Annotated in this window: 48 protein-coding genes (2 of these 48 cut by a window edge); 30 read left to right on the top strand and 18 right to left on the bottom strand. The window is 65.1% G+C overall.

Annotation, left to right across the window (positions count from 1 at the left end; genetic code table 11):
• A protein-coding gene (xthA, locus tag MJ643_RS02670) for an exodeoxyribonuclease III (RefSeq protein ID WP_013972920.1) crosses the window boundary here: on the top strand, positions 1 to 757 show its 3' portion. 56 nt of this gene lie to the left of the window's left edge; only the last 757 of its 813 coding nucleotides appear in the window; the start codon falls outside the window, past its left edge; it ends in the stop codon at positions 755 to 757.
• 99 nt (positions 758 to 856) lie between these two features.
• Here the strand turns inward: xthA and MJ643_RS02665 are convergent, their stop codons facing one another.
• Complete coding sequence (locus MJ643_RS02665; protein WP_015270640.1) at positions 857 to 1,540, bottom strand: TetR/AcrR family transcriptional regulator; 684 nt, start codon at positions 1,538 to 1,540, stop codon at positions 857 to 859.
• Between the two features lie 370 nt (positions 1,541 to 1,910).
• Here MJ643_RS02665 and MJ643_RS02660 point away from each other — a divergent pair, with 370 nt between their 5' ends.
• The 4 genes from MJ643_RS02660 (at position 1,911) to MJ643_RS02645 (ending at position 6,002) form a co-directional block, all read left to right on the top strand.
• Positions 1,911 to 2,891 (top strand): aliphatic sulfonate ABC transporter substrate-binding protein, encoded by a 981-nt coding sequence (locus MJ643_RS02660; protein WP_024087251.1) that lies wholly within the window; start codon positions 1,911 to 1,913, stop codon positions 2,889 to 2,891.
• Positions 2,892 to 2,907: 16 nt separating this feature from the next.
• Positions 2,908 to 4,299 carry an LLM class flavin-dependent oxidoreductase gene (locus MJ643_RS02655; protein ID WP_038409743.1) on the top strand — a complete coding sequence of 464 codons (1,392 nt, stop codon included), beginning with the start codon at positions 2,908 to 2,910 and terminating at the stop codon, positions 4,297 to 4,299.
• Between the two features lie 106 nt (positions 4,300 to 4,405).
• Positions 4,406 to 5,242, top strand: a complete 837-nt coding sequence (locus MJ643_RS02650; RefSeq protein ID WP_013972924.1) for a bifunctional allantoicase/(S)-ureidoglycine aminohydrolase — start codon at positions 4,406 to 4,408, stop codon at positions 5,240 to 5,242.
• A gap of 160 nt (positions 5,243 to 5,402) precedes the next feature.
• Positions 5,403 to 6,002 carry an START domain-containing protein gene (locus MJ643_RS02645; RefSeq protein ID WP_208209129.1) on the top strand — a complete coding sequence of 200 codons (600 nt, stop codon included), beginning with the start codon at positions 5,403 to 5,405 and terminating at the stop codon, positions 6,000 to 6,002.
• A 34-nt stretch (positions 6,003 to 6,036) separates the two neighbouring features.
• Here MJ643_RS02645 and MJ643_RS02640 read toward each other — a convergent pair whose 3' ends face one another.
• Both MJ643_RS02640 and ggt read right to left on the bottom strand, forming a co-directional pair.
• On the bottom strand, positions 6,037 to 6,918 hold the full coding sequence (locus MJ643_RS02640; protein WP_015270644.1) for a LysR substrate-binding domain-containing protein: 882 nt from the start codon (positions 6,916 to 6,918) through the stop codon (positions 6,037 to 6,039).
• A gap of 70 nt (positions 6,919 to 6,988) precedes the next feature.
• Positions 6,989 to 8,779, bottom strand: coding sequence for a gamma-glutamyltransferase (ggt, locus tag MJ643_RS02635; RefSeq protein ID WP_208209128.1), 1,791 nt, complete (start codon positions 8,777 to 8,779; stop codon positions 6,989 to 6,991).
• A gap of 118 nt (positions 8,780 to 8,897) precedes the next feature.
• Here ggt and MJ643_RS02630 point away from each other — a divergent pair, with 118 nt between their 5' ends.
• A complete protein-coding gene (locus tag MJ643_RS02630; protein WP_031324524.1) occupies positions 8,898 to 9,548 on the top strand; it encodes an ankyrin repeat domain-containing protein in 651 nt (216 codons plus the stop codon).
• A gap of 217 nt (positions 9,549 to 9,765) precedes the next feature.
• On the opposite strand, the gene pobA is transcribed toward MJ643_RS02630, so the two are convergent.
• Positions 9,766 to 10,953 carry a 4-hydroxybenzoate 3-monooxygenase gene (gene pobA, locus MJ643_RS02625; RefSeq protein WP_208209127.1) on the bottom strand — a complete coding sequence of 396 codons (1,188 nt, stop codon included), beginning with the start codon at positions 10,951 to 10,953 and terminating at the stop codon, positions 9,766 to 9,768.
• 172 nt (positions 10,954 to 11,125) lie between these two features.
• Here pobA and MJ643_RS02620 point away from each other — a divergent pair, with 172 nt between their 5' ends.
• The 3 genes from MJ643_RS02620 to MJ643_RS02610 all read left to right on the top strand — a co-directional run bounded on the left by MJ643_RS02620 (position 11,126) and on the right by MJ643_RS02610 (position 13,521).
• Complete coding sequence (locus MJ643_RS02620) at positions 11,126 to 12,004, top strand: helix-turn-helix domain-containing protein (protein ID WP_015270648.1); 879 nt, start codon at positions 11,126 to 11,128, stop codon at positions 12,002 to 12,004.
• 199 nt (positions 12,005 to 12,203) lie between these two features.
• Positions 12,204 to 12,602 carry a MerR family DNA-binding transcriptional regulator gene (locus MJ643_RS02615; RefSeq protein ID WP_013972930.1) on the top strand — a complete coding sequence of 133 codons (399 nt, stop codon included), beginning with the start codon at positions 12,204 to 12,206 and terminating at the stop codon, positions 12,600 to 12,602.
• Positions 12,603 to 12,621: 19 nt separating this feature from the next.
• The gene (locus MJ643_RS02610) at positions 12,622 to 13,521 is read left to right on the top strand and encodes a hydroxymethylglutaryl-CoA lyase (RefSeq protein WP_015270649.1); all 900 of its coding nucleotides are present in this window, start codon (positions 12,622 to 12,624) and stop codon (positions 13,519 to 13,521) included.
• A 531-nt stretch (positions 13,522 to 14,052) separates the two neighbouring features.
• Here MJ643_RS02610 and MJ643_RS02605 read toward each other — a convergent pair.
• Positions 14,053 to 14,571 (bottom strand): MgtC/SapB family protein, encoded by a 519-nt coding sequence (locus MJ643_RS02605; protein WP_013972932.1) that lies wholly within the window; start codon positions 14,569 to 14,571, stop codon positions 14,053 to 14,055.
• A gap of 250 nt (positions 14,572 to 14,821) precedes the next feature.
• Here MJ643_RS02605 and MJ643_RS02600 point away from each other — a divergent pair, with 250 nt between their 5' ends.
• The 5 genes from MJ643_RS02600 to MJ643_RS02580 all read left to right on the top strand — a co-directional run bounded on the left by MJ643_RS02600 (position 14,822) and on the right by MJ643_RS02580 (position 21,517).
• On the top strand, positions 14,822 to 15,061 hold the full coding sequence (locus MJ643_RS02600; RefSeq protein ID WP_196184752.1) for a DUF3203 family protein: 240 nt from the start codon (positions 14,822 to 14,824) through the stop codon (positions 15,059 to 15,061).
• Between the two features lie 121 nt (positions 15,062 to 15,182).
• Positions 15,183 to 16,586, top strand: coding sequence for a cytochrome c oxidase accessory protein CcoG (ccoG, locus tag MJ643_RS02595; RefSeq protein WP_208209126.1), 1,404 nt, complete (start codon positions 15,183 to 15,185; stop codon positions 16,584 to 16,586).
• 50 nt (positions 16,587 to 16,636) lie between these two features.
• A complete protein-coding gene (gene mapR, locus MJ643_RS02590; protein WP_013972935.1) occupies positions 16,637 to 18,046 on the top strand; it encodes a GntR family transcriptional regulator MpaR in 1,410 nt (469 codons plus the stop codon).
• A 57-nt stretch (positions 18,047 to 18,103) separates the two neighbouring features.
• Positions 18,104 to 19,759, top strand: a complete 1,656-nt coding sequence (locus tag MJ643_RS02585) for a PAS domain-containing sensor histidine kinase (RefSeq protein ID WP_196184750.1) — start codon at positions 18,104 to 18,106, stop codon at positions 19,757 to 19,759.
• Between the two features lie 63 nt (positions 19,760 to 19,822).
• The gene (locus tag MJ643_RS02580; protein WP_013972937.1) at positions 19,823 to 21,517 is read left to right on the top strand and encodes a response regulator; all 1,695 of its coding nucleotides are present in this window, start codon (positions 19,823 to 19,825) and stop codon (positions 21,515 to 21,517) included.
• Positions 21,518 to 21,526: 9 nt separating this feature from the next.
• On the opposite strand, the gene MJ643_RS02575 is transcribed toward MJ643_RS02580, so the two are convergent.
• Positions 21,527 to 22,273, bottom strand: a complete 747-nt coding sequence (locus MJ643_RS02575; protein ID WP_013972938.1) for an SDR family oxidoreductase — start codon at positions 22,271 to 22,273, stop codon at positions 21,527 to 21,529.
• A 76-nt stretch (positions 22,274 to 22,349) separates the two neighbouring features.
• Positions 22,350 to 23,366 (bottom strand): FAD:protein FMN transferase, encoded by a 1,017-nt coding sequence (locus tag MJ643_RS02570; RefSeq protein WP_013972939.1) that lies wholly within the window; start codon positions 23,364 to 23,366, stop codon positions 22,350 to 22,352.
• Positions 23,367 to 23,616: 250 nt separating this feature from the next.
• Between MJ643_RS02570 and rsxC the strand changes: the two genes are divergently transcribed.
• Positions 23,617 to 25,017 (top strand): electron transport complex subunit RsxC, encoded by a 1,401-nt coding sequence (gene rsxC, locus MJ643_RS02565; RefSeq protein ID WP_023663086.1) that lies wholly within the window; start codon positions 23,617 to 23,619, stop codon positions 25,015 to 25,017.
• A complete protein-coding gene (locus tag MJ643_RS02560; protein WP_196184748.1) occupies positions 25,014 to 25,964 on the top strand; it encodes an RnfABCDGE type electron transport complex subunit D in 951 nt (316 codons plus the stop codon). Before rsxC ends, MJ643_RS02560 begins: the two co-directional genes overlap by 4 nt.
• Before the next feature lie 42 nt (positions 25,965 to 26,006).
• On the opposite strand, the gene MJ643_RS02555 is transcribed toward MJ643_RS02560, so the two are convergent.
• The 5 genes from MJ643_RS02555 to MJ643_RS02535 all read right to left on the bottom strand — a co-directional run bounded on the left by MJ643_RS02555 (position 26,007) and on the right by MJ643_RS02535 (position 31,587).
• Positions 26,007 to 27,542: a DHA2 family efflux MFS transporter permease subunit gene (locus MJ643_RS02555; protein ID WP_196184747.1), complete on the bottom strand. Its 1,536-nt coding sequence runs from the start codon at positions 27,540 to 27,542 to the stop codon at positions 26,007 to 26,009.
• Positions 27,539 to 28,732, bottom strand: a complete 1,194-nt coding sequence (locus MJ643_RS02550; protein WP_024087263.1) for an HlyD family efflux transporter periplasmic adaptor subunit — start codon at positions 28,730 to 28,732, stop codon at positions 27,539 to 27,541. Before MJ643_RS02550 ends, MJ643_RS02555 begins: the two co-directional genes overlap by 4 nt.
• Positions 28,733 to 28,762: 30 nt before the next feature.
• Positions 28,763 to 29,236, bottom strand: a complete 474-nt coding sequence (locus MJ643_RS02545) for a MarR family transcriptional regulator (protein WP_208209125.1) — start codon at positions 29,234 to 29,236, stop codon at positions 28,763 to 28,765.
• 299 nt (positions 29,237 to 29,535) lie between these two features.
• On the bottom strand, positions 29,536 to 30,174 hold the full coding sequence (locus tag MJ643_RS02540) for a response regulator (protein WP_013972945.1): 639 nt from the start codon (positions 30,172 to 30,174) through the stop codon (positions 29,536 to 29,538).
• Positions 30,175 to 30,180: 6 nt separating this feature from the next.
• Positions 30,181 to 31,587 carry an ATP-binding protein gene (locus tag MJ643_RS02535; protein ID WP_013972946.1) on the bottom strand — a complete coding sequence of 469 codons (1,407 nt, stop codon included), beginning with the start codon at positions 31,585 to 31,587 and terminating at the stop codon, positions 30,181 to 30,183.
• A 194-nt stretch (positions 31,588 to 31,781) separates the two neighbouring features.
• Between MJ643_RS02535 and MJ643_RS02530 the strand changes: the two genes are divergently transcribed.
• The 3 genes from MJ643_RS02530 (at position 31,782) to MJ643_RS02520 (ending at position 36,606) form a co-directional block, all read left to right on the top strand.
• Positions 31,782 to 33,404 carry an acyl-CoA synthetase gene (locus MJ643_RS02530; protein WP_013972947.1) on the top strand — a complete coding sequence of 541 codons (1,623 nt, stop codon included), beginning with the start codon at positions 31,782 to 31,784 and terminating at the stop codon, positions 33,402 to 33,404.
• 135 nt (positions 33,405 to 33,539) lie between these two features.
• A complete protein-coding gene (locus MJ643_RS02525) occupies positions 33,540 to 35,309 on the top strand; it encodes an acyl-CoA dehydrogenase C-terminal domain-containing protein (protein WP_196184746.1) in 1,770 nt (589 codons plus the stop codon).
• A gap of 289 nt (positions 35,310 to 35,598) precedes the next feature.
• Positions 35,599 to 36,606, top strand: a complete 1,008-nt coding sequence (locus MJ643_RS02520; protein ID WP_013972949.1) for a FecR family protein — start codon at positions 35,599 to 35,601, stop codon at positions 36,604 to 36,606.
• Between the two features lie 13 nt (positions 36,607 to 36,619).
• Here the strand turns inward: MJ643_RS02520 and MJ643_RS02515 are convergent, their stop codons facing one another.
• Complete coding sequence (locus MJ643_RS02515; RefSeq protein ID WP_013972950.1) at positions 36,620 to 37,939, bottom strand: Na+/H+ antiporter family protein; 1,320 nt, start codon at positions 37,937 to 37,939, stop codon at positions 36,620 to 36,622.
• Between the two features lie 196 nt (positions 37,940 to 38,135).
• Between MJ643_RS02515 and MJ643_RS02510 the strand changes: the two genes are divergently transcribed.
• The 7 genes from MJ643_RS02510 to MJ643_RS02480 all read left to right on the top strand — a co-directional run bounded on the left by MJ643_RS02510 (position 38,136) and on the right by MJ643_RS02480 (position 46,093).
• Positions 38,136 to 40,280, top strand: coding sequence for a methyl-accepting chemotaxis protein (locus MJ643_RS02510; protein ID WP_013972951.1), 2,145 nt, complete (start codon positions 38,136 to 38,138; stop codon positions 40,278 to 40,280).
• Between the two features lie 105 nt (positions 40,281 to 40,385).
• On the top strand, positions 40,386 to 41,402 hold the full coding sequence (locus tag MJ643_RS02505) for an ABC transporter substrate-binding protein (RefSeq protein ID WP_196184745.1): 1,017 nt from the start codon (positions 40,386 to 40,388) through the stop codon (positions 41,400 to 41,402).
• Complete coding sequence (locus MJ643_RS02500; RefSeq protein ID WP_013972953.1) at positions 41,399 to 42,247, top strand: ABC transporter permease subunit; 849 nt, start codon at positions 41,399 to 41,401, stop codon at positions 42,245 to 42,247. Before MJ643_RS02505 ends, MJ643_RS02500 begins: the two co-directional genes overlap by 4 nt.
• 108 nt (positions 42,248 to 42,355) lie before the next feature.
• Positions 42,356 to 43,219: a LysR family transcriptional regulator gene (locus MJ643_RS02495; protein ID WP_038409756.1), complete on the top strand. Its 864-nt coding sequence runs from the start codon at positions 42,356 to 42,358 to the stop codon at positions 43,217 to 43,219.
• A gap of 236 nt (positions 43,220 to 43,455) precedes the next feature.
• Entirely contained in the window at positions 43,456 to 44,373 is a 918-nt protein-coding gene (locus MJ643_RS02490; RefSeq protein WP_041505888.1) for an AEC family transporter, read from the top strand.
• A 35-nt stretch (positions 44,374 to 44,408) separates the two neighbouring features.
• On the top strand, positions 44,409 to 45,020 hold the full coding sequence (locus MJ643_RS02485; protein ID WP_208209124.1) for a cell wall hydrolase: 612 nt from the start codon (positions 44,409 to 44,411) through the stop codon (positions 45,018 to 45,020).
• Between the two features lie 221 nt (positions 45,021 to 45,241).
• The gene (locus MJ643_RS02480) at positions 45,242 to 46,093 is read left to right on the top strand and encodes a CAP domain-containing protein (RefSeq protein WP_024087273.1); all 852 of its coding nucleotides are present in this window, start codon (positions 45,242 to 45,244) and stop codon (positions 46,091 to 46,093) included.
• 146 nt (positions 46,094 to 46,239) lie between these two features.
• Here MJ643_RS02480 and MJ643_RS02475 read toward each other — a convergent pair whose 3' ends face one another.
• A complete protein-coding gene (locus tag MJ643_RS02475; RefSeq protein WP_196184744.1) occupies positions 46,240 to 47,211 on the bottom strand; it encodes a helix-turn-helix domain-containing protein in 972 nt (323 codons plus the stop codon).
• A gap of 106 nt (positions 47,212 to 47,317) precedes the next feature.
• On the opposite strand from MJ643_RS02475, the gene MJ643_RS02470 reads away from it, so the two are divergent.
• A complete protein-coding gene (locus tag MJ643_RS02470) occupies positions 47,318 to 47,929 on the top strand; it encodes a LysE family transporter (RefSeq protein WP_004376275.1) in 612 nt (203 codons plus the stop codon).
• A 162-nt stretch (positions 47,930 to 48,091) separates the two neighbouring features.
• On the opposite strand, the gene MJ643_RS02465 is transcribed toward MJ643_RS02470, so the two are convergent.
• Positions 48,092 to 49,291: an MFS transporter gene (locus MJ643_RS02465; RefSeq protein ID WP_013972960.1), complete on the bottom strand. Its 1,200-nt coding sequence runs from the start codon at positions 49,289 to 49,291 to the stop codon at positions 48,092 to 48,094.
• 105 nt (positions 49,292 to 49,396) lie between these two features.
• Positions 49,397 to 50,302, bottom strand: coding sequence for a LysR family transcriptional regulator (locus MJ643_RS02460; protein WP_013972961.1), 906 nt, complete (start codon positions 50,300 to 50,302; stop codon positions 49,397 to 49,399).
• A 117-nt stretch (positions 50,303 to 50,419) separates the two neighbouring features.
• On the opposite strand from MJ643_RS02460, the gene MJ643_RS02455 reads away from it, so the two are divergent.
• From MJ643_RS02455 to MJ643_RS02445, 3 genes are all read left to right on the top strand, one after another.
• Positions 50,420 to 50,770, top strand: coding sequence for a cupin (locus MJ643_RS02455; protein WP_013972962.1), 351 nt, complete (start codon positions 50,420 to 50,422; stop codon positions 50,768 to 50,770).
• 206 nt (positions 50,771 to 50,976) lie between these two features.
• Positions 50,977 to 53,394, top strand: a complete 2,418-nt coding sequence (locus MJ643_RS02450; protein ID WP_196185091.1) for a glucose/quinate/shikimate family membrane-bound PQQ-dependent dehydrogenase — start codon at positions 50,977 to 50,979, stop codon at positions 53,392 to 53,394.
• A gap of 128 nt (positions 53,395 to 53,522) precedes the next feature.
• Complete coding sequence (locus tag MJ643_RS02445) at positions 53,523 to 54,791, top strand: carbohydrate porin (RefSeq protein WP_013972964.1); 1,269 nt, start codon at positions 53,523 to 53,525, stop codon at positions 54,789 to 54,791.
• A gap of 123 nt (positions 54,792 to 54,914) precedes the next feature.
• On the opposite strand, the gene argE is transcribed toward MJ643_RS02445, so the two are convergent.
• Positions 54,915 to 56,075 carry an acetylornithine deacetylase gene (gene argE, locus MJ643_RS02440; RefSeq protein WP_013972965.1) on the bottom strand — a complete coding sequence of 387 codons (1,161 nt, stop codon included), beginning with the start codon at positions 56,073 to 56,075 and terminating at the stop codon, positions 54,915 to 54,917.
• Positions 56,068 to 56,342: the final stretch of a DUF1028 domain-containing protein gene (locus MJ643_RS02435; RefSeq protein ID WP_013972966.1), read on the bottom strand. The gene runs 403 nt beyond the window's last position; 275 of the gene's 678 nt are visible here — the last part of the coding sequence; its start codon lies off the right edge, out of view — the gene reads right to left on this strand; it ends in the stop codon at positions 56,068 to 56,070. Before MJ643_RS02435 ends, argE begins: the two co-directional genes overlap by 8 nt.

Genomic DNA, 56,342 nt, shown 5'->3' with positions numbered 1-56,342 from the left:
GGCGCTGATCGAAAAGCACCAGCCGGACGTGATCGGCCTGCAGGAAACCAAGGTCAGCGACGATCAGTTCCCGCTGGCCGACGTGCAGGCGCTGGGCTACCACGTACATTACCACGGCCAGAAAGGCCACTATGGCGTGGCCCTGCTGTCCCGCCAGGCACCGCTGAGCCTGCACAAGGGTTTTGCCAGCGATGAGGAAGACGCTCAGCGCCGCTTCATCTGGGGCACCTTCGCCGATGCCGATGGCAACCCGATCACCATCATGAACGGCTATTTCCCTCAGGGTGAAAGCCGCGACCACCCCACCAAGTTCCCGGCCAAGCAGCGCTTCTACAGCGACCTGCAGGCGCTGCTGGAGGGCCAGTTCCGCAACGACCAGCCACTGCTGGTGATGGGCGACATGAATATCTCGCCGCAGGACTGCGACATCGGCATCGGCCCGGACAATGCCAAGCGCTGGCTCAAGACTGGCAAGTGCAGTTTCCTGCCGGAAGAGCGCGAGTGGATGGAACGCTTGAAGGGCTGGGGCCTGGTGGACAGTTTCCGCCACCTTTACCCGGAAGTGGCCGACCGCTTCAGCTGGTTCGACTACCGCAGCCGCGGTTTCGAGGACGAGCCCAAGCGCGGCCTGCGCATCGACCTGATCATGGCCTCCCAGCACCTGGTGCCGCGGATCAAGGATGCAGGTGTGGACTACGAACTGCGCGGGATGGAAAAGCCGTCGGACCATGCGCCGATCTGGCTGGAATTGAGCTGATCGCCGGGGGCTGCTACGCGGCCCATCGCCGGCAAGCCAGTTCTTGCACCCGTGGGCTGGCTTGCCGGCAAAGGAGCCGGCCCAGCCACTGGAGAATTTTCAGGGGCGGTGCTCGGTCTGGATATACCGCAACACAGCATCACAGATCATGGCCTTGTGACGCAGCTTGACCTGCTCATCGGACAGGTCGATCTGGAAGATCTCGCCAAAGGTGTGGCGGTTCGAAACCCGGTAGAAGCAGAACGAGCTCATCAGCATGTGCAGGTCGATGACCTCGATGCCGGTGCGGAACACACCTTCCTGCACCCCACGGCGCAAGGTATTGCCCAGAGCCTCGAGCACCAGGCTGCTCATTTCGCGAATCGCCGGCGACTGCTTGACGTACTCGCCATAGTGGATGTTTTCGGTGCAGATGATCCGCACGAAATCGACGTTGCGGTCGTGGTGATCGAAGGTGAACTCCACCAGCCGGCGGATCGCCTGCTCGGCCGGCAGCGACTCAAGGTCCAGGCTTTGTTCGGTCTTGCGGATGTCGCCGTACAGCTTGATCAGGCACTCGCAGTACAGCTGCTCCTTGCTGCCGAAGTAGTAGTAGATCATGCGCTTGGAGGTGGCGGTGCGCTCGGCGATGGCGTCGACGCGGGCACCAGCCAGCCCTTGCTGGACAAACTCGTTGATTGCGGCCTGAAGGATGTCCTCGCGGGTTTTCTCGGGGTTGTTCTTGCGCGTCTTGCGCCCCCCTTCGGTTTCAGGCTGGCCGAGGCTGACTACGGAATCACTCATACCCACTCACAGGCTGTTTATTGGAATGAGGGGGATTATCCGCGAGCGCGGCCATGCAGGGAAGCGCGCTGTTGGTCGGGTAGCCACCACCCCACGGCTGCTGCCTACCCGCAAACGCTGCCTGCCCTGGCCAAGGGCCACGCTGGTCGCAGAACAGGCACCTCGGAGTGCGAAGGCCCTGCACGCTCTCGTCATCGAATGGCCTGCCGGGAGCCTGGCAAGTGAATGTGAAATTGACCAGACGTAACAAAACAAAAGGATATAAAAATAACAAAACAATCTAACAAAAAGAGATATAAAAATTGAATGCCAAACGCCACCTCCCTAGTCTGGGCGCATCGCTTCCCTCCCCGTTCAAGGAGCAATGCCCATGCCCGCCCGTGCTTTTTCCCCCCTGCGCCGCCTGTTGATCGGCGGCTTGCTGGCCAGTGTCGCCAGTACCCTGTTGCCCTGGTCCCAAGCCCTTGCCGACGAGGCCAGGACCCTGCGCATCGGTTACCAGAAGTTCAACAGCATCAACATCCTCAAGGGCAGCGGTGCCCTGGAGAAGGCCCTGGCGCCGCAAGGCGTGAAAGTCAGCTGGCACGAGTTCGCCGCCGGCCCGCAGTTGCTCGAAGCCTTGAGCACCGGCGCCATCGACCTCGGCCATGCCGCCGACGCACCCTCGGTGTTCGCCCAGGCCGCAGGCAAGCCGGTGGTGTACCTGGCCGCCGAGCAGCCCTACCCACGTGGCATCGGCCTGGTGGTACGTGAGCAGGACCACCTGGCCAGCGTGCAAGACCTCAAGGGCAAGCGCGTGGCCACCGGCCGCGGCTGGAACGCCCAGTACCTGCTGGCCGTTGCCCTGGAACAGGCCGGCCTCAGTTACCAGGACATCACCCCGGCCTACGTCAACAACGCCGCCGATGCCGTGGCTGCCCTGCAATCGGGCAGCGTACAGGCCGTGACCCTGTGGGACCCGTTCCTCGCCGCGGCAGAAAGCCAGCCGGGCCTGAAGAACCTGCGCGACGGCAGCGGCCTGTCCAACAACCGCACCTTCTACCTGTCCACCGCCAGCTTCGCCGACAAGCATCGCGCCTTGCTGAAGACCTTTTTCGCCGAGCTGGGCAAGGTCAGCCAATGGGCCAACGCCAAGCCTGAGGAAGTCGCCGCACTGCTGGCCCCGCAACTCGGGATCAACGCCAACGTGCTGCAAGCGGCCAGCGAGCGGCGCAACTACAATGCCGTGGCCATCACCCCAGAGATCGTTGCCGAGCAACAAAAGCTGGCCGACACCTTCCAGGGCCTGGGCCTGATTCCACGCAAGCTGCAGGTGGCCGACGCGGTCTACCCGGCTTCCGTATTGCCTTGAGCGGAGCGCGCCCACCATGCCCCGCCCGATTCGCTTCAACGCCTTCAGCATGAATGCCGCCAGCCACCAGTCCCCCGGCCTGTGGCGCCACCCGCGCAACACCAGCGTGGCCTTCAACCGCCTGGGCTACTGGACCGACCTGGCCCGCCTGCTCGAACGCGGCTTGTTCGATGCCCTGTTCATCGCCGATGTGCTGGGCATCTACGACGTCTACCAGGGCGGCCCCGAAGCCGCCCTGCGCGGTGGCGTGCAGGTGCCGGTCAACGACCCGCTGCTGCTGGTGCCGGCCATGGCCGGGGTTACCGAGCACCTGGGCTTCGGCGTCACCTTCTCGCTCACCTACGAACACCCCTACCCGTTCGCCCGGCGCATGTCGACGCTCGACCACCTGAGCAGTGGCCGGGTCGGCTGGAACATCGTCACCGGCTACCTCGACAGCGCCGCGCGTAACCTGGGCCTGGCGCGCCAGTTGGGCCACGACCAGCGCTATGACCTGGCCGAGGAATACCTGCAGGTGCTGTACAAGCTCTGGGAGAAAAGCTGGGACGACGATGCGGTGCTGCTGGAGCGTGACAGCGGGCGCTATATCGAACCCGCCCGGGTGCACCCCATCAACCATGTGGGCGAGCACTTCCAGGTGCCGGGCATGCACCTGTGCCAACCTTCGCCGCAACGCACGCCTGTGCTGTTCCAGGCCGGTGCTTCGGCACGCGGCCAGCAGTTCGCGGCGCGGCACGCCGAATGCGTGTTCATCAGCGGGCCGACGCCCACGGTACTGCGCCGCTACGCCGACGGCATCCGCCAGGCCAGCGAGGTGGCCGGGCGTGGCCGGGACGAGGTGCTGATCTACGCCCAGGCGCTGTTGATCGTCGCCCCCACCCGGGAGGAGGCCGAAGCGCGCTTCGCCGAATACCGCCGTTATGTCGACCTGGACGCCGCCCTGGCACTGCTGTCAGGCTGGACCGGCATCGACTTTGCCGGCCTCGACCCCGATGCGCCCATCGAATACGTCGAGAACGATGCCGGCCGCGCAGCCCTGGCCGCCTTCACCGCCGCCGACCCGAACCGCCGCTGGACCGTGCGCGAGGCTACCGAGTTCGTCGGCCTGGGCGGCCGTGGCCCGGTGCTGGTGGGGGCTGCCAGCGAGGTGGCCGACCAGCTGGAAAGCTGGCTGGACCAGACCGGCATCGATGGCTTCAACCTGACCTACGCAGTGCAACCAGACGACCTGGCAAATGTGGTCGAGCTGCTGGTGCCGGAGTTGCAACGCCGTGGCCGCTACCCGCTGAGTTATGCCGAAGGCACCTTGCGCCACAAGCTGTTCGGCCAGGGCGACCGCTTGCCGGAAGGGCACGCTGGCCGGCAGGTTCGCATTCAGTCGGCAAATACCGGGTATTCCAACATTTAATTTGTGGATGGCACGCACTCGACCCTATTCTGTCGCCACATCCCCTGCGCCGCACCGGCCGGTGCGGTTCACGGCATGGGGAGAGAACAACAAGTCGAGATCGTCCATGTCGAACCATTCGTACTTCGCCCCCCACGGTGGGCACCCGGCTCAGACCGAGCTGCTGACTGACCGTGCCATGTTCACCGAAGCCTATGCCGTCATCCCCAAGGGCGTGATGCGTGACATCGTCACCAGCCACCTGCCGTTCTGGGACAAGATGCGCATGTGGGTCATCGCCCGCCCGCTGACCGGTTTTGCCGAAACCTTCTCCCAGTACATCGTCGAAGTGGCCCCGGAAGGCGGCAGCGAACGCCCTGAGCTGGACCCGAACGCCGAAGCCGTGGTGTTCATCGTCGAAGGCGAACTGGACATCACCGTCGAAGGCAAGCACCACACCCTGGTACCGGGCGGCTACGCCTTCCTGGCCCCGGGCGCCGAGTGGAGCCTGCGCAACAACAGCAAGTCCAACGTCACCTTCCACTGGCTGCGCAAGCACTACCAGAAGGTCGAAGGCCTGGACGTTCCCGAGTCGTTCGTCACCCACCGTGACAACGCCACCGTCATCGAGATGCCGGGCACCGAAGGCCGCTGGGTCACCACCCGCTTCGTCGACATGGCCGACATGCGCCACGACATGCACGTGAACATCGTCACCTTCCAGCCGGGCGGAGTGATCCCGTTCGCCGAGACCCACGTGATGGAACACGGCCTGTACGTGCTGGAAGGCAAGGCGGTGTACCGCCTGAACCAGGACTGGGTCGAAGTGGAAGCCGGCGACTTCATGTGGCTGCGCGCCTTCTGCCCGCAAGCCTGCTACGCCGGCGGCCCAGGCAAGTTCAGCTACCTGCTGTACAAGGACGTGAACCGTCACGTGCACCTGACGCTCAACCCTAAGCGTTGATGCATTGGGGGCGCTTTGCGCCCCTTTCGCGACACAAGGCCGCTCCCACAAAAGTACGGTGTACCCCGAACCCTGTGGCAGCGGCCTTGTGTCGCGAAAGGGCTGCAAGGCAGCCCCAGTGGCAGCATACTGAAAATCCTGCCCCCGTGCGGTACCAGCCATGAACCGCTGCCTGCTGCTCACCGCCCTGCTGTTCTGCACCCCCGCCCCAGCCGCCGATGACTGGAACCTGGCCTACGACCGCGAAGGCATCCGCGTTTACCTGAGCGCCGCCCCCGACTCGCCCTACCAGCAATTCCGTGGTGTCAGCACCATGAAAGCCAGCGTACGCACGCTAACCGACCTGCAGGAGAACCTGCGGGTGGCCTGCAAGTGGCTGTACGCCTGCGCCGAGATGCGCTTGCTGGATGTGCAGGGCGAAAACACCTGGGTGTACCTGACCACCAACCTGCCATGGCCGACGATGCCGCGGGACATCGTGCTGAAGGTCACCACCGAACGCCTGGACGACGGCACGCTGCTGCGCCACCTGACCGCCGAGCCAGGCAGGATCCCCAAGGTAGATGGGCTGATCCGTGTGCAGCAGCTCAACGGCGAGTGGCGGATGAAACCGCTGGGTGAGCGCAGGACCGAGGTGACTTACCAGCTGCAAGCCGACCCTGCCGGGGATGTGCCGGGGTGGCTGGCCAACCGGTTTGTGGTGGATGCGCCAGTGGTGACGTTGCGGACCCTGCGAGCGGTGGCCGAGCGCCAGCCCTAGAGGGCATTGAAAACCTGCACCGGCCTCAACCCTGTCAGATCCCGCCACCCGCAAGCAATTGCGTCATCACCTCGGCCAGCGCCTTGACCATCACATCCGCCGTCGGCCGGTGGACGATGACGATTTCATAGCTGTCGACCTCAGGTAGCCCCTGCTCCGCACCGAGCACCCGATGTTCGCCGGTCGCCGCCCGTGGCGGCAGCAGGCTGATGCCCATACCATCGGCGACCGCTGCCTGGATGCCGCTGAGGCTGGAACTGGTGAAGCTGATGCGCCAACGCCGGCCCATGCCTTCGATGGCGGTAATCATGTCGTCGCGGTACAGGCCTCGGGGCGGGAAAGTCACCAGCGGGATCGGGTCCAGTTCGAAGGCGGGCGTGCGCGCGCTGTCGATCCACTGCAGGCGCTCGGGCCAGCAGGCCACGCCTTCGCGGCTGTTGCGCCGCTGCTTGAGCAACACCAGGTCGAGCTCACCGTTGTCGTAGGCCTGGCTGAGGTCGCGGCACAGGCCGCTGGTCACTTCCAGCTTCACCTGCGGGTGCAGCCGGCTGAACGCCGACAGCGCATTGGTGGTACGCCCGCCCACGAAGTCCTCGGGCACGCCAAGGCGCACGGTCATGCCAACCATCGCCCCGGCCAAGGCTTCGAGCATCTGGTCGTTGAGGGCCAGCATGTGCCGGGCATAGCCGAGCAGGGTCTGCCCGGCGTCGGTCGGCAGCACGTCGCGATTGCCACGCACCAGCAGACGGTGGCCAACCATATCCTCCAGGCGGCGCACCTTCTGGCTGATGGTCGATTGGGTGGAGTGCAGGCGCGCAGCAGCCGTGGTGAAGCTGCCGCAATCGGCCACCACGACAATGGCACGCAGCAGGTCGAGGTCGAACAGGGCCCTATTCGATTTCACGCTGATGGACATCTTGGTATTCAACTTTTGAATGGCAAGACTGACTTCTATCACGCCACCTGCTGCACCGCAACGCACACCGCTAGTCGCCGACTGCCACGCCTTCGCGCCGAGGGTCGGCACCACCCGACCAACCCTCGCCGCTGCGCTGGATGATCTGCATGCCACTGGTCATGATCATCGGCGTCACCTCATGCCCCCAGGCTGCCAACTGCCGGATCAGTGCCGGGCTGGCCAAACCCGCCTCTACTTCGGTGCCGGCATTGCGGCTGCCGAAGTTGGGCAGGCCGGCGGCCTGCTGCGGGTCGAGCTGCCAATCCAGCAGGCCGATCAGCGCCTTGTTCACGTAGCCGATGATCTGCGAGCCGCCGGGCGAGCCGAGGCTGGCCACCAGCTCGCCGGAAGCTTGCGAGAACACCAGGGTCGGCGCCATGGCCGACAGCGGCCGCTTGCCCGGTTGCACCCGGTTGGCCACGGGCTTGCCTTGTTCCCGGGGGATGAACGAGAAGTCGGTCAGGTGGTTGTTGAGCAAGAAGCCCTTGACCATCAGGTGCGAGCCGAACGCTGCTTCCACCGAAGTGGTCATGGCCAGGGCCTGGCCGCGGTCGTCCACCGCGCTGAGGTGCGAGGTGGATATGCGCAGCGGTGAGCGGTCTGGCGCCAGGGCCAGATCGGCCCCCTGCGGCTGGCCCGGGCGGGCGCGTTTCATGCTGTACTCGCCGACCTGCGCGGCGCGGCCGGCCAGGTATGTGGAGTCGGTCAGGGCCTTGAGCGGCACCGGCACGTAATCGCTGTCGGCCAGGTACTGGGCGCGGTCGGCATAGGCCAGGCGCTCGGCCTCGGCAACCAGATGCACGGCCAGCGGCGGGGCTTCCAGCCCGGCAACGGTTGAAGTGTGCAGCGGCCGCATGGCGGCAAGGTCGCGCTGTGGCGAAGCCCGCTGCAGTGCCTCCAGGATGCCCAGGGTCTGCAGCACCGTCACCCCGCCCGACGATGGCGGTGGCATGCCACAGATGCGCCAGGCCTTGTAGGGACCACACAGCGGCTCGCGCACTTTGGCTCGGTACTGCTGCATATCCTGCAGCGACAGGTAGCCGGCATTGGCATGGCTGCGCACCTTGGCGACGATGGCTTCGGCGATCTCACCGCTGTAGAACACCTCGGGGCCCTGCTCGGCAATCTGCTCGAAGGTTTGCGCAAGCTCGGGGTTGCGCAAGGTAGTCCCCACCGCCAGTGGCTTGCCATGTTCATCCAGGAAGTAGCGGGCCATGGCGGGTGAGCGGGCAATGAACGGGTCGCCCGCCACCAGGGTGTGAAGGCGTTCGGAAACCGCGAAACCGTTGCGCGCCAGCGCAATGGCCGGGGCGAACAGGTCGCGCCAGGGCAGCTTGCCGTGCTGCTCATGGGCTAGCTTCAGGGCACGCAGAACCCCTGGTACGCCCACCGAACGCCCGCCGATCTGCGCCGTCCTGAACGGCATCGGTGAACCATCGGCTTGCAGGAACAGGTTTTCCGTTACCGTCGCCGGGGCTGCCTCGCGGCCATCGAAGGCCTGCACGCGCTGGCCGTCCCAGTAGAGGATGAACGCCCCGCCGCCAATGCCGCTGGATTGCGGTTCGACCAGGCTCAGCACCATCTGCATGGCGATGGCCGCGTCGATGGCGCTGCCACCGGCACGCAGCATCGCCCGCCCCGCTTCGCTGGCCAGCGGGTTGGCAGCTGCGGCCATGTGCCGGCTGGCATGCACCGGCTGCAGGCCAGTGCGGTAGCCGGAGGCCAGTTCCGGTGGCGCGGGCAGCACCTGGTCGGCACAGGCCCAGCCACTGGCAGCTACCAGGCACAAGGCGCCCATCAGGGGGGTGGAGAATGTCATCGTTGTGCTTCCTGCCATTACCTATTCAGCAAGGCACTGTCTGTCATGCGCAAACTTAACTTCAAGCCCTGGCGTGTTTTTTCTAGGATGCGGGCAGGTCATCGAGGAGCCTGCCCCCATGCGTTCACTACTTGCTGCGATGCTGTTCGCCCTGTGCACCAGCCTTGCCGCCCACGCCGAGAGCACTGCCATGGACAACCGCCTGCACAACGCTGCCCGTCACGATGATGTGCGCACCCTGCAACAACTTCTGGCACAAGGTGCGCAGCTGGAGAGCCGTGACGATCAAGGGCGCACTGCCCTGCTGGTGGCTACCCATGGCAACCAGGTTGCGGCCGCGAAAGCGCTGATCGAAGCCGGTGCCTATGTGAATGCCAAGGACAACATCGACGACAGCCCGTACCTGTATGCCGGGGCGCGTGGCCTGAACGACATCCTGCGGCTGACCTTGAGCCACGGTGCCGACCTCAAGAGCACCAACCGGTATGGAGGCACTGCGCTGATACCCGCCGCCGAACGCGGGCATGTCGAGACCGTGCAGTTGCTGATCGATGCCGGGGTGGACGTGAACCATCTCAACCGCCTGCACTGGACTGCGCTGCTGGAGGCGGTGATCCTCGGTGACGGCGGGCCGCGGCATGTTGAGATCGTGCGCCGGCTACTGGCGGCCGGGGCGGATCGGCAGATTGCCGACAAGGACGGGGTGACCGCGCTGGAGCATGCGCGGCAGCGGGGGTATCGGGAGATGGAGGCGTTACTGGCTCGCTAGCCAATGCTGGCTTTCGAATGCCGGGGCTGCTTTGCAGCCCAATCGCGACGCAAGGCCGCTCCCACATGTAATCGCTTGCCTCACAGGCGCTGCTGTACCTGTGGGAGCGGCCTTGTGTCGCGAAAGGGCCGCAAAGCGGCCCCAGCAATTTTGCAGGAATGCGAAGACCCTGGGGGCGCTTCGCACCCCTTTCGCGACACAAGGCCGCTCCTACAGGTCAGGCCACTTCTTCGAACGGCAGCCCTACATAGTTCTCGGCAATGTTCACCAGCCCCGCCGGCGAGGTCAGGAAGTACTCGCGGTCGGCTTCCTGCATCTTCTGGTCCCAGGCGTCCTTGTGGCTGCCGAAGTCATGCAGCAGCTGGGTCATGAACCAGCTGAAGCGCTCGCCTTTCCACACTCGGCGCAGGGCCAGCGGCGAATACTGCTGCAACAGGTCGGTGCGCCCTTCGCGATACACCTTGACCAGGATCCGGTACAGGTAGTTGACATCCGATGCCGCCAGGTTCAGGCCCTTGGCGCCGGTCGGCGGGACGATATGTGCGGCGTCACCGACCAGGAACAGGTGGCCATACTGCATCGGCTCGACCACCAGGCTGCGCAGCGGCGCGATGCTCTTCTCCAGGGCCGGGCCGGTGACCAGGCGCGCAGCCACGTCTTCGGGCAAGCGTGCCTTCAGCTCCGCCCAGAAGCGCTCGTCGGGCCACGCCTCCACCTGCTCGTCCAGCGGCACCTGCAGGTAGTAGCGGCTACGGGTGTGCGAACGCTGGCTGCACAGCACGAAACCGCGTTCGTGGTGGGCGTAGATCAGTTCGTGGTTGACCGGTGGCGTGTCTGACAGCATGCCCAGCCAGCCAAACGGGTAGACCCGCTCGTACTGCTTGAGGATGCCCTCGGGGATGCTCTGCCGCGAGACACCGTGGAAGCCGTCACAACCGGCAATGTAGTCGCAGTCCACGCGGTGCACCTGGCCGTCTTTTTCGTAGGTCAGGTAGGGCTGTTCGCCCTTGAGTTCGTGCGGCTGGACATTGCTTGCCGAATAGATGATCGGCGCGCCGCTGGCTTCACGTGCTTGCATCAGGTCACGGGTGACTTCGGTCTGGCCGTATACCATCACCGTCTTGCCACCGGTCAGGGCCTTGAGGTCCAGGCGTTGGCGGCGCCCGCCGACCAGCAGTTCGACACCCTCGTGTACCAGGCCTTCACGGTCCATGCGCTCGGCCACACCGGCTTCACGCAGCAGGTCGACCGTGCCTTGCTCCAGCACCCCAGCACGGATGCGGCCAAGCACGTATTCGGGCGTCTGGCGTTCGACGATGACGGTATCGATACCGGCCTTGTGCAGCAGTTGGCCCAGCAGCAGGCCAGACGGACCTGCACCAATAATTGCGACCTGAGTTTTCATTGTTGTTGTCTCTGTGCGGACGATGCCGGCCCTGGACTGGCAGTGGGGCGGCATCTGCTGTTAGGGTTTGCCCTTGCATTTTTACTGGCAAAAACAGCCATTGAAGTGTGATATCCCATGCATAACCTGCACTTTTACAAAAAACGTTCGATTAACGAACAGGCCTGCCCGCATGAAATCCACCCTCCCCGGCGTCCCCTTGTTCAAGCTGTACGGCGAAAACCAGGCCTGGCCCGGCACCGACCTGCTGCACTGCGAGTCGATCCCGGCGCGTAGCCGTTTGCATCACTGGGAAATCAAGCCGCACCAGCACGCCGAGCTGTTCCAGTTGCTGTATGTGCAACGCGGCCGGGCCGAAGTGGAGATCGAGGGGGTGCGCAGCGCCATCAGCGAAGCGGCAATCCAGGTGGTACCGCCGATGACCGTGCACGGGTTTCGCTTCAGCGCCGATATCCAGGGGCATGTGCTGACCTTTGGCACGGCACTGGTGGCCAACCTGGAGCAGCGCCTGGGCGCGCCGCTGGCGGTACTGGCGAAGGCGGCGTGTTACCCGCTTGGCCGGGACCGGGTGCATCTGCGCAGCCTGATCGACACCCTGCAGCAGGAGTACCAGGGCAACGCCCCGGCGCGGGCAGCCTTGCTCGAAGCACTGGTGACGGCGCTGATGGTGTGGATCAGCCGCCGCCAGCAGCTGGTACAGGCACCGCGCAACCGCGATGAACGTGACCGCCACTTGCTGGGGCAGTACCTGCGCCTGGTCGAGGCGCATTACCGTGAGCACCTGTCGGTGGAGGATTTTGCCGCGCGGTTGAATATTCCGAGTTTGCAGTTGAACCAGCTGTGCCGGGCACTGAGTGGGCAGACCGCGCTGCAGGTGGTGCACCAGCGCTTGCTGCTGGAGGCCCGGCGCAACCTGATCTATACGCGGATGAGCATCGGGCAGTTGTCGGATAGCCTGGGGTTTACCGACCCGACGTATTTTGCCCGGTGGTTCAAGCGGTTGACTGGGCAGACGCCGAATGGGTATCGCAGGTCGGGGTTGTCTGAGTAAATTTTTCGCCTGTTCTGGCCTCTTCGCGGGTGAACCCGCTCCCACAGGGACGGCGGTGCCCTCAAGGCCTGTGCAGTTCCTGTGGGAGCGGGTTTACCCGCGAAGAGGCCTGCACAGGCAACACACATCCCGCGCCCCTGCTTGACGTATACGTCAACCTGCCCTCAGGATACCCGCATACCCCACGCCGAGCCCCAGCATGAGCACCCAGACCTACAGCATTTCCGACCTGTCCCGCGAACTGGACATCACCACCCGCGCCATCCGCTTCTATGAGGAACAGGGCCTGCTGAGCCCCGAGCGCCGTGGCCTGGAGCGTATCTATTCGGCGCGTGACAAAGTCAGTTTGAAACTCATCCTGCGCGGCAAGCGCATCGGCTTTTCGCTGGCCGAATGCCGCGAGCTGATCGAGCTGTACGACCCCTCCAGCGGCAACCTCAAGCAGCTCAACAGCATGCTGGCGAAAATCGCCGAGCGCCGCGCCCAGCTGGAACAGCAGATGCTCGACATCCACCAGATGCAGCTGGAGCTGGACACCGCCCAGGAGCGCTGCGAACAAGCCCTGGCCGCCACCCTGAACAACAAAGACAACCGCTGAACGCCACAGGAAACCCGCCATGTCCTTGCCCAAACACGTCCGCCTGGTCGAAGTAGGCCCCCGCGACGGCCTGCAGAACGAAGCCCAGCCCATCAGCGTCGCCGACAAGGTGCGCCTGGTGGACGACCTCACCGAAGCGGGCCTGGCCTATATCGAAGTGGGCAGTTTCGTCTCGCCCAAGTGGGTGCCGCAAATGGCCGGCTCCGCCGAAGTGTTCGCCGGCATCCACCAGCGCCCGGGTGTCACCTATGCGGCACTTGCCCCCAACCTGCGCGGTTTCGAGGACGCCCTGGCCGCCGGCGTGAAGGAAGTGGCGGTGTTCGCCGCCGCCTCCGAAGCCTTCTCGCAACGCAACATCAATTGCTCGATCAGCGACAGCCTCAAGCGCTTCGAGCCGATCATGGAAGCCGCGCGCAACCACGGTGTGCGCGTGCGCGGCTATGTGTCGTGCGTGCTCGGCTGCCCCTATGAAGGCAAGGTCAGCGCCGAGCAGGTCGCCCCGGTGGCCCGTGCCCTGCACGACATGGGCTGCTACGAGGTATCGCTGGGTGACACCATCGGCACCGGTACCGCCGGCGAGACCCGGCGCCTGTTCGAGGTGGTCGCGGCACAGGTACCGCGCGAGCAACTGGCCGGGCACTTCCACGATACCTATGGCCAGGCCCTGGCCAACGTGTATGCCAGCCTGCTCGAAGGCATCAGCGTGTTCGACAGCTCGGTGGCCGGGCTGGGCGGCTGCCCCTATGCCAAAGGCGCTACCGGCAATATCGCCAGTGAAGACGTGGTGTACCTGCTGCAAGGGCTGGGCATTGAAACCGGCATCGACCTGGACCGACTGATCGCAGCCGGCCGCCGCATCAGCAGCGTGCTGGGCCGCGACAACGGGTCGCGGGTAGCACGGGCGCGCAGCGCGCAATAGGTCATACAGGTGTCACATTGGTGTGGGTGGAGTGTTACCGCCCCCACGTTTTGCAGCAAAAAATCGGGTAACAGGGAAACAAATCGGCAGAATTTCAGGCCGGTCGATTTCGACTGAAATCGCCAAGTGATTGATTTTAAAGGGTTTGCAAAAGTTGGCACGCACCCTGCTATATCTCTGGTACAACAACAAAAAAAATGTGACACCCAATAAAAACAACAGGTAACGGCTCTGACATAACAAGAACAACACGGCAGAGGCGTAGCAAGCAGATTTTTTTGGAGTCGACACGCTTTTCAGGGGTACGCCCCGCGGTCTGGCACAGAACAATAAAACTACCTCCAGGTAGCGGCAGCCAGTTCGGATCAGCAATGATGAAAGCAGGTCAGCGCTCAAAAAAATACGTTTGCTCTTGACCCCGCATGGGGGTCGCCCGCAACACCAGGACAGGCTGACAAAAACAAAAACAGGCCGGTCCCAATAATAAAAAAAGAGCAGGCAACAACGCTTTGAGGGGAGCTTCGGCTCCCCTCAGTGCTTCCTGCCCTCTTCCTCCTCCTGCTTTCCCTCATCCTGCCCTTCGAGCTTGTCCACCAGCAACGGCATCGTGCCCAGCACCAGCAGGGCCAGTATCGTGCTGATCAACGCCGTGGCTTCGCGGCCCATGCCGGCTGCCGTACCGATGGCGGCGGTCATCCACAACCCGGCGGCAGTGGTCAGGCCCTTCACATGGCTGGCGTCCTGGCCGTTACCCTTGAGAATGGTGCCCGCACCCAGAAAACCGATACCGGCGACAATGCCCTGGATCACCCGGCTCAGCGCTTGCTCGTCGGCCCCGGCCATGCTCGGTGCCAGCACGAACAGCGCGGCGCCCAGCGAAACCAGCATATGCGTACGCACCCCGGCGGCCTTGCCCTTGTGCTCGCGCTCGAAGCCCAGCACAGCGCCAAGCAGGGCTGCCATCAGCAGGCGTACGAGGATTTGCGTGACCTCGCGCTCGTCGGTGATATCGGCGAATTCGGCCTGGATTGCTTGCCAGATGAGGTCCATTGCATTCTTCCCATGTGGAGCATTGTGTTGTCAGGCCCGGCCTCTTCGCGGGTAAACCCGCTCCCACAGGGTTTGCACAGGTTTCAATGCAGTGCAGTACCTGTAGGAGCGGGTTTACCCGCGAAGAGGCCGAGCCTGCCATCTGCAAGGGTTGACCTCCGGGCAAATGACAAAGTGCCGCTCAGCTTCCGGATGCAGCAACCCGCCCCGCCCTGTGGTCCACCCCTGTAACCCCCAGGAGGACCACCCCATGCCCATTGAAATCGACGAAACCACCCGCCGCTGCACCCTGATCGCCGAAGACCTGCGCATCGAGGGTGATGGCGCGTCCATCGAAATCGTCACCGACGAACAGCTGCGCATGTCCGTGGCCCTGCTCGCCGGCCAGCGTGTGCCCATCACCGAAGCCGAGGCCGATGCACTGACCGTGGCGGGTGCGGTGGATAGCCGCAGGCATCTGAAGGCCAGCACGCCAGGCTCGGTAATCTGAGGCCTGGCGGGGCCTGTCGGGAAATCTGATACGGTTTTTATCGCAAAATCTGAGCCTGTGCTGATAACAGCCTCAGGGCCATAGTGCTCATGCCTGATCGAGGCCTGATGAGCACCGAGCCATGAACGATAGAATCCCTTTTACAGAGATCGCCACCGCCCCAGCCAGCCCCCAGCCACGCCGCGCCGACAATGGCATCCATACCCGCAGCTTCACCGGGCTGTACCGCAACCTGCGCATCGGCTTCGCCGGCGCCCTGTTCGTGCTGTTCTTCGGCACCGCCTGGCTGAACTGGAACGGCCGCCAGGCGGTGCTGTGGGACCTGGGCAACAGCAAATTCCACATCTTCGGCGCCACCTTCTGGCCGCAGGACTTCATCCTGCTGTCGGCGCTGCTGATCATCTGCGCCTTCGGCCTGTTCGCCATCACCGTATATGCCGGCCGCGTGTGGTGCGGCTACAGCTGCCCGCAGAGCACCTGGACCTGGCTGTTCATGTGGTGCGAGAAGGTCACCGAAGGCGACCGCAACCAGCGCATCAAGCTGGCCGCCGCGCCCTGGAGCCTGAGCAAACTGGCCCGTCGCACGCTGAAGCACAGCCTGTGGCTGGCCATTGGCGTGCTCACCGGGCTGACCTTCGTCGGCTACTTCACCCCGATCCGCCCACTGGCCGCGGAACTGTTCACCTTGCAACTGGACGGCGTGGCGCTGTTCTGGGTGCTGTTCTTTACCGCCGCCACCTACATCAATGCCGGCCTGCTGCGCGAAGCGGTGTGCCTGCACATGTGCCCTTATGCACGCTTCCAGAGCGTGATGTTCGACAAGGACACCCTGGCGGTCGCCTATGACCCGCGTCGCGGCGAAGCCCGTGGCCCGCGCAAGAAAGGCAGTGACCTCCGCGCCCAGGGCCTGGGCGACTGCATCGACTGCACCTTGTGCGTGCAGGTGTGCCCCACCGGCATCGATATCCGCGACGGCCTGCAAATGGCGTGCATCGGTTGTGCGGCGTGCATCGATGCCTGTGACGGGGTAATGGACAAGATGGGCTACGCCCGTGGCCTGATCGGCTACAAGTCCGAACGCAGCCTGCAAGGTGGCACCACCCATTGGCTTCGCCCGCGCCTGCTGGGCTACGCCGCCGCGCTTTGGGTGATGATCGCGGCACTGGTGGTGGCCTTGCAGCTGCGCCCGATGGTGTCGCTGGACGTGATCAAGGACCGCGGCCTGTTCCGCGAGAATGCCCAGAGCCAGATCGAGAACATCTACCTGCTCAAGGTCATCAACAAGACCGAAAGCACCCGGCACTATGAGCTGCGCCTGCTGGACGCCGACGGCTTCAGCCTGCAGGGCAAGACCTCCTTCGTGATCCCGGCCGGTGAAATGAGTGAACTGCCGGTGTCGGTGGCGATGCTCGCCGAGCGCCCGGCCAGCAGCTCGCAGACGCTGAGCTTCGAAATCAGCGAGCGCGACGACCCCGCCATCCGCAGCGTGGCCCACAGCCGCTTCGTCGCGCCGATGAACCGTTGATCCCTTACACTGATTCCACCTTGCCTGCCAGGCTTCGACAGAAGGCCAGAATGAAACGCTACGAACGCTTTGCCGACGACATCGCCGAACTGATCCGCTCCGGGGTGCTGGGCCCCGGCCAGCGCGTGCCCTCGGTGCGCTATGCCAGCCAGACCCACGGGGTCAGCCCGTCCACCGTGTTCCAGGCCTACTACCTGCTGGAGCGGCGCGGGCTGATCCGCGCCCGGCCGCGCTCGGGCTATTTCGTCAATGCCCACGCCCCGCGCCAGTTCAGCGAGCCGCAGGCATTGCAGCCGGTCAGCGAGTCCACCGATGTCGACGTCAGCGCGCTGGTGTTCTCGATCCTCGACTCGATCAAGGACCCCAACACCGTGCCGTTCGGCTCGGCCTTTCCCAGCCCCGAGCTGTTTCCGCTGCAACGCCTGTCGCGCTCGCTGGCCAGCGCCAGCCGCAGCATGGACCCGCGCATGGTGGTGACCGACCTGTCACCCGGCAACCCGCAGCTGCGCCGGCAGATTGCCCTGCGCTACATGGTTGGCGGGCTGATGCTGCCAATGGAGGAGTTGCTGATCACCAACGGCGCGCTGGAAGCCCTGAACCTGTGCCTGCAGGCCGTCACCCAGCCCGGTGACCTGGTGGCCATCGAAGCCCCCGCCTTCTATGCCTGCCTGCAGGTACTGGAGCGTCTCAAGCTAAAGGCCGTGGAAATTCCTGTGCACCCGCGCGAAGGCATGGATCTGGGCGTGCTGGCGCAAACGCTGGAGAAACACCCGGTCAAGGCCGTGTGGTGCATGACCAACTTCCAGAACCCGGTGGGCGCCAGCATGCCGGAGGCGAAAAAGCAGGCACTGGTGGAGCTGCTGGCGCGTCATCAGGTGCCATTGATCGAAGACGACGTGTACGCCGAACTGTACTACGCGCAACAGGCACCCAAACCGGCCAAGGCCTTCGACACCCAGGGGCTGGTGATGCACTGCGGCTCGTTCGCCAAGAGCCTGGCACCTGGCTACCGCATCGGCTGGGTGGCAGCCGGGCGCTTTGCACAGAAGATCGAGCGGCTCAAGCTGATGACCTCGCTGTGCGCCTCGATGCCGGCGCAGGCGGCCATCGCCGACTACCTGCAGCACGGCGGCTACGACCGCCACCTGCGCAAGCTGCGCTATGCCCTGGAAGGCCAGCAGGCCAACATGCTGGCGGCCATCGCCCGGCACTTTCCGGCGCAGACGCGGGTCAGCCAACCGTCCGGCGGCTACTTCCTGTGGCTGGAGCTGCCCGAACAGATGGACGCCCTCAAGCTGTTCCACATGGCCTTGGCCCAAGGCATCAGCATCGCCCCCGGGCCGATCTTCTCGCCCACCCGGCGCTTCGGCAACTGCATCCGCCTGAACTACGGCAGCCCCTGGCATGAGGATGCCGAACGGGCCATGGAAACCCTGGGGCGGATCATCCGCTCGTTCTGATGACTGGCGCCCCGGTGGGCGGCTATAGTTGCCCGATCCGCTCACCGGGCCCTCGCCATGCAAGCAGACTCGCTCCCGTCATTGGCACAACTGCAAGCGCGTGTCGCAGAACTGGAAGCTCGCCTGGCAGAGCGCGACGACACTGCACAGGCCCACATCCAGCTACTGGGCGAACTGCTCGACAACAGCCGGGCCAACGTGTTTGCCGCCGACAGCGAGATGCGCCTGGTCGCGATCAACCGCACGGCCCGGGAAACCTTCGAGCATTACCGGGGCTTCGTGCCGCAGATCGGCGATTACGTGCCACAAATTCTGCTCAACCACCCTGACATCATGGGCCGCCTGGCACCGGTGTGGCCACGCGTGCTGGCCGGCGAAGCCTTCATCGACACTATCTCACTCGGCCCCTCCGATGCCCCCCGCCATTACGAAATCCGCTATCATCCATTGCTCGATGCACAACAGCAAGTCCAGGGCGGGTACCTGTTCGCCTATGACATCACCGAGCGCATGGCCGAGCAGGAACGCCTGCGCCAGGCCGAAGAGGCCCTGCGCCAGTCGCAGAAAATGGAGGCGGTCGGCCAGTTGACCGGCGGCATCGCCCACGACTTCAACAACTTGCTGGGTAGCCTGCTTGGCGCGCTGGAGCTTGCAGAGCAGCGCCTGGGCGAGCAACGCCTTGCCGACACCGCCCGCATGCTTGAGCTCGGCCGTAGCAACGCACTGCGCGCCTCAGCCTTGGTGCAGCGGCTACTGGCCTTTTCGCGTCAGCAGACGCTGATGCCACAGGCGGTGGACGTGCAGCGACTGGTTGCCGACATGCATGACCTGATCCGCAGCTCGACCGGCCCGCACATTGACTTCCAGGACCGCACGCTGGCCGCGCAATGGTCGATCCGCATCGATCCGCAGCAGCTGGAGAACGCTCTGCTCAACCTGTGCATCAATGCCCGTGACGCCATGCCGCTGGGCGGCACCTTGCGCATCGGTTGTGAAAACGCCGATCTCGCAGCGGCCGAGGCCAAGCGCCTGGACCTGCCGACGGGGCACTATCTGCACATTCGTGTCGAGGACACCGGCGTGGGCATGCCCAGTGAGGTGCTGCAACACGCTTTCGAGCCCTTCTTCACCACCAAGCCGCTGGGCCAGGGCACTGGCTTGGGATTGTCCATGGCCTATGGTTTTGTTCGCCAGTCCGGGGGGCAGTTGCTGATCGACAGCGTCACCGGGCAAGGCACTTGCGTTCACCTGTACCTGCCCCGTGACCAGAGCGCTTGCGCAACCGGCCACGGCGAGCCAGCCACATCCGCCACCGCGACGTTGCAGCCGCGGATGCACCGGATCATGCTGGTGGCGGACCAACCGGCCCTGCGCCTGGTACTGGTCGAAGTGCTGACGGAACTGGGCTATCAGGTGCAGGCTTTCGAGAGTGGCCACCGGGCTCTGGAATCGTTGCAGAAAGGGCCGCCACCGGACCTGCTGATCACCGATGTCGGCCTGCCTGGGCGACTCGACGGTTACCAGCTTGCAGAGGCCTGCCAGGACCTTGTGGCGGATGCCCCGGTATTGCTGATTACCGGCTACGAGACTGCCGAAACGGTGCACTGTGCCCGGCCCGGCAGGCGCACCGAACTGCTGCACAAACCCCTCGACCTGAACACCCTCGGCGAACGGATCGAGCGCCTGTTGGGCATTGCGTCACACCCGCGTTGACTGGCTATTCGCCTGTTGCCGAACACGCTAAAGTCTGGGCTTCATCCACTGTCGGACGTCGGCATGCCCTCCCGCGACCTGCTTTCACTGCGCCAACAAGTCGAAGCCCTGCAGCAACAGAACGCGCTGCTGGAAGCCCGCCTGGCAAGCCATCAGCAACACGATCAGGACTTCTACCGCTCGCTCTTCGACACCATGGACGAAGGCTTCTGCATCATCGAGTTCTTCGACGGCCCGCACGGCCCACTGAGCGACTATGTGCATGTGCTGGCCAATGCGGCCTATGCCAAGCATGCCGGCATCCCCAACGTGGTCGGGCAGAAACTGCGCGAGATGGTGCCCGATGAGGCCGACGATTGGGTCGCCCGTTATGGCGCGGTGCTGCGCACGGGCGAGCCGCTGCATTTCGAGCAGGAACTGGTCGCCACCGGCCATGTGTTGTCGGTGACCACCTTCCGCGTAGAGCCTGCCGAAAAGCGCCAGGTGGCGGTACTGTTCAAGGACGTCACTGCACGCCGACGGGCAGAGCAGGCCCTGCAGCGCCTGAACGAGGAACTGGAACAACGGGTGAATGCGGCACTGGCAGAACAGGCCAAGGCCGAGGAAGCCCTGCGCCAGGCACAGAAGATGGAAGCGGTCGGCCAGCTCAGTGGCGGCATCGCCCACGACTTCAACAACCTGCTGGGCGGCATCCTCAGTGCCCAGGAGCTGATGCGCCAACGCCTGGAGCAATCCCGTTTCGACGCCCTGGAGCCATTGCTGAAGCTGTCCAGCGGCTCGGCGCAGCGGGCCTCTTCGCTGGTACACCGGCTGCTGGCATTTTCCCGTCAGCAGACCCTGCAGCCCTGCTCCACGCAGGTGGCCACGCTGGTGGGCGGCATGGAGGAGCTGCTGCGCCGCACCATCGGCCCCTCCATCACCCTGACCAGCCAATTCCCCTGCCAGCTATGGCCGACCTTCATCGACCCGCCGCAACTGGAAAGCGCCCTGCTCAACGTGTGCATCAATGCCCGCGATGCCATGCCTGCCGGCGGCGTGATCGATATCCTCGGTGACAACCTGCTGCTCGACGACCAGCAAGCCCGTGCACTGGAACTGCCAGCTGGCGAATACGTACGGCTGAGCATCAGCGACAACGGCAAGGGCATGTCGGCGGAGGTGGCCGAGCGCGCCGTCGACCCGTTCTTCACCACCAAGCCCATGGGCCAGGGCACTGGGCTGGGCTTGTCGATGACTTATGGTTTCGTGCGCCAGTCGGGCGGGCAGCTACGGGTGTTGTCGACACCTGGCGAAGGCACCCGCATCGAGCTGCTGCTTCCCCGCCACCACCAGCACCCCGAAGCCCCGGCACCCAGGCCACTGCACACACTGCTGGAAAAAAGCAGCGGCGCCACGCAGCGTATCCTGCTGGTCGAAGACCAGGCCGCCTTGCGCGTGGTCGTCTGCGAGGTGCTGGAAGAACTGGGTTATCGGGTCGATGCATTCGAGAACGGCCCGGCTGCCCTCGCCCATCTGCAAGCTGGCGAGCGGCCAGACCTGCTGTTGAGCGATATCGGCCTGCCCGGCGGCCTGAATGGCCGCCAGTTGGCTGAACGTTGCCGCGAGCGCCACCCCGACCTCAAGGTACTGTTCATCACCGGCTACGACGAAAGCGCGGCGCTCAGTGACGGCCAGTTGCTGCAAGGCACTCAGGTGCTGACCAAGCCGTTCGAGCTGGCAGTGCTGGCCGAACGGGTACGCACGCTGCTGGAGGATTGACCGGCGCGCTCAGCGCCCGCCGCCCAGGTCGATGAAGCTGCCGGTGGAGTACGAGGCTTTGTCCGAGAGCAGCCAGAGGATGGCCTCGGCCACTTCCTCGGGGCGCCCGCCGCGGCCCATGGGCAAGCCGGGCTCGAGCTTGCTGACCCGGTCGGAGTCGCCCGACAGCGCGTGGAACCCGGTATGGATATAGCCTGGCCGCACACCATTTACCCGCACGCCCTCGCCTGCCACTTCCTTTGCCAGGCCAATGGTGAAGGTGTCGAGGGCGCCCTTGGAAGCGGCATAGTCCACGTATTCGTTGGGCGAGCCCAGGCGGGCGGCCACCGACGACACGTTGACGATGGCCCCGCCCGGCCCGCCGTACCGGCGTGCCATGCGCTTCAGTGCGTGCTTGGCGCAGAGCATGGGGCCGACGACGTTGGTCTTCATGACCTTGAGCAGGCGGAATTCGGACATGTCCTCAACCCGGCTTTGCTGGCCGATGGTGCCTGCGTTGTTTACCAGCGCGGTGACCGGGCCGAGTTCTTCGTCAACGCGCTGGAACAGCTGGATGACCTCATCCTCGACACTGGCGTCGGCGCGCACGGTGATGGCCTTGGCGCCCAGGGCTCGGACCTGGCCGAGGATGTCCTCGGCGGCCTGGTCGTCGGCGTGGTAGTTGATGCAGATGCGGTAGCCCTGACGGGCGGCCAGCAGCGCCGTGGCGGCGCCGATGCCGCGGCTGGCACCGGTGATGACTATGACTTGCTCCATGGGTCTGCCAATCGTTTGGAAAGGGAGCATCGACAATAGGGGAAAAGGCAGCGCGTGGGAATGACCTTTCCTTCTGCTACTGCGTGGGTTTGCCTTGCCCGGGAAACAACGTCTCGAACCGCGGCGTCGCCCGCGCAACGAAACCCAGCCCCTGGTGCATGATGAAGTAGGCAGCGATTTCATTCCGCTCGGCGAAGGCATAGCCTTCCTCCGGGCCCAGCACCATCAACAGTGTGTCCAGGGCATCGGCACGCAACACCGAAGGGTCGACCACCGACACTGCCGCCAGCGCGTGCTTGACCGGCCTGCCGACACGGGGATCGAAGGTGTGCGAATAACGCTGGCCACCTTCCTCGAAATAGTTGCGGTAATCGCCGGCGGTGGCAACGCCGTAGCCATCCAGGGCGATGGCGCGCTCCACTTGCTGTTCGCCCCCACCACTCGGTACCTCGAGGGCGATGCGCCAGGGCGAGCCATCCGGCTTGCGGCCGACGCCCTTGAGTTCACCGGTGATCTCGACCAGATAGGCCTGGATACCCAGGGCCGCAAGCCTGTCGCCCACCCGATCCACTGCATAACCGGCGAGCATGCTGTCGAAATCCAGCTGCGCCGCCACATCCTTGCACAGCTTTTCTCCATCCAGGTGCAAGTGCTGCAGCCCTACCCGTGCCTGCTCCCGTGCCAGCGTGCTGGCGTCCGGCACCTGCCTACCGCGTGACTGCGGGCCGAAGCCCCAGAGGTTCATCAATGGCAAGACCGTCAGGTCGAAAGCCCCGCCACTCTCGCGGAACAGAGAAACACCGTACGCCAGCAATTGCTGCATCTCTTGCGGCACTGCCTGACAGGCGCCGGCCGGCAGGTTGTTGAAGCGGGAAACCACGGAATCGCCGCGCCAGTTGGAGAACTGCTTGTCGAGGGCCTGGAGAACAAGCTCGACTTCGGCCTTTACTTGCCGCGAATCGGGCGTCTGTGCAGTGGGTACGTACTGGATCGAATACGTACTCCCCATGGTCGGCCCGCCAAAGCGTTCAATCCTGTCGCCGCAGCCATACAGCAACGTCACCAGCATCACCAGCAGGCTTGCGCGCATCATTGGACACCTCGCAGACTCTGGCCGCCCGTACGCGGCGCAGGCTATTTCACCAGAGTTGCGAGATGGCAATTGGCCTACCGTTCATCAGCAAACCTGGTCAAAAACCGAACAAACTCCTCATCGAACACTCTGATCTGCGCGGGTGATCATTCATCCCCCTCCCTTTCCGCTTAACGTCCCGGAAGCAATAAAACAACCATGTGCATAAGCGCACAGGGGCGTTCTTTGCCCAAAAATTGGAGGACATTACATGTCTAGCCATTCGTTGCAGAGCGTCGAACGCCTGCAGAGCCGCATCCGCGCCCAGCGTCAGCCGCAACAGAAACCTTTCTGGCGCCGTCTGCTGGCCATCGCCTCATCCTCTCAGCGTAGTTGGCACGGAGGGATCGAGCTCAGGGGATACAAGGAACTATCCAACGCTACGCCGGTTGCCCCGGTCGTGGTCGGTAAAGTCCAGCTGGCGATTCCCCTCGGGCGGGGTCGGCGGTTTGTCCAGCCTTGCGTGCAGCCGGGGCAGCATGTGCGCAAGGGCGAAGTGATCGGTATTGGCGACAACACCACCGCTTGGGTGCATGCCAGTACCTCCGGCATCGTGGACCGGATCGATCACGTCTTCGCGGCCGACTCGGCCGAGCCAGTCATGGCCGTCATCCTGAACGCAGATGGCCTGGACGAGTGGCTCGAACGCCCGGCACCGGGCCTGCCGCAAACGCCAGAGGCGCTGGTCGAGCGCGCATTGCAGATGGGCATAGTCGGCCTTGGTGGTGCGGGTTTCCCCACGGCCCTCAAGCTGGCCGACGCACAGCAGCCCGACCTGCTGCTGATCAACGGTGCCGAATGCGAGCCCTTCCTTACTTGCGATGACCGCCTCATGCGTGAAAATGCCGAAGCGTTGATCGAGGCCGCCGACTATGTCGCCGCGCTGCTGGGAATAACGGCAACCCGTTTCGGCATCGAAACCAACAAACCGGAGGCGATGACCACGTTACGTGCCGCCGCACGCCAGGCGCGCACCCGGGTCGAGATTTGTCCACTTCCGGAGCGTTACCCAGCAGGTGGGCAGCCGTTGATGATCAAGAGCCTCAGTGGCCGCAACCTGGCCCCGGGGAGCCGCCCCGCCGATATCGGCGTCCTCGCCCTGAATGTCGCAACGCTCTACGCGCTGGGCCGGGCTGTCTTCCAGGACGAACCACTGACCAGCCGCGTGCTGACGCTGACAGGTGACTGCGAGCGCCCCGGCAATGTGCGGGTGCCGGTGGGTTACCCGGTCAGCGAACTGCGCGCGATTGCTGGCGCGTCCCCCACAGGGCAGTTGACCCAAGTCGGAGGCCCGATGATGGGGCAGCCGCTACCGGACGCCAACGCCTTCGTCAGCAAGACCAGCAGTTGCCTGATTTTCGGCGCCGAGCGCTACCTGCCGGCTGCTCGCCCCGCCAGCAGTTGCATTCGCTGCACGCGCTGCGTGGATGTCTGCCCGATGTCGCTGCGGCCGCTGGACCTCTACGCTGCCGCCGAGCGCCTGGACAAGACCAGCCTGCAGGAACTGCGCCTGGATGCCTGCATCGAATGCGGCAGCTGCAGCAGCATCTGCCCAAGCAATATCCCGCTACGCGAACGCTTCCGCCAAAGCAAGACGGAGGTCCGCGCATGAGCTTGATACGCCACCCCATCCCGCAACGGCTGCGCACGGTGATGCTGCTGGTCGTCCTGTGCCTGCTGCCGGGCACCGTCCTGTATGCCTGGCAATTCGGCGTCGTGGTCTGGTTGCAGGTGTTCTGGTGCGTGCTGTTTGCCCTGGGCTTCGAAGCCGCCCTGCTGCGCCTGCGCGGGCATGACGTACGCAAGGGTTTGAGCGACCTCAGCTGGCTGGTGCTGGGCCTGATACTGGCTCGGGCATTGCCGCTGATGGTGCCGTTGTGGATGATCGCCCTGGCCAGTTTTGCTGCTCTGGCACTGTGCAAGCACGCCAGTGGAGGCCTTGGTCGCAACCGCCTCAACCCTGCCATGGTTGGCCTGGGGGTGGTTGCCATCTGCTTCTACCAGCAGTTGTACCCCGCGCCATCGAACCATGCCCCCTGGACCGCAACCCTGGACGCCAAGGACGTTCTGCTCCAACAGCTACAGTTGGTGCCGCGCCTGGAGCTCGATGCGTTCGCCGGCGCCACGCAACTGGCGCAGAACGAGTTCACCCATGTCACCCACAATCTGTCGGGGTTCGGCTACATTGCCGGCGGTTTGCTGCTGGCTTCGCTGCGGGTGATCCGCATCGAGATTCCGCTGGCGATGATCGCGAGCACAGTATTGCTGTGCATGGCTGCCGGCCACAGCCTGCAGGAAGCCGTTTACAACCTCAGCCTCGGCGGCTATCTCTTCACCGCCTTCTTCATCGCCACCGATCCGGTCACCAGCCCCGATACCCGCGCCGGTCGCATCCTCTTCGGCGTGACCGTCGGCACGCTGACCGAGCTGATTCGCGAGTTCGGGCTTTACGCCGATGGCCTCTGCTTCGCTGTGCTGGCCGGCAACCTGCTGGTGCCGCAGATCGACCGGTTGGTGCTGCGCATGCAGCGGCCCTGGTACGCAGCAGCGAGTGCCTGACATGGCATTTGGCAAAGAGCCTGGGCCTTGTTCTGGCCCGGCTCAGTGCCCTGCCGACGCCGGCCCCGCCTTGGCGGTAAAGGGCGGTTTGGCGAACCACACCAGCAGGATCAACCCGGCAAACACCCAGGTCATCAGGGTGAAGTAGTCCACCGTCGACATCATGTACGCCTGCCCGTTGAGTATCTGCTCCAGCTGCGCATAGCTCTGCGGGCTGGCCCCGCCCAGCTGCTCCAGGGTATGTCGCGTGGCCGGGTCGAACTGGCTGATGTGCTCGCTCAGGTAGGCATGGTGCTGGTCCGCCCGGCGAATCCAGATCCAGGTGGTCAGCGACGCCGCGAAACTGCCGCCCAAGGTACGCAGGAAGGTCGCCAGGCCCGAGCCATCGGCGATCTGCTGCGGTGGCAGGTCGGACAGCAGGATGCTCAAGGTCGGCATGAAGAACAGCGCAACGCCAATACCCATGAACAACTGCACCAGCGCCACATGCTGGAAGTCCACCTCGCTGGTGAACCCGGCACGCATGTAGCAGCTGCTGCCGATCGCCAGGAACGCCAGCCCGGCCAGCACACGCAGGTCGAAGCGGTGGGCGTACTTGCCCACGAACGGCGACATCAGCACCGGCAACAGGCCGATCGGCGCCACCGCCAGGCCGGCCCAGGTAGCGGTATAGCCCATCTGCGTCTGCAGCCACTGAGGCAGGATCAGGTTGATGCCGAAGAACCCGGCATAGCCCCCTACCAGCACGATGGTGCCCACGCGGAAGTTGCGGTGCGCGAACAGGCGCAGGTTGACCACCGGGTGACGGTCGGTCAGTTCCCAGATCACGAACACCGCCAGGAACACCAGCGAGACCAGGATTCCGGCAATGATGAACGACGATTCGAACCAGTCCAGGTCGTTGCCTTTGTCCAGCACCACCTGCAAGGCGCCAACGCCGATGATCAGCGTCAGCAGGCCGATGTAGTCCATCGGCTGGCGGCTGGTGACCACCGGCCGGGTGCGCATCTGCTGGCGGACCACGGCGGCGGCGAACAGGCCGATGGGCACGTTGATGAAGAAGATCCACGGCCAGCTGTAGCTGTCGGTTATCCAGCCGCCGAGAATCGGCCCGGCAATCGGCGCCACCACCGTGACCATCGCCAGCAGCGCCAGGGCCATGCCGCGCTTGGCCGGGGGATAGACGGCGATCAGCAAAGTCTGGGTCATCGGGTACAACGGCCCGGCCACCACACCCTGCAACACGCGAAAACCGACCAGCTCCGGCATCGACTGGGCAATACCGCACAGGAACGAGGCCAGCACGAACAGCAGCGTGGCCCAGATGAACAGCTTCACCTCGCCAAACCGTCGGCTGAGCCAACCGGTGAGCGGCAAGGCGATGGCGTTGCTCACCGCGAACGAGGTGATGACCCAGGTGCCCTGTTCGTAGCTCACCCCCAGGTTGCCGGAAATGGTCGGCAAGGCCACGTTGGCGATGGTGGTGTCGAGCACCTGCATGAACGTCGCCAGCGACAGGCCGATGGTGGTCAGCAGCAGGCTCGGCGGCGTGAACTGGGCAGCAGCGTTGTTGCTCATCGCTGGGCCGTCTTGCCGGTTGCGCTGTTTTCGTGGATCAGCCGGGCGATCAGGTTGTCGGCTTCGACCAGCTGGCGGTCATACACCTGGGTGATATAGCTGGCCTGCTGCGGTGGCTGTTGGGCCAAGGTCGGGCCGCTCTGGTCGTGCAGGTCGACCTCGACCACGGTGGACAGCCCGATACGCAGCGGGTGGTCCTTGAGCTGGTCGGGGCTGAGGTGGATGCGTACCGGCACGCGCTGGACGATCTTGATCCAGTTACCGGTGGCATTCTGCGCCGGCAACAGGGCGAAGGCGCTGCCGGTACCAGCGCCAAGGCTGTCGACCGTGCCGCTGTACCTGACCTCGCTGCCGTACAGGTCGGCGCTGATCTGCACCGGCTGGCCGATACGCATGTCGCGCAGCTGGGTTTCCTTGAAGTTGGCATCGATCCACACCTGGTCCAGCGGGATCACCGCCATGGTCGCGGTACCCGGTTGCAGGCGCTGGCCCAGCTGCACGGTACGCTTGGCAACGTAGCCGGTGACCGGTGCCACCAGGGTGGTGCGGGCATGGTCGAGGTAGGCCTGGCGCAGGTCGGCGGCGGCGGCCATCACCTCGGGGTGCGAGGACACCACGGTGTCGTCGACCAGTGCGCTGCTGGTGCTGAGCTGCTGGCGTGCACGGTTGACGGCGGCCTCGGCCACGCTCAGGTCGTCGCGGGCATGAGACAATTCTTCCGCAGCTATCGCGCCGCTGTCGGCCAGTACCTTGCGCCGGTTGAAGTCCTGGCGGGCCTTGCGCAGCTCGGCCTGGCGGGTTTCCAGCTGGGCCTTGAGCGCGTCGACGTTGCTGTACAACCCGCGCACCTGGCGCACGCTGCGCGCCAGCCTGGCTTCGGCGGCCTGCAAGGCCACCTGGCTGTCGGCCGGGTCGAATTGCAGCAATACCTGGCCGGCGTGGACCAGGTCGCCGTCATCGGCACCGATGCTGGTGACAGTGCCGGTGACCAGCGGGGTGATCTCTACCACGTTGCCGTTGACGTAGGCATCGTCGGTGCTTTCGTGCCAGCGCCCGACCAGGCTGTACCAGGCCCAGGCACCGACGCCGGCAAGGATCAGCAGCAACACCAGGCCAAGCAGCCAGGCCTTGCGCTTGCGCGACGGTTCGGGCGCGGCGGAGGGAGTCGGGGTGTCTGCGGGAGTGGCCATGGCAATACCTTGGATAATTCGTGACAGGGATCAACGATCGCCGAAGCGGCGGATCGTCAACGGGTCGCCGGCAGCGAGCAGGACCTTGGCCAGCAGGCCTTCCAGGGTCGCGAGCTCTTCGGGTGCCAGCACGCCGCACAGCTCGTTCATGGCCGCCGCGCCGATTTCCGGCAGGCGGTCAGCCAGGCGCTGGCCATCGGCGGTAAGCGCCAGGTGCACCTGGCGACGGTCGTCGGCGCAACGGTTGCGCACGATCAGTTCCTTCTGCTCGAGGCGGTCGAGCATGCGGGTCATCGATCCGCTGTCCAGGCCCAGGTACCGGCACAGCTCGGCCGGGGTGTCCACCTGGTACTGGGTGACGATGATCAGCACCTTGAACTGCGCGGCGGTGACGCCTTCGGATTCGAGGTGCCAGTCGAGAGTGCGGTCCTTCAGGATCGCCGCCCGGCCAAGCAGCATGCCGATGGCGCAGGTCTGGAAGTTTTCAGGGGAGAAATGGGCCATTGGAGGCTGCTCGGGTAATTGTGTAGAAATATTACTGCCTAGGCAGTGAATGTCAAAGCTTTGATTAGGTTGCTATGGAAAATTTCATGATGTTCCCCTTCTCTCGCCTGCCGAGGGAGGCTCTTGTGGGAGCGGCTTTAGCCGCGAACACCGGCGCAGCCGGTGCCATGCACCGCATTGGATTCTTCGCGGCTGAAGCCGCTCCCACAGGGTACGCGGACTGCTTGCGATTTCAGTTATCTACGCGACAACGCAGCCCAAAGGGCTGGGTCATCTCCCACAGGGAACTGTGACTGCTGTCACTGCCGCAATCGCAGGCCCAGTGCCTCCACCGCCCCGCAGGCAATGGCCATGCCCACCAACTCCGCCAGGCTATCGGCCTGCAACCGCTTCATCACCCGCCCCCGGTACAGGTCCACCGTCTTCACACTGACGCCCAACCGCTCGGCAATTTCGCGGTTGCTCAACCCTTGGGCCAACGGCACGAACACGTCGCGCTCGCGTGGGGTCAGGCCGTCGATGCGCGCCTGCACCCGGGCCAGCGCCTGGTCGTCCTGGCGTGCCCGCCCGGCGCTTTCCAACGCGGCCTGCACGCTGTCGAGCAGCAACTGGTCGTTGTAGGGTTTCTCGATGAAGTCGCAGGCGCCGGCCTTGAATGCCCGCACCACGATCGGCACATCGGCATGCCCGCTGACGAAGATCACCGGCAAACCCAGGCCACGCTCGCGCATCGCCTGCTGCACCGCCAACCCGCCCAGCCCCGGCATGCGCACATCCAGCAGCACACAGGCCGGCCCATCGTCGACGCAGGCGTCGAGAAACGCCTGCCCGCCGGCGAACGGCAAGGCCTGCAAACCCACCGACTGCAACAACCACACCGTCGAGTCGCGCATACCCTGGTCGTCATCGACCACATACACTTTCGCTTGCACCGCCATCTCCCCTTACCCCCTGCTGACCGCCAGTCGGCAGCACAGTACCAGTCCGCCATTGTCACCGGCTCGCGCCCACAGGCTGCCACCAAAGCCCTCGATCAGGCTGCGGCTCATGCTCAGGCCAAGGCCCAGGCCGTCGGCCTTGCTGGTGGTGAACGGCGTGAAGATTTCATCCAGGCGCTCGGGCGCCACGCCCGGGCCCTGGTCGGCCACCTCGACCAGCACGCCATCACCATCGCGCGCAGCGCCCAGCAGGATACGTGACGGCCGCTCGCCATGCTGCTCGCGGTTGGCATCGATGGCGTTGCGCAACAGGTTCAACAGCACCTGCTCCAGCAGTACCCGGTCGGCATACACCAAGGGTAGCTGCGCGCTCATGCGCAACTCGACCACCACCTGGTCACGCGCGGCTTCCCAGGCGCACAGGCGCATGGCTTCGCCGGCCACCTCGGCCACGTCCAGCGCCTGCAGGCGGCGCGGCCCCTTGCGCAGGAAGGCGCGCAGGCGGCGGATCACTTCGGCGGCATGGGTGGCCTGTTCGCTGATGCGCTGCAGGCCCTGCCCTACCCGCTCTCGGGCCTGCGGGTCGCGCTCCAGGCCCTGCAGGTAACGCTGGCTGGCGTTGGCATAGTTGACCACCGCAGCCAACGGCTGGTTGATCTCGTGGGCAATGCCCGAAGCCAGCTCGCCCAAGGTGGCCAGCCGGGCACTGTGCGCCAGGCTTTCCTGGGCCTCGATGCGCAGGGTGATGTCGCGGGACACGCTGACCACCTCCACCACCGCGCCGGTGTAGGTTTCACGGATGGCCCGGCTGGCGATTTCGAACCAGCGGTAGCCGCCTGCGGCCTGGCGCACCCGGCAGGTCATGGTGTGGTAGCCGTCCTGGTCCAGGGCGGCGGCGGCCTGGCGCAGCACCTGGCGGCGCTCGCGCGGGTGCAGCAGGGTATGCACGGCCATGCCGCGCAGCTGCTCGGGCCACAGGCCTAGCAGGCGGAATGCCGCCGGCGAGGCATCGAGGAAACGGCCGTCGGGGCTGTGCCGAGAGATCAGGTCGGTGGTGTTCTCGATGATCAGCCGGTACAGGCGCCGGGCGCGGCTGGCCTCGCGGGCGCCATGGCGCTCGTCGCTGGCGTCGCGGCCACGCGCCAGCACCTGCTGGCCCTGGTCGTCAGGGATGAAGCTCCACAGCACGATGCGTTCACCAACCTGCACCTCGACATCGGCGATCGCCCGGCGCTGGCGCAGGCAGGCGCGCACCAGGGCGGCGCAGTTGCCCGGCAGCCAGCTGGCCAGTGCCGGGCCTTCATCGACCCAGGCCTGCAGCGCCGGGTTGAGTGCCAGCGGCCTGGCGTCGCCGGCCAGCATCAGGCTGGGTTGCGGGTCCTTGGCGAGCAAGGGATAGGCAGTGTTGTCCACGGTAGGCGGCTCGTTGTTATAGTAGTTTTACTATATTGCTATAGTCGATATTCCTAATACCATAGCGACTCGCGTAAAACTGCGACAAGGGGAGCGGCCCACCGTCCGCCTCCCTGCACCCTGAACAGAGCTAACAATCAGCCACCGGGGGTCAAGCGCACAGGTTGTGCCTGCCTCCTCTACAGGATTACCGCATGTCGATCTATGCCCAGGGCCTGATGCCCGCTGCCGTCAACCATGTCGCCCTCACCCCGCTGAGTTTCATCGAACGCACCGCTGCCGTATATGGCGATTATCCGGCGGTGATCCACGGTGCCATCCGCCGTAACTGGCAGCAGACCTACCAACGCTGTCGGCGCCTGGCCAGCGCGTTGGTGGGCCGGGGTATCGGCCGTGGCGACACCGTGGCGGTGATGTTGCCCAACATTCCGGCCATGCTCGAAGCCCATTTTGGCGTGCCCATGACCGGTGCCGTGCTCAATACCCTGAACGTACGCCTGGACGCCGAGGCCATCGCCTTCATGCTGCAGCATGGCGAGGCCAAGGTGCTGATCACCGACCGCGAGTTCCACACCGTCATCGAGGCGGCCCTGGCCTTGCTCGAGCACCCGCCATTGGTGGTGGATGTGGATGACCCGGAGTACGGCGAAGGCCGTGCGGTCAGCGAACTGGATTATGAAGCGTTCCTAGCCGAAGGCGACCCGGACTTTGCCTGGGAATGGCCCGATGACGAGTGGCAGGCGATCTCGCTCAACTACACCTCCGGCACCACCGGCAACCCCAAGGGCGTGGTCTACCACCACCGTGGCGCTTACCTGAACGCCCTGGGCAACCAGATGGTCTGGGGCATGGGCCATCGCCCGGTGTACCTGTGGACCCTGCCGATGTTCCACTGCAACGGCTGGTGCTACCCATGGACCATCACCGCGCTGGCCGGCACCCATGTGTTCCTGCGCCGGGTCGACCCGCAGAAGATCCTGACCCTGATCCGCGAGCACCGGGTCAGCCACCTGTGCGGCGCGCCGATCGTGCTCAACGCCCTGGTCAACATGCCCGAGGCGGCCAAGGCGGCCATCGAGCACCCGGTGCAGGCCATGGTCGCGGGCGCCGCGCCACCTGCGAAGGTCATCGGCGCAGTGGAAGAGATGGGCATCCAGGTCACCCACACCTACGGCCTGACCGAAGTCTACGGCCCGGTGACCGTGTGTGCCTGGCATGACGAATGGGATGACCTGTCGCTGGAAGAGAGGGCACGGATCAAGTCCCGCCAGGGCGTGCGCTACCCGACCCTCGACGGCCTGATGGTCGCCGACCCGCAAACCCTCGAGCCGGTACCGCGCGACGGCAACACCCTGGGCGAGATCTTCATGCGTGGCAACACGGTGATGAAAGGCTACCTGAAGAACCCCGAGGCTACCGCCGAAGCCTTCCGTGGCGGCTGGTTCCATACCGGTGACCTGGCTGTGTGGCATACCGACGGCTATGTCGAGATCAAGGACCGGCTCAAGGACATCATCATTTCCGGTGGCGAGAACATTTCCACCATCGAGGTCGAAGACGCCCTGTACAAGCACCCGGCGGTGCTGGAGGCCGCGGTGGTGGCGCGCCCGGATGAAAAATGGGGGGAAACCCCGTGCGCCTTCGTTGCGCTCAAGCCGGGCCGCGAAGACACCCGCGAAGCCGACATCACCAGCTGGTGCCGCGAGCACCTGGCCGGGTTCAAGGTGCCGAAGACCGTGGTGTTCGGCGAACTGCCCAAGACCTCCACCGGCAAGATCCAGAAGTACGTGCTGCGCGACCGGGCCAAAGCCCTCTGAACCCGTAGCGGCCTCTTCGCGGGTAAACCCGCTCCCACAGGTACAGCAATGTGCTCAGGTTTGGCGCGATCCCTGTGGGAGCGGGTTTACCCGCGAAGAGGCCAGCCCAGATTTCCCACTTCTCAAGAGCTACCGATGACTACCTACTCCGCCCCCCTGCGCGACATGCGCTTCGTCCTGCATGACGTGTTCAACGCCCCGGCCCTGTGGGCCCGCCTGCCCGCCCTGGCCGAGCGCATCGACGCCGATACCGCCGATGCCATCCTCGAGGAAGCAGCCAAAGTCACCGGCCAGCTGATTGCCCCGCTCAGCCGCAACGGTGACGAGCAAGGCGTGCGCTTCGCCGCTGGTGAAGTCACTACACCCGACGGCTTCCGCGAGGCCTGGCACACCTACCGTGAAGGCGGTTGGGTCGGCCTCGGCGGCAATCCTGAACATGGCGGCATGGGCATGCCGAAAATGCTCGGTGTGCTGTTCGAAGAAATGCTCTACGCCGCCGACTGCAGCTTCAGCCTGTATTCGGCATTGAGCGCCGGCAGCTGCCTGGCGATCGATGCCCACGCCAGCGAAACACTCAAGGCCACCTACCTGCCGCCCCTGTACGAAGGCCGCTGGGCTGGCACCATGTGCCTCACCGAACCCCATGCCGGCACCGACCTTGGGCTGATCCGCAGCCGCGCCGAGCCCCAGGCCGATGGCAGCTATCGCATCAGCGGCAGCAAGATCTTCATCACCGGCGGCGAACAGGACCTGACCGAGAACATCGTCCACCTGGTGCTGGCCAAGCTGCCGGATGCGCCCACCGGCGCCAAGGGCATCTCGCTGTTCCTGGTGCCCAAGTACCTGGTCGAGGCCGATGGCCGCCTGGGGGCGCGCAACGCCGCCCATTGCGGCTCGATCGAACACAAGATGGGCATCAAGGCCTCGGCCACCTGTGTGATGAACTTCGATGGTGCCGTCGGCTACCTGGTCGGCGAGCCGAACAAGGGCCTGGCGGCGATGTTCACCATGATGAACTACGAGCGCCTGTCCATCGGCATCCAGGGCATCGGTTGTGCCGAGGCGTCCTACCAGAGCGCCGCCCGCTACGCCAACGAGCGCCTGCAAAGCCGCGCCGCCAGCGGCCCGCAGGCACAGGACAAGGTTGCCGACCCGATCATTCACCATGGCGATGTGCGGCGCATGTTGCTGACCATGCGCACCCTCACCGAAGGTGGCCGGGCGTTTGCCGCCTACGTCGGCCAGCAGCTGGACCTGGCACGCTACGCCGAAGACGCCGGCGAGCGCGAACATGCGCAACGCCTGGTGGCGCTGCTGACGCCGGTGGCCAAGGCGTTCTTCACCGACAACGGCCTGGAAAGCTGTGTGCTCGGCCAGCAGGTGTATGGCGGCCATGGCTACATTCGCGAATGGGGCCAGGAGCAGCGGGTGCGCGATGTGCGCATCGCGCAGATCTATGAAGGCACCAACGGCATCCAGGCCCTCGACCTGCTCGGGCGCAAGGTGCTGGCCGACGGTGGCCAGGCGCTGGCCGGCTTTGCCGCCGAGGTGCGGGCCTTCAGCGTTGATGCGCCCCTGCACCGTGAAGCCCTGCAAGCGAGCCTGGCGCGGCTGGAAGCGACCAGCGCCTGGCTGCGGGCGCGGGCCGGCGAGGATGCCAACCTGGTCAGCGCGGTGGCGGTGGAATACCTGCAGCTGTTCGGGCTGACTGCGTACGCCTTCATGTGGGCGCGGATGGCGGCGGTGGCGTTGGCCAGGCGTGACGAGGATGCCGCGTTTCATGGGGCCAAGCTTGCGTGTGCGGAGTTCTTCTTCCAGCGGGTCTTGCCGCGCGGGTTGGGGCTGGAGGCCAGTATCCGGGCAGGTAGTGGCAGCCTTTATGGTTTGGAGGCGGCGCAGTTCTGATGAGCCGCTGGGGGCGCTGTGCGCCCCTTTCGCGACACAAGGCCGCTCCCACAGGCATCCCACCAACCCATCGGGCAGCGCTGCACCTGTGGGAGCGGCCTTGTGTCGCGAAAGGGCTGCGCAGCAGCCCCAACGATTTCAGCCTGAATTTACCTGCGCGAAGGGTTCTCAAACGCTGAAAAACCATCACCAATCCGACGAAAACCGGCACAACTGATAGTCATTCGCCATTACCTCGGTTCTCGGGAGCCCTCCCGCAAGGGTAGAATGCGCAAAACCCGGAGCCGCAATGAACCACGACCGCCTCAATTCCAGCCCAGACGATGCCATCACCGACGCCGCCGCGCACTGGTGCATGCGCATGCACGCCGAAGATTGCTCGGTGGCCGAGCGCGAGGCGTTCGCCCGCTGGCTGGCGGCCGACCCGCGGCATGCCGAGGAATACCAGGCGATGCTGGAAATCTGGCAAACCGCCGACCTGCTGCCGCGCAATGCCACCGTCATCGACTTCAACCCGCCGCTGCAAAAGGCTGCGCGCCAGCGCAACTGGCGGCCGCTGGCATCCGCCGCCGCGATCGCCCTGGCAGTGCTGCCGCTGGCCGGCTGGGTGGGCTGGGAACAAGGCTGGCTGCCCAATCGCTACCAGCACTTCGAAGCCGGCGCGCACATGCAGACCGTGCAGCTGAGCGACGGCAGCACGGTGCAGCTCAACCTCAACACCGAGCTCACCTACCTCAACTACAAGGACCAGCGCCAGGTCACGCTCAAGCGTGGCGAGGCGTTCTTCAAGGTGCAGCACGACAGCAGCCACCCGTTCATCGTGCATGCCGGTCGTGGCCAGACCCGCGTCACCGGCACCCAGTTCAACGTGTGGAAGTACCAGGACCAGGTCAAGGTCACCCTGGTGGAAGGTTCGGTACTGGTATCCAGCGACGGCAGCACCGGTGGCTACCGCCTGGGCCCTGGTATGCAGGCCAGCTATCACAAGGGCGACTTCGAGCCGCAACTGGAGCAGAGCGAGGACTACGGCAACAGCCTGGCCTGGCGCGACGGCAAGCTGGTGCTCGACAACCTGAGCCTGGAACAGGCCCTGCCGATAATCAACCGCTACCTCGACGCACCGCTGCTGCTGGCCGACGCCAGCACCGGCCGCATCCGCATCAGCGGTATCTACAACACCCGTGAGGTGGGGCGCCTGGTCAACAACCTGCCCAAGGTGCTGCCGGTCTACCTGACCCGCAGCAAGGACGGCAGCACCGTGCTCAACCGCATCTCGCCACCGCCCGACAAGGGCTGACGCCCTCCCCGTCTTACAGCGTCATCGCCGCCAACCAGCCGAACGCCAGCAGTGGCAGGTTGTAGTGGATGAAGGTAGGCACCACGGTGTCCCAGATATGGTGGTGCTGGCCATCCACGTTCAACCCCGAGGTCGGGCCCAGGGTCGAGTCCGAGGCAGGCGAGCCCGCGTCGCCCAGGGCACCGGCGGTACCAACGATGCACACGGTGGCCAGCGGGTCGAAGCCCAGCTGCACGCACAGCGGCACGAAGATCGCGGCCAGGATCGGCACGGTGGAGAACGACGAGCCGATGCCCATGGTCACCAGCAGGCCCACCAGCAGCATCAGCAAGGCACCGACGCCCTTGCTGTGGTCGATCCACTGCGCCGAGGTTTCCACCAGGCTGTTCACCTCACCGGTGGCCTTCATCACGTCGGCAAAGCCTGAGGCGGCAATCATGATGAAGCCGATCATGGCCATCATCTTCATGCCTTCGGTGAACAGGTCGTCAGTGTCCTTCCAGCGCACGATGCCCGACAGCGAGAAGATCAGGAAGCCGACCATGGCGCCGATGATCATCGAGTCCAGCCACAACTGGACGATGAACGCCGAGGCAATCGCCAGCCCGGCCACCAGCAGGGTCAGCGGGTTGTACTGCACGCTCACCTGCTCCACCTGCTCGATGCGCGCCAGGTCGTAGTCACGCTTCTTGCGGTAGCTGACGAATACCGCCAGCAACAGGCCAGCCAGCATGCCAGCGGCCGGGATGGCCATGGCGTGGGTGACATTCACGCCACTCACGTCGACACCCGCGCGGGCGACGTTGGCCAGCAGGATTTCGTTGAGGAAGATGTTGCCAAAGCCCACCGGCAGGAACATGTACGGGGTGATCAGGCCAAAGGTGATCACGCAGGCGATCAGCCGGCGGTCGATGCGCAGGCGGGTCAGCACGTACAGCAGCGGTGGCACCAGCAAGGGGATGAAGGCGATGTGGATAGGCAGGATGTTCTGCGACGACACTGCCACCACCAGCATCAGGCCCACCAGCAACCATTTGACCTTGCCGCCACTGGCGTGGCCCTGGCGGTCGATCATGGCCAGGGCGCGGTCGGCCAGGGCATGGGCCAGGCCGGACTTGGCGATGGCCACGGCAAAGGCGCCCAGCAGTGCATAGGACAGGGCTACCGTGGCCCCGCCGCCGAGGCCGCCGTTGAAGGCCTTGAGCGTACCTTCGATGCCCAGGCCCCCCACCAGCCCACCGGCCAGGGCCCCGACGATCAGGGCGATGACCACGTGCACGCGGGACAGGCTGAGTATCAGCATGATGCCGACCGCGGCGATCACTGCATTCATGGTTGGCTTACCTCATTGCGACAGAAAAAAAGCGCGCACTCTGAAGCAGTGGGCAGCAGATGTCAAAAGCGCCATGTTGCGGCGGATTACCAACGCCCCGCGCGGCCTGCGGATTAAATTGAACGTTTGAATAAAGAAAAGCCCGCGCCAGCCGACACATTCGTCAGCCACACTCTTATTACAAGGGACCCACCCCATGCCTTTGCGACAACTTTCCATCCAGTGGAAGATCACCCTGCTCGCCGGTCTCTGCCTGGCCGGCATCGTCACCCTGCTCGTCGGCCTGTCGCTGTATCGCATGGACCACAGCTCGGACCTGGTCAAGGCCAGCAGCATGCAGATGCTGACCGAGTCGGCGCAGTCGCGCATCGAGTCGCAGGGCGAGGTGCAGGCGCTGAACATCCGCCGCCAGTTCATGGACGCCTACCAGTACGGCGCCGGTTTCGCCCGCCAGGTGCTGTTCCTGCGCGAGCAGGCGGAAAAGCGCTTTCTCGATGCCTTCGACCTGCGCGAGGACATGACCCGCCAGGTGCGCGCCGCCCTGCAGGCCAACCCTGAGCTGCTCGGCCTGTCGCTGGTATTCGAGCCCAACGCCCTGGACAACAAGGACAGCCTGTTCGCCGGCAAGGCAGAACTGGGCAGCAACGAAACCGGGCGCTTCGCCCTGTACTGGTCGCAGCCGCGTGTCGGCCAGCTGACGGCCATGGCCCTGCCCGAACATGACATGGCCAACACCGAGATCGGCCCCAGCGGCCAGCCAGCCAATACCTGGTGGGTGTGCCCGCGCACATCCGGCAAGGTGTGCGTGGTGGAGCCCTACTTCTACGACATCGATGGCCAGCAGGTGCTGATGACCAGCATCGTCTTCCCGCTGGCAGTCGACGGCAAGGTGATCGCCACCCTGTCCATCGACATCAACCTCAACAGCCTGCAGGCCCTGAGCCAGGAGGCCAGCCGCAGCCTGTACGAAGGCCGCACCACGGTCGGCATCCTCAGCCCGGTCGGCCTGCTGGCCGGCTACAGCGCCGACGCCAGCAAGCTGGCCCAGCGCTTCGACCAGGTCGACACCGCCAAGGGTGCTGAACTGGTGCGCAAGCTGGCCGACGGCAAGATGACCATCGTGCACGACCAGCAGCGCCTGAAGGTGCTGGCCGCCTTCCAGCCGATCCCGGATGCCCAGCCTTGGGGCGTGCTGCTGGATGTGCCGGAGAACGCCCTGACCGGGCCGGCCGAAGCGCTGAAACAGGAACTGGACGCGCTGAACACCAGCGGCACCCTGCTGGAACTTGGCCTGGGCCTGGCGGCGGCGATTGCCGGCCTGCTGATGGTGTGGCTGATGGCCCGAGGCGTTACCCGGCCGATCCTCGGCGTGGCAAGCATGCTCAAGGACATTGCCAGCGGCGAAGGTGACCTGACCCGCCGCCTGACCTACCAGAAGCAGGACGAACTGGGCGAACTGGCCGGCTGGTTCAACCGCTTCCTCGACAAGCTGCAGCCGACAATTGCCGAGGTCAAACGCTCGGTGCAGGCCGCCCGTGGCACCGCCGACCAGTCTTCGGCAATTGCCACCCAGACCAGCGCCGGCATGGAGCAGCAGTACCGCCAGGTCGACCAGGTGGCCACTGCTTCGCACGAGATGAGTGCCACCGCCCAGGACGTCGCCCGCAGCGCCGCCCAGGCCGCGCAAGCCGCCCGCGATGCCGACCAGGCCACCCGCGAAGGCCTGGCGGTGATCGACCGCACCACCCACAGCATCGATGCCCTGGCTGCCGACATGAGCAACGCCATGAGCGAAGTGGAGGGCCTGGCGCAGAACAGCGAGAAAATCGGTTCGGTGCTGGAGGTGATCCGCTCGATCGCCGAACAGACCAACTTGCTGGCGCTCAACGCCGCCATCGAGGCGGCCCGCGCCGGTGAAGCCGGCCGTGGCTTTGCCGTGGTCGCGGACGAGGTACGCAACCTGGCCCAGCGTACCCAGGAATCGGTGGAAGAAACGCGCCAGGTGATCGAGGCCTTGCAGAACGGCACTCGCGAGGTGGTCGGGGCCATGGACAACAGCCACCGCCAGGCCCAGAGCGGCGTGCAGCAGGTTGGCCAGGCAGTCACCGCGCTGCAGCGCATCGGCCAGGCAGTGACGGTGATCACCGACATGAACCTGCAGATCGCCTCGGCCGCCGAGGAGCAAAGCGCAGTGGCGGAGGAAATCAACAGCAACGTGGCAACCATCCGTGATGTCACCGAATCGCTGTCGGGGCAGGCCAACGAGTCGGCGCGGGTAAGCCAGTCGCTGAACAGCCTGGCCAACCAGCAACAGGCGCTGATGGACCAGTTCCGCGTCTAAGTCACTTGCAGGCCGCTGCCAATCGCGTGCAGCGGCCTTCCTGCCGGGCCTGGAGCCGGTCGTCTACACTTGCGGCAACTCAGTAGCGCCACTCCAAGAGGCCCCATGAAAAAGATTCCAACGTTGCTGGCCGGCCTGCTGCTCGCCGTCGGCCTGGCCAGCACCGACAGCGCCGCCTCCGCAGAACGCACCACGCCCATCCGCTTTGGCGCCATCGGCTGGGAAAGCGGTGCCCTCACCACCGAGATCCTGCGGCTGATCGTGGAGCGTGGCTACGGCTACACCACCGACACCCTGCCCGGCAGCACCGTCAGCATGGAAGTGGCCCTGGCGCGCAACGACCTGCAAGTAATCGCCGAGGAATGGGCCGGGCGCAGCCCAGCCTGGGTCAAGGCAGAACAGGCCGGCCAGGTGTTTGCCTTGGGCGACACGGTCAAGAACGCCGAAGAAGGCTGGTGGGTGCCGGCCTACGTGATCGAGGGCGATGACGCGCGCAAACTGAAACCCGTAGCGCCGCAATTGCGCAGCGTCGAGGACCTCAAGCGTTACCCGCAGGTGTTCCGCGACCCCGAGTCACCCGGTAAAGGGCGCTTTCTGAATAGCCCCAGCGGGTGGACATCCGAAACCGTCAACAGCCAGAAACTCAAGGCCTACGGGCTGAATGATCTCTATACCAACTTCCGCAGTGGCTCCGGGGCTGCAATGGATGCCGAAATCGGCTCGGCCATCCGCCGTGGCCAACCGGTGCTGTTCTACTACTGGAACCCGACCCCTTTGATGGGGCGTTACAAGCTCATACGCCTGCAAGAGCCGCCGTTCGATGCCCAGGCCTGGGCCACCCTCACCGATGTCGGCAACCCCGAGCCCAAGGGCAGCAGCTCGCTGCCGGCCAAATTGTCGATTGGCGTGTCCAAGGCCTTTCGCGAAGGCTACCCGGAACTGGTGAGCATGTTCGAGCGGGTCGACCTGCCCATCGACCGACTGAACAAGGCACTGGCCGACATGAGCGAAAAGCGAACGCCGCCCCGCGACGCTGCCCTCACCTTCCTGCGCAATAACCGCGAGGTGTGGAAAGCCTGGTTGCCTGCGGACATTGCCACCAAGGTCGAGGCCAGCCTGTGAGCGGCGGCTTCCCCGAGGCCCTGCAATTCTCCTTTGCCGACAGCGTCAACCGCCTGGTCGACTGGCTGGTACTGCATTACGGCGATCACCTGCGCAGCGTCTCGGACCAGTTGCTGCAACTGCTGGTCGGCCTGGAAACCCTGCTGCGCCTGCTGCCGTGGTGGCTGCTGCTGTTGCTGATCGGCCTGCTTGCCTGGCATGCCAGCCGCAGCGTGCTGCGCAGCGCGGTACTGGTGGCGCTGCTGGCCCTGATCGGTATGCTCGGGTTGTGGGACAAACTGCTGCAGACCATGGCGTTGGTGCTGGTCAGTACCGGCCTCTGCGTGCTGGTGGGCGTGCCGCTGGGCATCCTGCTGGCTGCCCGGCCACTGGCGAAGCGCTTGCTGTTGCCGGTACTGGATGTGATGCAGACCTTGCCGGCCTTCGTTTACCTGATCCCGGTGCTGATGCTGTTCGGCCTGGGCAAGGTGCCCGCCGTGTTCGCCACACTGATCTATGCCCTGCCACCGCTGGTGCGGCTGACCGAACTGGGCCTGAGCCAGATCGACCCTTCGCTGCTGCAAGCCGCCCATGGCCTGGGGGCCAGCCGCTGGCAGCGGTTGCGGCGCATCGCCCTGCCGCTGGCGCTGCCGAGCATCATGGCCGGGCTCAACCAGTCGGTGATGATGGCCCTGTCGATGGTGGTGGTGGCTTCGATGATTGGTGCCCGCGGGCTGGGCGAGGATGTGCTGTCAGGGATCCAGACGCTGAATGTCGGCCAAGGCGTCGAGGCCGGGCTGGCGATCGTCGCCCTGGCCATGGTGATCGATCGGATCAGCCAGGCCTATGGGCGTGGTGGGCGCTGAGAAATACTGCCTCTACCAGCCTCGACTCGCTGTAGGAGCAGCCTTGTGCTGCGAAAGGGCCGGGCCTGACAATGCATCTCTGTCAGCTTGAAACCGGACCTCACCCGCATGTCCCTCAAAGCCTTGCGCACCCTGGTGACCATCGCCCGCCACGGCACCTTCGCCCGTGCCGCCGACCTGCTCAGCCTCACCCCTTCGGCGGTAAGCCTGCACATCAAGACCCTCGAAGACGAACTGCAGGTGACCTTGTTCGACCGCAGCCGCCGGCAGGTGTCGCTGACCGAAGCCGGCCAGTTGGCGGTCGCCCGCGCCGAGACCATCCTGGCTAGTTATGACGAACTGGCCGACGCCCTGGCCAGCGGCCCGAGCCTGCGCGGCCGCCTGCGCCTGGGGGCGATCCACACCGTGCTGGCGCGGCGCCTGCCCAAGGCGCTGGTGTGGATCAAGGCGCACCATCCGCAGCTGCATGTCAGCGTGGCCTCCGGCATGTCGGCGGAACTGGCGCGACGGGTGGAAGACGGCGAGCTCGATGCGGCAATCACCACCGAGCCGGTCAGCCCCTACCCGCAAAGCCTGGACTTCACGCCGTTGTTCGAAGACCGCTTCTGGGCCATCGCCAGCCCGGACCTGGCCGGGCTAAGCGTGCCGCAGTTGCTGGCCAGCCAGCCGTTCCTGCGCTTCGACAAGCGTGCCTGGGCCGGGCGGCAGATCGAGCAGGAGCTGCGCCGCCAGCATCTGCAGGTGAGCGAGCAGATGGAACTGGACAGCCAGGAAGCGCTGGCGCGCATGGCGGTGATGGGCCTGGGCGTGGCAATCATCCCCATGGCCGATGACGACCTGCAACGCTTGCCACCGGCTACCTGCCTGCCATTTGGCGAACCGCAGCTGACCCGGCGCGTGGTGTTGCTGGAGCATGAGAAGAGCCAGCGGCGGCATTTGAGTGCGGTGCTGAAGACTGCGCTGGAGGCTTGAGATTGCCGGGGCCGCTGCGCGGCCCCTTCGCGACACAAGGCCGCTCCCACAACGAACGCGTTGCATTTGAAGGCAGTGGCAAACCTGTGGGAGCGGCCTTGCGTCGCGAAAGGGGCGCACAGCGCCCCCAGAGCAACCATGCATTTTTCCTCAATGGTCAGTGCAGAAAACAACGTTTTTACAGATCGATCCGCACCAGTAGTCTGTGCCCCGTACCCGACCACGGAACGTCGATCATGCTCCACTTGCTGCTGACTACCCTGCTGCCGATCATCCTGCTGATTGCCTTGGGTACTTTCCTGCGCCTGCGCGGCTTTCTCGCCGATAACTTCTGGCCCGGCGCCGAGCGCCTGAGCTATTACGTACTGCTGCCGTCGCTGTTCCTCCATGGCCTGGCCACCGCCAACCTCGAAGGCGTGCCGGTGCTGGGCATGGTTGGCGTGCTGATGCTCTCGACCCTGGCCGGGGCCGTGCTGCTGGTGCTGTACCAGGGCGCCATGAACCACGACGGTGCCGACTTCACCTCGGTGTTTCAGGGCGGTATCCGCTTCAACAACTACATCGGCGCCACCCTTGCAGCGGGTATCTACGGCAGCGCCGGCATTGCCCTGGCAGCGGTGGCCAACGCCGCGATCGTGCCACTGGTGAATCTGCTTTGTGTGCTGGTGTTCGCCCGCTTCAGCGCCCGCCATAGCTCACCGGCCACGGTGTTGCGGGCCATCTTCGCCAACCCCTTGATTGTCGGTTGCGCCGGCGGGTTGCTGCTGCGCGCCAGTGGGCTGGGCTTGCCAGCGGGTATCGAACCCACGGTCAAGGCCCTGGGCCAGGCCGCCCTGCCGCTGGGCCTGCTGTGCGTCGGCGCAGCCCTGGGTGGTGCCCGCCTGGGCCAGCAGGTGCGCCCGCTGATGGCGGCGTCGGCATTCAAGTTCCTGGTCATGCCGCTGACTACCTGGGGCTTGTGCCGCCTGCTTGGCCTGGGTGGCCAGGCAGCGGTTGTCGCGGTGCTGTTCCAGGCACTGCCGACCGCATCATCTTCCTATGTAATGGCCCGGCAAATGGGCGGTAACGCACCGCTGATGGCCACCATCATCGCCCTGCAGACCGTGTTGGCCGCCGCCACCCTGCCTTTGGTGCTGATGCTTGCGCTTGGCTAGACTGTGAACCAGCCCACAGTTCGGGAGCTTGCATCATGCGCCTTTCGTGGATGGTGATCGGCCTGGTTTCGGCCCTGCTCGCAGGCCCCTTGCACGCGGCCGACCCGGCCAAGGCTGCCGTTGCCGAGGACAAGGCCGAGGTGCTCGAGGAAAAAGTGGTGAATGACACGCCACCCCCGAAAAAGGCCGAGACCCTCACACCGGGCGAAGCACAGGCAGTGGACCCGGCCGGCCAGGCGCCGCTGGATGACAGCATCACCTGCCTGGCCCGCACCATTTACTGGGAGGCCAAGGGTGCCGACGCCGAAGACATGGCCGCCGTGGCCAACGTCGTGCTCAACCGCCTGGGCCACGATGGCTTCCCGGATACCATCTGCGGCGTGGTCAAGCAGGGGGTGGAAAGCAAGGCCTGCCAGTTCTCCTGGTGGTGCGACGGGCGCCCGGACCAGGTCGAAGAAGCGCAACGCTACGACATTGCCAAGGAAATCGCGCGCAAGGCGCTCAACCAGCAATTGAGAGACCGCACCGGGGGTGCCTTGTACTTCCATGACCGCAATGTGCACCCGGACTGGGCCAAAGCCTACCGCCGAACGGCGCAGACCAGGCATTTTCTGGTCTATAAACCGAACCAGGCGGTGGCGCGCTGATAGACGCCGGGCGCCAGCAAACCGGCAGACAGGCGTGGTTCGATAGGAATGATTACCAACTATTCGCACTTTTCAGATGAACAGTGGTCTACTCCCTCTTTTGCCGCCAGCAACGAATGTTGGCGTTCTCATTGCTTTGCACGAGCCCGGGCCAAAAGCCCCCGGGCTTGTGTAGGATGAGCAGCGCGAACCCCGACGCTGCCAGTCATAGGGAGATCCACATGCGCGTCCTGTCATCCGTAGCCGCCTTGTCGCTGGGCCTGGTCGTCTCGGTCGGGGCCATGGCTGCCACCGGCGAAGAAGCGCAACTGATCGATTCGATCAATGTCTACCGCAGCAAGGCCCAGCCCTGCGGTGGCGAAGCGTCGTTGGAACTGCCGCCGCTCAACAGCGATACCCGCCTGGCGCTGTCGCCAGAGGGTACCCGCGACCTGCAGCAGGCCATGACCCGCGCCGCCTACCCGATGGTCAACGTGCAGGCCATCAGCCTGTCGGGGCCACGTGATGCGCGCGCTGCCATGCATGCCATCGAAGAGAGCTTCTGCCAGGTGGTGCTGGACCCGCAGTTCGTCGATATCGGCGTCAGCCAGGAAGGCCGCGACTGGCGCATCGTGCTTGCCCGGCCGCTGCTCAGTGGGCGCCTGGGCGACTGGCAGGCCGAGGGGCAGAAGGTGCTGCAGGAGATCAACGCCGCGCGCAAGGTGCCGCGCCAATGCGGTGGCCAGCCCTTCGCCGCCGCCCCCGCACTGAGCTGGAGCACGGTGCTGGCCGGGGTTGCTGCCAGCCACACCCGGGCCATGGCCAACCAGAACTTCTTCGACCACATCGACAAGGATGGCCGCACCCCCGGTGACCGGGCAGAGCTGGCCGGTTACCTGTACCAGCAGATCGGCGAAAACATCGCCGCCGGGCGTGACACCGCGCGCAAGGTGGTCGATGGCTGGCTGGATAGCCCGGGGCATTGCGCGACGCTGATGAACCCGGACTTCCGTGAGCTGGGCGCTGCGTATGCAGTGGACCCGAAGAGTGATGCGGGGATCTACTGGACAGGGTTGTTCGGGACGCCGCAGTAGGCCGGCTCCCACAGGACTCATTCAAATAGCAGGGACCCTGTGGGAGCGGCTTTAGCCGCGAACACCGGCGCAGCCGGTGCCATGCACCGCGGTGGCTTCTTCGCGGGTAAACCCGCTCCCACAGGGTACGTGGACCGCTTGTGAATTCAGTTCTCTACGTGACAGCGCAGCTCAAGGGCCGTGCATCCAAACCGTCGCCGCACGCACTTGCCCAGGTAACTGGCATCGCCCAGGCCCACTTCATCGGCAATCTGCGCCAGGCTGTGGCTGGAATTGAGCAGGCGCCAACGCGCCTGTTGCAGGCGCATCTCCAGCCACCAGGCCTTGGCGCTCATGCCATGGCTGGCGTGAAACTGCCGGTCCAGCTGGCGCCGGCTGATGCCCAGCTCAGCCGCCAACTGCTCCGCGGTCAACGGCGTACCCAGGTGATGACGCATCAATGCCTGCGCGCGCTGCACCTGCCGCCCCTGCCCGGCCCCCAGCTCCAACGAGCGCAAGGCATGGCGGCTATCACGGGTTTCATCCACCAGCATGTCAGCCAGGCCCTTCAGCGCCCTGGCCCTCCCGCAGGCGCGTGACAACAGCGCGACGGCCAGGTCGATGGCCGCGGTGCCGCCGGCGCAGGTGATGCGGCTACCGTCGATGCAATACAGCTGCTCACTCAGTACCTGCAAATGCGGGAAGGCTGCACGGAATTCGGCTTCGTGGCGCCAGTGCACCACTACCTTGTGGCCCTGCAGCAACCCGCAGGCGGCCAACAGGAAAGCACCGTTGTCGACCGCCACCAGCTTGACGCCAGCCTTGCCAGCCTGCCTCAGCAAGGCCCGGTAGCGAGGCGCCAGCGCGGCAGTGGCCATCGCGTTGCGCCCGCCGAACACCACCAGGTAGTCGAAACTGGCCAGCTCGAGCTGGCCTGCGACGGCTTCGACCTGCACCACCGCGCCACTGCTCGAAGGCACCGGGTCGAGTGTCAGCCCTGCAACGGTCCAGCTGCAGTAGCGCTGCTGGCTGTAGTCCTCGTCGTCGGCGCTGAAACGCAACTTGTCGAGAAAGGCGCCGAACGGCAGCAAGGCAAAATCCGGTAACGGCAAGATCAGCAAGCGGATGTCGGGCAGCATTGGCATCGCGTCCAGAAACGACCATTCAATGTCCGGATCATACCCTTGCCCGACAAGATCGGCGCCATAGACTGGCGCCCTCTCCATCAACAAGGCATTCCCCACCATGGCACTCGACACCTGGCTCATCTACCTGCTGGCGAGCATCGGCCTGTCGCTGACCCCAGGCCCCAACAGCCTGCTGGCCCTGACCCACGGTGCCCTGTATGGCGCACGCCGGACGTTGTTCACCATCATTGGCGGGGTGTTTGGCTTTAGCGCCCTGATTGCCTTGGCCATGTTCGGCCTCAGCGCATTGCTGCAGGCCTCGGCCTCGGTGCTGAGCGTGCTCAAGTGGGTGGGTGGCGCTTATCTGGTCTGGCTGGGTATCCAGCTGTGGCGCAGCCCGGGCCTGCACCTGGAACTGACCGCGCAAAGTGCGCGGCTGGGCAATGCCGGCCTGTTCCGCCAGGGCCTGCTGTCGGCCATGGCCAACCCCAAGGTGCTGCTGTTCTACGGCGCTTTCCTGCCGCAGTTCATCGACCCGCAGCGTGGGTTGCTGCTGCAGTTCGTGGTGATGGCGGCGACCTTTGCCAGTGTCGAGTTCCTGGTCGAATACCTGTTGGCACGCCTGGCGTTTCGCATCCGGCCATGGCTGGCCAAGGGCGGCAAGGGCTTCAACCGCTGCTGCGGCAGCCTGTTTGCCTTGATTGGTGTGGCGTTGCCGCTTGGGCGGTAGCGTCTGATACAGGCGTGTGCCGTTTTTTTTGTGGGAGCGGCCTTGCGTCGCGAAAGGGGTGCGAAGCGCCCCCACGATCTACGCATCACTTCAGAATTGCCGGGGCCGCTTTGCGGCCCTTTCGCGACACAAGGCCGCTCCCACAGGTGACCGCGCTACCATTCAACCCCGGCGCGCTTTGGTCAGGAAGATGATCAAGGCCACGCCCGGCAACCCCGCCCCCACCAGCGCCACACCCTGCCAGCCGAACTGGCTGAACACCGCACTGGCCACCGCCGAACCCAGCGCCCCACCCAGGAAGATGCTGGTCATGTACACCGCGTTCAGCCGCCCGCGGCTGGCCGGGTCCAGCGCGTACACTTCACGCTGGCCGATGACCATGTTCATCTGCACCGCAAAATCCAGCAGCACGCCAGTCAGGCCCAGGCCGATCACGCTGTAGCCCGGCACGGTCAGCCCCAGCAACAGTGCCGCCGGTGCCAGTAACAACGCCAACAGCGAACCGGCCCGGGCATGCCCGGCATCGGCCAGGCGGCCGGCCATGGGTGCGGCGACGGCGCCTACCGCGCCCACCAGGGCGAATACTGCGATCTGGCTCTGCGACAGGCCATGCTCGGTTGCCAGGGCCATCGGCACCGCCGTCCAGTACAGGCTGAACGCCGCGAACATCAACGCCTGGTACAGCGAGCGCTGGCGCAGCAAGGGATAACGGCGCAGCAGCGTGAGCAGCGACAGCATCAGCCCGGCATAGCTGGCCTTGTGCTCGGGCACCCGCCGCGGCAAGGTCAGGGCCAGCAGCAGGATGATCGCCAGCATCACCGCGGCAGCGCCAATGAACACCGCCCGCCAGCCGAAGTAGTCGGCCACCAGGCTGGACAACGGCCGCGCCAGCAGGATACCCAGCAGCAGGCCGCCCATGATGTTGCCGACCACCCGCCCACGCTGCTGCTCCGGCGCCAGGTGCGCCGCCAGCGGGATGAGCATCTGCACCGCCACGGAACTGAAACCGATCAGCAGTGCATAGCCGAGGAACAGCTGGCCCTGGCCGCTGCTGCTGGTGCCCGCCAGCAGCAGGCTGACGCAGGCCAGCACGGCGGTAGCCACCATCAAGCGGCGGTTTTCCAACAGGTCGGCCAGCGGTACCAACAACAGCAGGCCCAAGGCATAGCCAAGCTGCGTGAGCGAAACGATGAGGCTGGCATGCTCGGTGGACAGCCCCAGGTCCGGGGCGATCAGGCCGACGATGGGCTGGGCATAGTAGATATTGGCGACGATCGCGCCGCAGCAGAACGCCAGCAGGGCGACCAGAGCCCGGCTGAGGCCGGTGGCGGCAGGCTGCGCGGCGGCAAGGGAGGGATTCATGCGAGTGTCCTCGGCGATGGCTGGAATATGCCGGCCACCTTACCCAGACGCACTCCTGGCGAGAATCCAGCGCTGGCGCAACAGGGCTTTGCGCACTGCGCAACACTAGGTGCTGCGCTGCAACAGGTTTTCGCAAAAGTCGATAAAGGCATTCACCCGCCGTGAACCACGATGATTGGGCAGATACAAGGCGTTGATGCTGTCATTGGCAGCGCCGGGGCTGGCCTGCCAATCGGGGAACAGCCGCTGCAGGCGCCCGGCCGCCACATCCTCACGCACCAGCCAGTCGGCCAGCAGCGCGATGCCGCTGCCCGCCAGTGCGGTTTCGCGCAGCATGTCGGCATTGGCACTGCGCAACGGCCCGCTCACGTCCAGTTCCAGACTGTCCTGCCCACGGGCCAGGCGCCAGGGGCGGCTTTTCTGCCCGTAGCGAAAGCGCAGGCAGGCGTGCTCGAGCAGCTGCCGCGGATGCTCCAGCGCGTCACGCCCGGCCAGGTAGCCCGGGCTGGCCACCAGCCAACGCTGGAAGCGACCCAGCTGGCGGCATACCAGCTCGTCATTGGGCGAGGGGTCGCCCAGGCGGATCGACAGGTCATAGCGCCCGTCAAGCAGGTCATCCAGGCGGTCGCTGAGGTCGATGTCCAGCTCCAGAGCCGGATGTTGCGCCAGGAACGGCCCCAGGTGCGGGGCGATGACCCGCCTGCCGAACTCCACCGGCAAGCACAGGCGCAGCACACCGACAGGCTCCTCGCCCCGGTCGGCGACACTGGCATCGGCCTCGTCCAGGGCCTCGAAAATACCCCGCGCGCGCTCGTAATAACGGGCGCCGGCCTCGGTCAGGCTGACCTGGCGCGTGGAGCGGTTGAGCAAGGTGGCGCCCAACGCCGCTTCCAGGGCATCGACCAGGCGCGTCACCGACGATGTCGCCAGCCCAAGCTGGCGGGCGGCGGCAGAAAAGCCCTGGGCATCGACGGTGGCCACGAACATTTTCATCGCCAGGAGTTTGTCCATTTGTTGCCCGTCTTCCAAATCCCGGAAAGTTCTTACAAACAGCCGGGCCGGTCAAGAAGCGCGGCGCACGGCAATTGCGTCCATAGTGGAACTACCCCCTTCCAAGCGAGGTTTTCCATGATCCCGACCAACCTGCTGACTGCCCTGCCCCCTTGCGACCCCACCAGCTCCGAACGGGTCGACCAACTGCTCAGCCGCCCGGGTGTGCGTGTGGAGCGTATCGTTTCCAGCGGCCAGGCCAGCCCGCCCGGTTTCTGGTACGACCAGGCCGAAGGCGAATGGATCGTGCTGCTCAGTGGCGCCGCCGGCCTGCGCTTCGAGCACGAGAGCCATACCCGCCTGCTGGCGCCGGGCGATTGCCTGGACATCCCGCCGCATTACCGCCACCGCGTGGAATGGACCGCCCCCGGCACCGCCACCATCTGGCTCGCGGTGTTCTACAGCAGCGGCACTCCGTGGCCGGCGTGAATCCGGTAATCGAAAATCGAACGCGGGTTAACCAGCCGACATGAACACCCTGTTTACTGCAATTTTAAGTGCATGATCTAGACTTTTAGCCACACCTTGCAGAGTTCAACCCTGCGACAATCCGCCCCACAAAATTATGTACCAACTTGTTAATTAGCAAGCTAAGAGATTACACTGCACGCATTCCACCTGCTGAGATCCCTGGCATGAAAGAAACACCGCGCGCCTCTGGCGCCACAAACATCATCCTGGTCGGCCTGGGCGTGATCATCGCCCTGCTCGGCCTCCTCCTGGCTGCGGGCGGCGTCAAGCTGGCCGGCCTGGGCGGTTCCTGGTACTTCCTGATCGGCGGCCTGGCCATGGCCATCGCCGGCGTTCTCATCGCTCGCCGCAAGCCGGCTGGCGCCTGGCTGTACGCGGCGTTCCTGGTCGGCACTGCCATCTGGGCGCTGATCGACGCAGGTCTGGTGTTCTGGCCGCTGTTCTCGCGCCTGTTCATGTTCGGCGCAATCGGCATGGTGGTGGCACTGGTCTACCCGCTGCTGGCCCGCACCAATGGCACCAGCGCCGGCCGCGGTGCCTATGGCGTTGCCGGGGTGTTGGCCGTGCTGCTGGTGATCGCCGCCGGCAACATGTTCGTCGCCCACCCCAGCGTCGCCCCCACCGGCAAAGGCCCGGGCATGACCCCGGTCGAGGCCGGCAAGGCGCAGAAGGACTGGGCTCACTACGGCAACACCGAAGGTGGCAGCCGCTTCGCCGCGCTGGACCAGATCAACCGCGACAACGTCAACAAGCTGAAAGTGGCCTGGACCTACCGCACCGGTGACGTGGCGCTCAGCGACGGCAACGGCGCCGAAGACCAGCTGACCCCGCTGCAGGTCGGCAACAAGGTGTTCATCTGCACCCCGCACAACAACCTGATCGCCCTTGATGCCGACACCGGCAAAGAGCTGTGGAAGAACGCGATCAACGCCCAGTCCAAGGTCTGGCAGCGTTGCCGTGGCATGGCCTACTTCGACGCCACTGCCGCCATCGCCCAGCCGACCCAGCCGAACAGCTCGCCAATCACCGCGGCCAGCGTACCGGCCGGTGCCAACTGCCAGCGTCGCCTGCTGACCAACACCATCGATGGCCGCCTGATTGCCGTCGACGCCGACACCGGCGAGTTCTGCCAGGGCTTCGGCAACAACGGCCAGGTCGACCTCAAGGCCGGCCTGGGCGATGTGCCGGACTCCTACTACCAGCTGTCCTCGGCCCCACTGATGGCCGGTACCACCGTGGTGGTCGGCGGCCGCGTCGCCGACAACGTCCAGACCGACATGCCAGGCGGCGTGATCCGTGGTTTCGACGTGATCACGGGTGAAATGCGCTGGGCCTTCGACCCCGGCAACCCGGAAGATCGCCAGGCGCCGCAGGGCGACAGCACCTATGTGCGCAGCACCCCCAACAGCTGGGCCCCGATGTCCTACGACCCGGCGATGAATACCGTGTTCCTGCCGATGGGCTCGTCGTCCACCGACATCTACGGTGTCGAACGCAGCAAGCTGGACCACACCTATGGCGCTTCGGTACTGGCGCTGGACGCCACCACCGGCAACCAGAAGTGGGTGTTCCAGACCGTGCACAACGACCTGTGGGACTTCGACCTGCCGATGCAGCCGAGCCTGATCGATTTCACCAAGGACGACGGCCAGTCGGTACCTGCAGTGGTAATCGGCACCAAGGCCGGGCAGATCTACGTGCTCGACCGCGCCACCGGCAAGCCGCTGACCCAGGTCGACGAAGTACCGGTCAAGCCAAGCAACATCCCCAACGAGCCGTACTCGCCAACCCAGCCGAAGTCGGTGGGCATGCCGCAGATCGGCGCGCAGACCCTGACCGAATCGGACATGTGGGGCGCAACCCCGTACGACCAGCTGCTGTGCCGCATCGACTTCAAGAAAATGCGCTACGACGGCCTGTACACCGCGCCGGGCACCGACCTGTCGTTGAGCTTCCCGGGTTCGCTGGGCGGCATGAACTGGGGCAGCATTTCCACCGACCCGGTACATGGTTTCATCTTCGTCAACGACATGCGCCTGGGCCTGTGGATCCAGATGATCCCGTCGCAGAACAAGGGCGGTGCCGCTTCCGGTGGCGAAGCGCTGAATACCGGCATGGGTGCAGTACCGCTCAAGGGCACCCCGTATGCGGTGAACAAGAACCGCTTCCTGTCGGTGGCCGGCATTCCGTGCCAGGCGCCGCCATTCGGCACCCTGACCGCCATCGACATGAAGACCCGCCAGGTGGCGTGGCAGGTACCTGTGGGTACCGTCGAGGACACCGGCCCGCTCGGCATCCGCATGCACTTGCCGATCAAGATCGGCCTGCCGACCCTCGGCGGCACCCTGTCCACCCAGGGCGGCCTGGTGTTCATCGCCGGCACCCAGGACTTCTACCTGCGCGCCTACGACAGCAGCAACGGCAACGAAATCTGGAAGGCTCGCCTGCCAGTGGGCAGCCAGGGCGGCCCGATGACCTACGTTTCGCCGAAAACCGGCAAGCAGTACGTGGTGGTCACGGCTGGCGGCGCGCGCCAGTCGACTGACCGTGGCGATTACGTGATTTCTTACGCTCTGCCGTAAGACCGCGTCGCCTTCTTCGCGGGCACGCCCGCTCCCACAGGGACTGCACCGTCCGCTTGGGCAGTGATCATCCTGTGGGAGCGGGCTTGCCCGCGAACAGGCCCCAGAAAAGAATACGAGATTCAGCAATGCCATCCGCAATTCGCATCACCCCCACCCTGTTGCTGGCCCTCGCCAGCAGCACCGCCCTGGCCGACGGCGACCTGATGACCCGCAGCACCCTGACCGGTGACTGGGGCGGCCTGCGTCACCAGCTGGAAGAAGACGGCGTCAGGTTCACCGGCGACTACAGCGGCGAAACCGCCTACAACGCCCACGGTGGCCTGCACCGCTCGGCGCGCTACTCGCAAAACCTGAAACTGGGCGTGCAGTTCGACCTGTCGAAACTGTATGGCCTGGACAACGGCGGCAAGGTCCAGCTGACCATCAACGACCGCCGCGGCAACAGCGCCTCGGAAGACCTGGTGGGCAACCGCCTGCCGATCCAGGAAAACTTCGGTGGTCTGTACACCCGCCTGACCGAGCTGAGCTACGAGCGTACCCTGTTCACCCCGGCGCTCAACGTCAAGCTCGGCTACATGGCCATGGGCAACGACCTCGGCGGCCTGGACAGTGGCATCCTGTGCAACTTCATGAACGCCGGCTTCTGCGGCCACCCGCTGAACATGTCTGGCGGCAGTGGCTGGACCAATTACCCCAATGCCCACCTAGGCGTACGGGTGAAGTACGACCTGTCGCCATCCTGGCAACTGCGTGTGGCGGCGTTCAACGTCGACCCGGAAAGCAATGGCAACTCCAGCCGCGCCTGGCACCTGGGCCCCAAGCACACCACTGGCACCGTGGTACCGGTAGAGCTGGTCTACAAGCTGCAGGGCGAGCTGCCTGGCGAGTACAAACTGGGCTACTACTACGACAGCTCCGACGTGAAGCGCATCGGCAGCGACGAGGAAGTGTCCGGCCGTGGCGGCCACTACTTGCTGGTCGACCAGGCGGTGTGGAACGACCAGGGCTTGCCGGGCCGCAGCCTGCATGCCTTCGGCCAGTACTCGGCGTCGAGCAAGGCCGCATCGCCATTCACCAAGTGGTATGGCGCCGGCGTGGTGCTGTACAAGCCGTTCGCAGGCCGCCCGAAGGATACTGTGGCCCTGGGCTATGGCCGTGCCGTACCCAACCCGCGTAGCCGCGACGTGCTGGAAGATGCCGCGTTCGATGCCGGGCAGCAGTTCCCCGATATCGACAGCGGCGAGCAGCTGGTCGAGCTGAGCTATGGCTACCAGGCCACACCGTGGCTGAACCTGCGCCCGGATGTGCAGTACATCATCGAGCCGGGCGCGTTCTCCGGGAAGGACATCGACAACGCGCTGGTGGTTGGCCTGCAGGTCAAGGCTACCTTCTGAAACCTTGATTGGGGCTGCTCTGCAGCCCTTCGCGGGCACGCCCGCTCCCACAGGTGTATCACCGGCTATCCTGGCGGTGCTGTACCTGTGGGAGCGGGCGTGCCCGCGAAGAGGCCAGCGCAATCAACCCTGCCTGAGGTAATCCACCAACCTCAGCAACATGGCATCACACCCCCGCAACTGCTCGACGCTGACGAACTCATCCGGCTTGTGCCCCTGGTCCATGCTCCCGGGCCCACACACCACAGTCGGGATGCCCACCTGGTCGAACAGTCCACCTTCGGTACCAAACGCCACCGTACCGAACTCATCCGAACTACTGAGCAACGCCACCAGGCCAGCCGCCTCGCTATCCGCTGGCGTGGCCAGCCCCGGATACGCACTCAACGGCTGCAGGCGAATGGCGCTGGCGGCATTGACCTTGCGCATGCGCGGCAGCAGTTCGGCCTCGGCATAGGTTTGCAGCTGGTCGGCCACTGCCTGCGCCTCGAACCCCGGCAAAGCCCGTACTTCGAAATCGAATTCGCATTCCGCCGGCACGATGTTCAGCGCCCTGCCCCCTTTGATCACACCGGTCTGCACCGTGGAGAACGGTGGGTCGAAGCGCTCGTCGTGATGCTCCGGCAACGCCAGGGCATCACCAATATCACCCAGCTTGCCGATCAGCTTCGCCGCATACTCGATGGCATTCACCCCATACGGCGCGTACGCCGAGTGGCAGGCCGCACCATGCACCTGGCAACGCATCGCCAGCTTGCCCTTGTGCCCCAGCACCGGCTTGAGTTCGGTGGGTTCGCCAATCAGGCACAGCCGTGGCTTGTGCGGGCGCTGCTCCAGCGCGGCCAACATCGAGCGCACCCCCAGGCAGCCGACTTCCTCGTCGTAGGAGAACGCCAGGTGCACCGGCATGCGCAACGGCTGTGTGAGAAACGCCGGTACAGCCGCCAGTACCGAAGCGATGAAGCCCTTCATGTCGGCCGTGCCGCGGCCATACAGGCGCCCGTCGCGCTCACTCAGGGCAAACGGCTCGACTGTCCAGGCCTGGCCGTCCACCGGCACCACATCGGTATGCCCGGACAGCACCACGCCGCCAACGTCCCGGGGGCCGATGGTGGCGAACAGGTTGGCCTTGGTGCCTTCCGGGTTATGGAACAGTTCGCTTTCCACCCCCAGCTCGGCCAGGTAGTCGCGGATGAAGCTGATCAGTTCGAGGTTGGAATCCCGGCTGACCGTGGCAAAGCCGATCAGCCTGGCCAGCAGCGCGCGACTGGCAAATTCACTCATCGCCCGGCACCCCGTAGCTTGGCGCGGCAGTCGGGTTGAGGGCGCGGGTGACGTAGTCCTGCATCTGCGGCCGATATGCCTGCCACAGGCCATCGAGCACACCGATCGGGTCGGCTTCGGCCCAGTCCACACGCAGGTCCACCAGTGGCCAGGTCAGTTCGCCGGCAATCTTCAACGCCGCCGAGTGCACAGGCCCCGCCTCGCCACCTGCGGCCATCGCCGCGTGCATGGCCGCCAGCAGGCGGTCGGCCAGATGCCCGCCGGCTT

Origin of the sequence: Pseudomonas sp. PNPG3, from assembly GCF_023093815.1 — a bacterium.
In the GTDB taxonomy this organism is placed as follows: Bacteria; Pseudomonadota; Gammaproteobacteria; order Pseudomonadales; family Pseudomonadaceae; genus Aquipseudomonas; species Aquipseudomonas asiatica.
This window is presented reverse-complemented; position numbering and strand designations above follow the sequence as displayed.

What these genes read in the sequence shown, in the direction of transcription:
- MJ643_RS02665 (WP_015270640.1), bottom strand. Translation starts at nt 1,540, where the DNA reads ATGAGTGATTCCGTAGTCAGCCTCGGCCAGCCTGAAACCGAAGGGGGG.
- MJ643_RS02660 (WP_024087251.1), top strand. Translation starts at nt 1,911, where the DNA reads ATGCCCGCCCGTGCTTTTTCCCCCCTGCGCCGCCTGTTGATCGGCGGC.
- MJ643_RS02655 (WP_038409743.1), top strand. Translation starts at nt 2,908, where the DNA reads ATGCCCCGCCCGATTCGCTTCAACGCCTTCAGCATGAATGCCGCCAGC.
- MJ643_RS02650 (WP_013972924.1), top strand. Translation starts at nt 4,406, where the DNA reads ATGTCGAACCATTCGTACTTCGCCCCCCACGGTGGGCACCCGGCTCAG.
- MJ643_RS02645 (WP_208209129.1), top strand. Translation starts at nt 5,403, where the DNA reads ATGAACCGCTGCCTGCTGCTCACCGCCCTGCTGTTCTGCACCCCCGCC.
- MJ643_RS02640 (WP_015270644.1), bottom strand. Translation starts at nt 6,918, where the DNA reads ATGTCCATCAGCGTGAAATCGAATAGGGCCCTGTTCGACCTCGACCTG.
- ggt (WP_208209128.1), bottom strand. Translation starts at nt 8,779, where the DNA reads ATGACATTCTCCACCCCCCTGATGGGCGCCTTGTGCCTGGTAGCTGCC.
- MJ643_RS02630 (WP_031324524.1), top strand. Translation starts at nt 8,898, where the DNA reads ATGCGTTCACTACTTGCTGCGATGCTGTTCGCCCTGTGCACCAGCCTT.
- pobA (WP_208209127.1), bottom strand. Translation starts at nt 10,953, where the DNA reads ATGAAAACTCAGGTCGCAATTATTGGTGCAGGTCCGTCTGGCCTGCTG.
- MJ643_RS02620 (WP_015270648.1), top strand. Translation starts at nt 11,126, where the DNA reads ATGAAATCCACCCTCCCCGGCGTCCCCTTGTTCAAGCTGTACGGCGAA.
- MJ643_RS02615 (WP_013972930.1), top strand. Translation starts at nt 12,204, where the DNA reads ATGAGCACCCAGACCTACAGCATTTCCGACCTGTCCCGCGAACTGGAC.
- MJ643_RS02610 (WP_015270649.1), top strand. Translation starts at nt 12,622, where the DNA reads ATGTCCTTGCCCAAACACGTCCGCCTGGTCGAAGTAGGCCCCCGCGAC.
- MJ643_RS02605 (WP_013972932.1), bottom strand. Translation starts at nt 14,571, where the DNA reads ATGGACCTCATCTGGCAAGCAATCCAGGCCGAATTCGCCGATATCACC.
- MJ643_RS02600 (WP_196184752.1), top strand. Translation starts at nt 14,822, where the DNA reads ATGCCCATTGAAATCGACGAAACCACCCGCCGCTGCACCCTGATCGCC.
- ccoG (WP_208209126.1), top strand. Translation starts at nt 15,183, where the DNA reads ATGAACGATAGAATCCCTTTTACAGAGATCGCCACCGCCCCAGCCAGC.
- mapR (WP_013972935.1), top strand. Translation starts at nt 16,637, where the DNA reads ATGAAACGCTACGAACGCTTTGCCGACGACATCGCCGAACTGATCCGC.
- MJ643_RS02585 (WP_196184750.1), top strand. Translation starts at nt 18,104, where the DNA reads ATGCAAGCAGACTCGCTCCCGTCATTGGCACAACTGCAAGCGCGTGTC.
- MJ643_RS02580 (WP_013972937.1), top strand. Translation starts at nt 19,823, where the DNA reads ATGCCCTCCCGCGACCTGCTTTCACTGCGCCAACAAGTCGAAGCCCTG.
- MJ643_RS02575 (WP_013972938.1), bottom strand. Translation starts at nt 22,273, where the DNA reads ATGGAGCAAGTCATAGTCATCACCGGTGCCAGCCGCGGCATCGGCGCC.
- MJ643_RS02570 (WP_013972939.1), bottom strand. Translation starts at nt 23,366, where the DNA reads ATGATGCGCGCAAGCCTGCTGGTGATGCTGGTGACGTTGCTGTATGGC.
- rsxC (WP_023663086.1), top strand. Translation starts at nt 23,617, where the DNA reads ATGTCTAGCCATTCGTTGCAGAGCGTCGAACGCCTGCAGAGCCGCATC.
- MJ643_RS02560 (WP_196184748.1), top strand. Translation starts at nt 25,014, where the DNA reads ATGAGCTTGATACGCCACCCCATCCCGCAACGGCTGCGCACGGTGATG.
- MJ643_RS02555 (WP_196184747.1), bottom strand. Translation starts at nt 27,542, where the DNA reads ATGAGCAACAACGCTGCTGCCCAGTTCACGCCGCCGAGCCTGCTGCTG.
- MJ643_RS02550 (WP_024087263.1), bottom strand. Translation starts at nt 28,732, where the DNA reads ATGGCCACTCCCGCAGACACCCCGACTCCCTCCGCCGCGCCCGAACCG.
- MJ643_RS02545 (WP_208209125.1), bottom strand. Translation starts at nt 29,236, where the DNA reads ATGGCCCATTTCTCCCCTGAAAACTTCCAGACCTGCGCCATCGGCATG.
- MJ643_RS02540 (WP_013972945.1), bottom strand. Translation starts at nt 30,174, where the DNA reads ATGGCGGTGCAAGCGAAAGTGTATGTGGTCGATGACGACCAGGGTATG.
- MJ643_RS02530 (WP_013972947.1), top strand. Translation starts at nt 31,782, where the DNA reads ATGTCGATCTATGCCCAGGGCCTGATGCCCGCTGCCGTCAACCATGTC.
- MJ643_RS02525 (WP_196184746.1), top strand. Translation starts at nt 33,540, where the DNA reads ATGACTACCTACTCCGCCCCCCTGCGCGACATGCGCTTCGTCCTGCAT.
- MJ643_RS02520 (WP_013972949.1), top strand. Translation starts at nt 35,599, where the DNA reads ATGAACCACGACCGCCTCAATTCCAGCCCAGACGATGCCATCACCGAC.
- MJ643_RS02515 (WP_013972950.1), bottom strand. Translation starts at nt 37,939, where the DNA reads ATGAATGCAGTGATCGCCGCGGTCGGCATCATGCTGATACTCAGCCTG.
- MJ643_RS02510 (WP_013972951.1), top strand. Translation starts at nt 38,136, where the DNA reads ATGCCTTTGCGACAACTTTCCATCCAGTGGAAGATCACCCTGCTCGCC.
- MJ643_RS02505 (WP_196184745.1), top strand. Translation starts at nt 40,386, where the DNA reads ATGAAAAAGATTCCAACGTTGCTGGCCGGCCTGCTGCTCGCCGTCGGC.
- MJ643_RS02495 (WP_038409756.1), top strand. Translation starts at nt 42,356, where the DNA reads ATGTCCCTCAAAGCCTTGCGCACCCTGGTGACCATCGCCCGCCACGGC.
- MJ643_RS02490 (WP_041505888.1), top strand. Translation starts at nt 43,456, where the DNA reads ATGCTCCACTTGCTGCTGACTACCCTGCTGCCGATCATCCTGCTGATT.
- MJ643_RS02485 (WP_208209124.1), top strand. Translation starts at nt 44,409, where the DNA reads ATGCGCCTTTCGTGGATGGTGATCGGCCTGGTTTCGGCCCTGCTCGCA.
- MJ643_RS02480 (WP_024087273.1), top strand. Translation starts at nt 45,242, where the DNA reads ATGCGCGTCCTGTCATCCGTAGCCGCCTTGTCGCTGGGCCTGGTCGTC.
- MJ643_RS02475 (WP_196184744.1), bottom strand. Translation starts at nt 47,211, where the DNA reads ATGCTGCCCGACATCCGCTTGCTGATCTTGCCGTTACCGGATTTTGCC.
- MJ643_RS02470 (WP_004376275.1), top strand. Translation starts at nt 47,318, where the DNA reads ATGGCACTCGACACCTGGCTCATCTACCTGCTGGCGAGCATCGGCCTG.
- MJ643_RS02465 (WP_013972960.1), bottom strand. Translation starts at nt 49,291, where the DNA reads ATGAATCCCTCCCTTGCCGCCGCGCAGCCTGCCGCCACCGGCCTCAGC.
- MJ643_RS02460 (WP_013972961.1), bottom strand. Translation starts at nt 50,302, where the DNA reads ATGGACAAACTCCTGGCGATGAAAATGTTCGTGGCCACCGTCGATGCC.
- MJ643_RS02455 (WP_013972962.1), top strand. Translation starts at nt 50,420, where the DNA reads ATGATCCCGACCAACCTGCTGACTGCCCTGCCCCCTTGCGACCCCACC.
- MJ643_RS02450 (WP_196185091.1), top strand. Translation starts at nt 50,977, where the DNA reads ATGAAAGAAACACCGCGCGCCTCTGGCGCCACAAACATCATCCTGGTC.
- MJ643_RS02445 (WP_013972964.1), top strand. Translation starts at nt 53,523, where the DNA reads ATGCCATCCGCAATTCGCATCACCCCCACCCTGTTGCTGGCCCTCGCC.
- argE (WP_013972965.1), bottom strand. Translation starts at nt 56,075, where the DNA reads ATGAGTGAATTTGCCAGTCGCGCGCTGCTGGCCAGGCTGATCGGCTTT.